The following is a 56,965-nucleotide window of genomic DNA, read 5'->3' on the forward strand; positions in this document are numbered from 1 at the left end:
GGTCGTGTCCACGATTGACAGCCCGTAGGGGGTGGGTCCGACGTCGGTGTTGGCGGTGGCGGTCAGGGTGACGGTCTGCCCGGCTTGGGGCGCCGTGGTGCTGGCGGCCAGCGTCACCGAGTACGACGGCGAGGTAGTGGTTGGCGCTGTGTTAGCTGCCGGAGCGGCCCCGGGGGCAGCCAACAGGAACGACCACACAATGCGGAATAGAAACCACAAAACAGAGACCCCTTGTCGGTCCGGGCAGCCGGATGACGATTAAGTGACGTTCAGCCGCTAATGCCTTGGCAATCGGAATGCCATTCGTTGGCGAACGGTACTAACCAGCTTGGTGTAGCGCAAGCGGCCGCCGCACTTAATCCCGCGCTTTGCGCGCTCCACTTCGAGTCACCTCATTTGGTGCTGGATCCGGCGCAGACAGTGGTCTTGCTCTATAACGCAAAAAGGTCAAAGCGGTGTATTCCATCACGGATGAGGCTGAGTCTGGGCCGGCGCGCGAGTTGTTCGATCTCTCGATGTGGTCGGCTCGCGTCGGAGTAGCCTCCGCCGCACCGGCGCGGCGCATTCGACTCGGTATGGCCGGGGTCTTCGAGTCCCGTCATGGAGAATGCGAGCTCTGGGCCGCGCTCTCGATCTCGGGCGCCCCTACGCGACGCTGCAGTTGATGGTATTTCCGAGCGCCGGTGGCGCCCTGCTCCGAAAGCGGGCCCTCGAGGCTCGGTGCGAGCGCCCCTAGCGCTCCGAGCGCGGCGAGGGCGGCGTCGCGCAGCAGGGAGCTCATCGCCGGGGCCGGCAGGCGGGCGCTGAAGGGGGTGGAGTTGATGAGGCCGAGCGTGGCGTGGGTGCCCGCCAGAGCCACGTCGGGCTCGACGCCGGTCACCGCCACCACCGTTTCCACCCACAACTCGACATAGCGCCGCTGCAGGCCGCGCACCTGACGGCGGGCCGGCTCGGGGACCGCGTCGAGGTCGCGGGCCTGCAGGGTGATGAGCGCCGGCTCGGCCAACGCGAACGCCACATGACCTTCGACCAGCGCCACCAAGGCGGCCGGCGGGTCGGGCCGGTTGGAGACCTGGAGGCGACCGCCCTCGAGCAGCCGGTGGCTGACATCGAGCAACAGCTCGGCGAGTATCGCCTCCTTGCCCGGGAAGTGGCGGTACAGCGCCGGCCCTGAGACCCCGGCGGCAGCTCCGAGCTCGTCGATCGACACCCCGTGGAAGCCGCGGCGGGCGAAGAGGGGCGCCGCCACTTGAAGTATCTGCGCCCGCCTCGACCCGGCCACCACCCAAGGCTAGCGCCGGGCGTGAACGATCGCTAACCTCGGGGTCGTGGGATACCCGATCATCCCGGTGTCGGCGGATTCGGCGTCGGAGCAGTGGAAGGCCAACGAGACCCATCACCGGGGGTTGGCCGCCGACCTCAACCAGCGCCTGGCGACCGCCGCGGTCGGCGGCTCGGAGTCGTCACGGGCCCGGCACCGGTCCCGAGGGAAGCTCCTGCCGCGAGAGCGCATCGATGCGCTGCTCGACCCGGGCGCACCCTTCCTCGAGCTGTCGCCGCTGGCGGCTATGGGCCTCTACGGCGGTGACGCTCCCGCGGCGGGGATCATCACCGGCGTCGGCCGGGTGTCGGGCCGGGAGTGCGTGGTCGTGGTCAACGACGCCACCGTGAAGGGCGGGACCTACTACCCGTTGACGGTCAAGAAGCACCTCCGAGCCCAGGAGGTGGCGCGCGACAACCGTCTGCCGTGCATCTACCTGGTCGACTCCGGGGGCGCCTTCCTGCCGGCTCAGGACGAGGTGTTCCCCGACCGCGACCACTTCGGGCGGATCTTTTACAACCAGGCCACCATGTCCGCCGAGGGCATCCCGCAGCTTGCCGCGGTGCTCGGCAGCTGCACCGCCGGCGGCGCCTACGTCCCCGCCATGAGCGACGAGGCGGTGATCGTCCGCAACCAGGGCACCATCTTCCTCGGCGGCCCGCCGCTGGTGAAGGCCGCCACCGGCGAGGTGGTCAGCGCCGAAGAACTCGGCGGCGGCGACCTCCACGCCCACCGCTCGGGCGTCACCGACCACCTGGCCCACGACGACCGCCACGCCCTGACCATCCTGCGCGACATCGTCGCCTCCCTCGCCCCCCGGCCGCCCGTGCCCTGGGAGGTCACCCCGACCGAGCCGCCGGCCCATCCCCAGGAGGACCTCTACGGCCTGATTCCCGCCGACACCAGGACCCCCTACGACGTCCGCGAAGTCATCGCCCGCCTGGTCGACGGGTCACGGATGCTCGAGTTCAAAGCCGAGTACGGCTCGACGCTGGTGTGCGGTTTCGCCCGTGTCCACGGCCACCCGGTGGGCATCGTCGCCAACAACGGCGTTTTGTTCTCCGAGTCGGCCATGAAGGGCGCCCATTTCATCGAGCTGTGCGACCAGCGCCGCATCCCCTTGCTGTTCCTGCAAAACATCAGCGGTTTCATGGTCGGGCGGGACTACGAGGCCGGCGGGATCGCCAAGCATGGGGCCAAGATGGTCACCGCGGTCGCCTGCGCCCGGGTGCCCAAGCTCACCGTGGTGATCGGCGGCAGCTTCGGCGCCGGCAACTACTCGATGTGCGGGCGGGCCTACTCCCCCCGGTTCCTCTGGATGTGGCCCAACGCCCGGATATCGGTGATGGGCGGCGAGCAGGCCGCGTCGGTGCTGGCCACCGTCCGGCGAGAGCAGATCGAGGGGAAAGGGGGCGAGTGGCCGGCAGCCGAGGAGGAAGAGTTCAAGTCCCCCATCCGGGAGCAGTACGAGGCGCAGGGCCACCCGTACTACTCGACCGCCCGGCTGTGGGACGACGGCATCATCGACCCGGCCCAGACCCGCACCGTTCTCGGGCTGGCCCTTTCCGCCACTGCCAACGCCCCGCTCGCCGCCGCCGGCTACGGCGTCTGGAGGATGTAGGCAGTGCCCCGCACGAGCAACGGACCTTCGGACTCACAACCAGTGCTCCCCACGGGCAACGGACCTTCGGGCTCACAACCAGTGCTCCGCACGGGCAACGGACCTTCGGACTCACAACCAGTGCTCCGCACGGGCAACGGCTTGTTCCGTGCGGTCCTGGTCGCCAACAGGGGGGAGATCGCACGGCGCATCTTCTCCACCCTCTCCGCCCTCGGGATCGAGTCGATCGCGGTCTACACCGACGCCGACCGCGCCGCGTCCCACGTCGCCGCCGCCGACCGGGCGCTGCGCATCGGCAGCTACCTGTCCGTGGAGGACGTGGTCGCCGCCGCGGTGGCCGCCGGTGCCGATGCCGTCCACCCGGGTTACGGTTTCCTCTCCGAGCGAGCCGCCCTGGCCGCGGCCGTGGAGACCGCCGGCGTGACTTGGATCGGGCCGCCGCCCGCCTCCATAGACGCGATGGGGGACAAGATCCGGGCCAAGGCGACCGTCGCCGCGGCCGGGGTCCCCGTCGTGCCGGGCGTTTCGGGCGCCGGGCTGAGCGTGGCCGAGCTGGCGGCCGCCGCCGTCGAGGTCGGGCTGCCCGTCCTGCTCAAGCCGTCCGCCGGCGGCGGCGGCAAGGGCATGCGCAGGGTCGCCGACCCGGCCGCGCTACCCGAGGAGATCGCCGCCGCCCAGCGCGAAGCCGCCGGCGCCTTCGGCGACGACACCCTCCTCGTCGAGCGGTGGATCACCCGGCCTCGCCACATCGAGATCCAGGTGTTCGCCGACAGCCACGGCGGGGTCATCCACCTCGGTGAGCGGGAGTGCTCCCTGCAGCGCCGACACCAAAAGATCATCGAGGAGGCGCCCTCCGCCCTCCTCACCCCCGACCAGCGGGCGGCCATGGGGGCCAGCGCGGTCGCCGCCGCCCGCAGCTGCGGGTACGTGGGAGCGGGAACCGTCGAGTTCATCGTCTCCTCCGACGCGCCGGGTGACTACTTCTTCATGGAGATGAACACCCGACTCCAAGTCGAGCACCCCGTAACCGAGATGGTCACCGGCCTCGACCTGGTCGAGTGGCAGCTGCGGATCGCCGCCGGCGCCCCGCTGCCCCTGACCCAAGACCAGGTGACCATGGACGGCCACGCCGTCGAAGCCCGGGTCTATGCCGAGGACCCGGCCCGGGGCTTCCTCCCCGCCGCCGGGCCGATCGCGCTGCTGCGCGAGCCACGCGGCCGGCCCGGGGTCCGGGTGGACTCAGGCATCGCCGCGGGCGGCACCGTCGGCACCGGGTTCGACCCGATGCTGTCCAAGATCATCGCGTGGGGACCCGACCGCCCCGCCGCCCTGGCCCGCCTGCGCGCCGCGCTGGCGTCGAGCGCGGTGCTCGGGGTCACCACCAACGTCGGGTTCCTCGGCCGGCTTCTCGCCGACCCCGACGTGGCCACCGGCCGCTTGGACACCGAGCTGGTCGACCGGGTAGCAGCCGACCTGGCGGCACCCCCCAAGCCCGACGAGGACGCCGCGGCGGTGGCCGCGGCCCTCGCCCTGGCGCTCGAACTCGAACCCGGCGGAGGGGCCGTCGTCGACCCGTGGGATGTACCGGGCGGATGGCGCCTCGGCGCCCCGGCCGAGACCGTCTGGCGGGTCCGCCTCTCCGGTCGGCCCGTCACCCTCGGTGTGACCGGCCGGGCCGCCAGCGCCTCCGTCCGGGTCGCTCGCGGCGAGACCGCCCTCGGCGACGAGCCGGCCGTCGAAGCCTCCACCCACCCCTCGGCGGCTGGTGAGATGGTCGTTCGCGTCGGCGGCACCTCGACGACCTGGACGGTGGCCCGAACCGGTGACGGGCTGTGGCTCGGCCACGGCGGGGACAGTTGGCGAGTAGCGCCCGACCCCGCGCTCCTAGCCGGAGCCGCGGCCGTCGCCGGCGACGGCGGTCCGGTCACCAGCCCGATGCCCGGCACCGTGCTGGCGGTCCACGTCGGCGCCGGCGAGGAGGTCGCGGCCGGCCAGCGGCTGGTCACCGTGGAAGCAATGAAGATGGAACACGTGGTCGTAGCTCCCGTCGCTGGCACCGTTACCTCGCTGCCTGCGGCAGTCGGCCGCTCCGTCGCGCTCGACGAGACCCTCGCCGTGGTGACCCCGGCCGACCACCCCGCCGATTTCTCCAACCCTTCTGAGGAGGTCCCCTCGTGACCCTGACCAGCGGCCTCGACGCCGAGTACGAGGAGCTTCGGTCCACCGTCGAGCGCTTCGCCCGCAGCGAGATCGCCCCGGTGATCGGTGCCCTGTACGAACGGGAGGAGTTTCCGTATTCGATCGTTGCCAAGATGGGGGAGATGGGGCTTTTCGGCCTGCCGTTCCCGACCGAATATGGGGGTATGGGAGGTGACTACTTCGCCTTCTGCCTGGTGCTCGAGGAGCTCGCCCGCGTCGACTCGTCGGTCGCGATCACCCTCGAAGCCGGCGTCGGTCTCGGCGCCATGCCCATCTACCGCTTCGGCACCGAGGCCCAAAAGCAGCAGTGGCTGCCCGACCTCTGCGCCGGCCGGGCCCTTGGTGCGTTCGGCCTGACCGAACCTGGCGGCGGTAGCGATGCCGGAGGCACCCGGACCACCGCCCGGCGCGACGGGGACGAATGGGTGATCGACGGGTCGAAGGCGTTCATCACCAACTCCGGTACCGATATCACCTCACTGGTGACGGTCACCGCGGTGACGTCAGGTCAGCCGGCAGGTGGTCAGCCGGCGGGCGGGGGCGTGCCGGCGATCTCGGCGATCATCGTCCCCGCCGGCACCCCCGGCTTCAGCGTGGCCAAGCCCTACTCCAAGGTCGGCTGGCTCTCGTCGGATACCCACGAGTTGTCCTTCAACGACTGCCGGGTGCCGGCGGCAAACCTACTGGGAGAGGAGGGCAGGGGATACGCCCAGTTCCTCCGCACCCTCGACGAGGGCCGGGTGGCGCTGGCCGCTCTCTCGGTGGGGCTGGCGCAAGGCTGCATCGACGAGAGCCTCCGCTACGTCGACGAGCGCTCGGCGTTCGGGCACAAGATCAGCGAGTACCAGGTGCTCCAGTTCAAGATCGCCGACATGGAAGCCCGGACCCACACCGCCCGGCTGGCGTGGCACGACGCCGCCGCCAAGCTCCTCGCCGGGCGGCCCTTCAAGCGGGAAGCGGCCATCGCCAAGCTGGTCGCCTCCGAAGCGGCGATGGCCAACGCCCGGGAGGCCACCCAGATCTTCGGCGGCTACGGGTTCATGAACGACTCGCCCGTCGGCCGCTTCTACCGCGACGCCAAGATCCTCGAGATCGGCGAGGGGACCTCCGAGGTCCAGCGCATGCTCATCGCCCGCGACCTGGGCTTGCCGGCGCGGACCTAAAGCCGCCGGCGGGGGCTGGCCGGCGGGGCGCCTTGCCGCATTGCCACCTTGCCACCTTGCCGCATTGCCAGGCGCCTCCCGATGCAATCCGCGACACACCTCCCCGAGATCTGGGGGGTGTGTCGCGGATTGCACGGCCATTGCCCGGGCAGGGCGCGACAGACGCCTCGCCCCTCCGGGGGGTATGTCGCGGAGTCCGCTTGTTGGACCCACTCGCTCTCGGCGGCCGGCGATCGCCGGGAGCGCCCTGGCCGCCGGCCGGGCTCTGCCCGCCGGCCGGTGCCGCCAGTGCCCTCCCGACACACCGTCGGACCCGAGCGACAGCGGGCCAGCGCCGTCCTAGGCTCGACGCCATGCTCCAACTCTTCGGATTCGAGACCGTGGGCGTAGCGATCAGCGACTTGTACTTCGTAGACCCGGACCCCAACCCCGGCCAGGAAACCCCCGAGCGGGGCGTTCGACTCGAAGTCCGCTTACTGGAGCGTCAACCCCTGCACGGGTCGATCTACTCGGCGCAGCCGATCGGCGTTGGGCGTCCCGTCTGGCGGGCCGATCTCCTGGAGTCGGTCGAGTCCGCGCCCGGCAGCTACGACCGCACCCACCACCACCCGGCCTTCGACGGCTGGGAACCCGGCCGGCGCAACTTCGTGCCGGAGTTGTCGGCTGATCCGCTCGGGTGGGTGGCTGCGCGCCTGGGTGACCTGCCAGCCCTGCTCGACGAGGCCCGGATAGATCGGGGTCTGGTCGATCCGTCCGACGCCGCCAAGCTGCGCCAGTCTGTCCCCGAGATCATGGACGCGACCCGTCGCCTCCTCGGTCGGGTCCACGCCGGCGAGCTGGGCGTTGCTCCAGCTGGCGCCGCGAGCCTCAAGGACGCCCGACTCGGCTGGCTGTAGCAAGCCGACCTCGACCGGCGAAAGCCGCCCGGCGCGGCCCGTCACCGGCGGGGGGCCCCGATCAACTCGGCGGTCGGGGCGGGACTACGAAGCCGCCGGATTCTGCCTAGGGCTGCTGAAGCACGCACCCGGCGGCCAGCAGGGGGTCAACCAGAGGCCAGCACGCGGTCAACTGCAGCCTGGGCTCGCTTGAGATCGCGCCACGAGGACCACCCGGCGACCGGGATCCCGGCGACTGGCGCCAGGCGCGGAAGGGTGCGGCGCACCATCGCCCGGGCCAACATCTCGAAGCCGCCGCCCCGCACCCGTCCCCCGATCGATTCATCCGGACCTAGGTACGCCTCCAGCAGCACCCGGCGCAGGGTCGCCGGGTCGCTGAGACCCGCCGCGCGAAGGCGGCCCGACGCCACGCAGGCGATCAGGTAGAACTCCACCAGTTCTGCGGCGACCGCCACGGTGCCCGCCGCGCCGGCAGCTGCGGCGGCGGCCGGCGGGGCCTCGATCCCCAGGCATGCCGAACACCTCGAGGGCAGAGCTGACGGCGGCGCCGACGGCGCCGGTGGCCGCCACGGCGACGCCGCCCGGACCGGGTGCCAGCGGCACCGAGCCTTTGGCCACCAGGCCCACGATCCGGTCCAGCACCGGCGAGAGGGGCTCAGAGACCCGGGTCAGGGCCTCCGGATCGCGCAGCAACCGGCGGATGTCTCTTGGCCGTCGCACAGAGCGCAACTCCCGGCTGAGCGCCGTGGCCTCATCGCGCACGAGCGTGCGGACCGGCTCAGGCAGCCGGTCCCACTGGCGGGTGAAGGGCGCCGGTGACCGCATGCTGCAGTTGTACCCCCAGTGCTCAGGCGGCACCCACCGCCGCCGGCCGGCGCCTTTCGCCAAGGTGGGGCCACGACATCCGGCCCTCCGCCCGCCGGCCCTCCGCCCGCCGGCCCGCCGCCCGCCGCCCGCCGGCCCGCCATCCCTCCGCCAGCCGGCCCTCCGCCCGCCGGCCCGCCATCCGCCGGCTAGCAGCCAGCCCTACTGACCGGCCGCCGCAGCGGCCGGGGGGGTGCCTGGCGATCCCCGCCCATCTCGGTGGGTGCGGCGCGCCACCTCGACGCCGGCCGCGACCATGAGGAGGATCGCCGGCAGCGGGCTACGGACCGCTGGGGGGGCCAGGAGAAGCGCGCCGATCGAGGCCAGCAACACGGCCGTCACCGGAGCCGCCCGCCACGCCCGCCGGGCGCTGCCCGCCAGAGCGGGACGGGCCCGCCGCAGCATCACCCTCCCGACTCGCTCCGCTCGCAGGCCCAACGCTCGGTCCCGCACCGACGGCCAAAAGGCGACGCCGGCGAGGACACCGGTCAAGGCCATGCCGGCCGCGATGCGCGGGTATGACGCCACGTCGGGAGTCACGATGATCCAGCTGGCCGCGGCCAACGCGGCCACGGTCCGGTCGTCGGTGGCCACTAGCAGCACCACCGAGGCCAGGATGAGCAGGTAGGAACTCCACATGATGGGCGTCGCCATGAGCGACGCGATGATCGAGGCGGCGAAGAGGTTGCGCTCGTCGCCGCTGCGGTGGGCCCTCAGCGCCCCGCCCACCACGACCGCGCCGGCCACGGCGATCGCCAGCATCTCGGCTACCGCCGGGGTCGTGCCCAGGCTGTCGAACAGCGACGTCAGCGACCAGCTGCTGGCCGCCTCGTGGTCCTGCAACACTCCGAGCATGGCGCTGTAGCTGTGCTCGCTCAGCGGTCCGAGCACCCAGCCGCCGCCGAGGATCACCGCCAGCGTGCCTGCCGCCAGCGCCGCGGCCCGCAGCCGGCGGGCTAGCACCAGCCAGGCCAACAGGGGGAGGAGGAACAGCTTGGCGACCGCGGTGGCCGCCACCGCCAGGCCGGCCACGACCCAGTGGTCGCGCTGCGACCAGGCCACAGCAGCGCCGAGCAGGAGCAAGGCGTTGACGGTGCCCATCTGCAGCCCGACGATCGTCGTGGACGAGCTGAGCACCAGCGCGGCCGGCAGCCAACCGGGGCGTCCGAGGAGGTGGCACGCCACCAGGATGGCGCCGACGGAGAGCCCGACGAAGATCGTGACCGCTAACGGCACAGGGAGAGGCGCCAGGGGAACGAACGCCCAAGCGACGAGGTACGGGTACACGAACGCGTGCCCGGCCCGGAACACAGGGGACGTCACAGGCGAGTAGGGGCTGCGGCCGTCGAGGAGCGCACGGCCGGCTCGTAGGCCCGATTCGAGGTCGAACGCGCCTAGCAGCCAGCCGTACAGGCCGAGCAGCGACCCGCCGACGACGACCAGCGCGGCTACCTGCGGCCAGGTCCAGCACGAACGCGGCGCTCGGATCTGCGCGGCCGTGCGGGGCGCGCTGAGATTTCTGGTCGCCATGTCCTGCTCGAGTCTAGAAGCGTCACGCACCGCCGCTGGGGCGCCCCGCTCAGGGTGAGGGGCTGCTCGACAGCAGGCGGGATCTGAGCTGTTGCAGGGTGCCGGGCGCGACCCCGGCGTCATGAAGCCACGCCGCCGCGCCGCCGTGCACGTCCCCGAGGCGGCCGAGGAACCGGCGCATCACCTCACCGCTGACCACGCGTCTCTCCGGCGCCATGTTGGCGATCGCTTCCCCGTGGATCGGGTCTCGGGCCAGCCGATCGAGGATCGAGTCGAGCGCCAGACCGGTCAGCTCGTAGTCCGCGGCGATGTCCTCGTCGTCGACGCCGAGCACCGACAGGATCATGGCGGCCAGCACGCCGGTGCGGTCCTTGCCAGCCGCGCAGTGGAAGACCACCGCGGTCCGGTCGCTGTCGGCGAGGGCCCCGAACGCCGTCACGAACGCCTCACGGCCGACGTCGAGGTACCAGAGGTAACGATCGGCCATGTCGTCGCTGGGCGGGACGCCCTGGGCCTCGCCGGTAAGAGTGGGGATTACCGGCGCGTTGAGGTACTCGATGGCTCCCCCGGCGAGCGCACCGCGGCCGACCTGGGCGATCTCATCGGGGCTTCGCAGGTCGATGATGAGGTCGACGCCGAGCCGTCGCAGCGCAGCGACGCCATCTGGGGAGACGTGGTGCAGGGCGTCGCTGCGGTACACCGCCCCCCGCACCACTTCGCCTCCTCCGCTCGATCGGTAGCCACCCAGGTCCCGAAAGTTGAACGTGCCGTCCACCGCCACCCACCGTTCGCGGTTCATGCCCGGACTGTAGGAGAACCAGTCCGCCCAGCACACAGAGGTGGAGAAAGCGGGCCGGGCCGCGCCAGGCGGGGGCGTAGGTTGCCCGCCGTGCGGGCATGAGCAAGGGGACAGGGGCGCCCCCGCCCCTCAACCACTGGACGGAGAACCACTTATGGCCAAGATCTTGTTCGTTGTGACCGGCGCAGACGCCTGGACCCTTGCCGACGGCACCAAGCACCCAACCGGGTTCTGGGCCGAGGAGCTAGTCGCTCCCTACCGGATATTCACCGGCGCCGGCTACGACGTCGTGTTCGCCACGCCTGGCGGCGTGGCCCCGGTGGTCGACAAGGCCAGCCTGGCCCCCGACGCCAACGGCGGCGAGGAGCGAGCCGACGCGCTGGCCTCCGAGCTGGGAGACATCGTCGCCCTGAAGAAGCCGATGCGGCTGGAGGACGCCGTCTTGGCTGACTACGCCGCGGTGTTCTACCCGGGCGGGCACGGCCCCATGGAGGACCTTTCGGTGGACGAGAATTCCGGTCGTCTGCTGGTGGACGCCCTCCAGTCGGGCGTGCCGCTCGGCATCGTGTGCCACGCCCCGGCCGCCCTCCTGGCGACGGTGGACGGCGATGGCAACTCGCCGTTCTCCGGCTACCGCCTGACAGGGTTCACCAACGCCGAAGAGGAGCAGGCCGGGTTGGCCGACAAGGCCAAGTGGCTGTTGCAGGACCGGCTTGTGGCGCTGGGGGCGAGCTTCCAGGCGGGTGAGCCCTGGGCTCCCAACGTGGTTGTGGACCGCAACCTTCACACCGGCCAGAACCCTTCGTCGTCGGGTCCCCTGGCCGAGGAGATGGTCCAGGCGTTGGGCGGATCCCCGAGCTAAAGGTCGCGCCCCGGACCTGCCGATAGGTGAGGGTCGGGTCGTCGATGGCGGTGACTCGCGTGACTGGAGGAACACGTGCCCAGACGACCTGCGCCCCGCCCCGCCACTTGGGGCCGTCGCGTGGCTCAGGCGGCCGTCGCGGCGCTGTCGGTGGGAGCGGCTGCCGCCCCCGCCGCCACGGCTGCGCCGGCGAGTTCCGCTCCCCCCAGCGCGCCGGGGGTCGCTCACGCGTCGTCGCTGGCGGTGACCGCCCCGAGGGCGTACAGCCTCCTCACCTCCGACGGGCGCCTCATCGGCTACGGAGGGGCCTTCTCGGCCACGGTGGCCACCCCCGCCTCCCCGGTGGTGGGTGTGGCATCCACCCCTGACGGCCGCGGTGCGTACGCCGCCGAGGCCGACGGCGAGGTGATCGCCCTCGGCGACGCGGTCTTTCAGGGCTCGCTGGTCGGCACCCGGCTCTCGAAGCCGATAGTCGGCATCGCCATCGACCCGTCGACGGGGGGCTACTGGCTGGTGGCGTCCGACGGCGGGATCTTCGACTTCGGGGGAGCCCGCTTCTACGGCTCCACCGGCTCCACCCACCTGAACAAACCAGTGGTCGGGATGGCCGCCACAAGCGACGGCCAGGGCTACTGGCTGGTGGCGTCCGACGGCGGGGTCTTCACCTTCGGCGACGCCGGCTTCTACGGCTCGACCGGCGCGGTTCACCTGAACAAGCCGGTCGTCGGGATGGCCGCCACCGCGACGGGGCACGGTTACTGGATGGTGGCGTCTGACGGCGGGATCTTCACCTTCGGCGACGCCGGCTTCTACGGCTCCACCGGCTCGGTGCGCCTCAACCGGCCGGTGATCGCCATGAGCCCGACCGGCACCGGGCAGGGCTACTGGCTGGAGGCGTCCGACGGCGGGATCTTCGACTTCGGGGACGCCACTTTCTACGGTTCGGGCGCTGGCGCGGCGAACGCCTTCGTCGGCATGGCGATCGGTGTCGGCGACGGGTACGCCAACCCGATGCGCGCGGTGAGCGGCCTGCGACCCGAGCGCGTCGACGAGGGCGTCGATTACGGCGGCTCCGGTCCGGTGTACGCCCTCGGTGACGGAGTGGTCACCTCCACGTCGGGGAGCTGGCCCGACGGGACGTTCATCTCCTACCGCCTCACCGCTGGCCCCGCCGCCGGCAAGATGGTGTACGTCGCTGAGAACGTGACCCCGACGGTCACCGTCGGCCAGACCGTGAACCTCAACACCGTGGTCGGCATCCTCCACGATTCCTACCCCGACATGGAGATCGGGTGGGCGGCCGACAGCTACGGCGACACGATGGCCGCGTCCGCCGGCCAGTGGACCTCGGCGGACGACTCGGCGTCGCTACCGAGCGCCTACGGCGTCAACTTCGACCAGCTGCTCGTGTCGCTCGGGGCGACGCCAGGAGTCATGGAGCATCCCAACGTGACCGGCACGCTGGCGGCGGGGTGGCCGGGCTGGTAACCCCGCCGGACCGGGGCCGACAGCTCCGCTACCGGTAGGTGTTGTTGCTGGTGTGGTCCCCGGCCAGCCACCGGGCCAGGTCCTCGCGAGCGGAGCTGCGGCGCTCCTCGCTAATTTTCTCCACGTCGGGGTGGTCGACGCTGAACTCCACGATCAGCCCGTTCGGGTCGGTGATGTAGAGCGACACGCAGTAGCCGTGGTCGAGCACGAACGTGTCCGGCTCCCGGTAACCGGCCTCGTGGATCCGCTTGCGGATGGCGTCTTGGGTGCCCTGGTCGACCGCCAGGGCGACGTGGCGGAACGGGGTGAAGTTGATGTCGGTCTTGAACAGAGCCTGGTCGGCGGGATCGGCGAACTGGAAGAACGCCAGCGCACTTCCGTCGGCCAGGGCGAAGAACGTGTGGCAGTAGGTCCGCTCCGCCCCGAAGAGCATGTCCTTCTCGGCCCACGTGGCGACGAGCGGCATCCCGATGACGTCCTCGTAGAACGCCCGGGTCGCCTCCTGGTCGTCGGTCACCGTGGCGTGGTGGTGCAGGCGGATCGGGCCCGGCGTGACGGTGCGGTTCATGCGGCGACCTCCGTGTGTAGGTGTCAGCTGGTTGGGGACAGCGGTAGGAGATGGTCGAGGGACACTCGGATCTCCCCGCGACTGATCGGGACGCACGAGTCGGGGAGGTCCTGGACGATGTCGATGTCGCGGCGTCGCAGCTCGTCGATGAACGACCCCAGGTGGGCCATGGCGCCGCTGTCCACGTCGTGGAGGACCACCACCGTCCACGGCCCGGCTTCGGCGTCGGCCAGGGCCCGCTCGACCCAGCCGTCGGGGTCGTCCCAGTCGTGGGGGACGCTGTTCCAAAGAACGCAGGTGTAGCGGTGGTCTTGGAGGTACCGGAGGGCGGCCGCGGACAGGACCTGGCGGTCGAGGACGCCCCCCGCTGCGTACGGCCGATACAGCTTTTCGTCGCCGTCGAACTCGGTCAGCTCCGCTGCCAGCGCGGCGATCTCCGTGTCTACGGCCGCTTCGGCGTCGACCGCAGCGCCGAGCAACACCGTGTGGGTGGTGGTGTGATGCCCGATGCGGTGACCTTCTCTGCAGGCCCGGCGCACCAGGTCCCGTCCCCCCGGCCGGCGCAGGTTGGCGCCGACGACGAAGAAGGTGGCGGGCACGCCTCTGGCGGCCAGCACGTCGAGCACGGCGTCGGTGACGCCCGGCGTGGGGCCGTTGTCGAACGTCAGGCTGATCCGCCGACGTTCGCGGTCCTCCGACATTGCCCTCCCCTCGTGTTGTTGCCATTGTGGCCGACGATCGGCCCAGGCTCAACCGGTCGCGGTCCCCCCGGCCGCTCTCAACCTACGGCCGCCGGCCACGTCACGCCGGTCAGCCGCTCCGAGAGGTCCCACAGCAGGCGAGCCGTCTCCTCGTCGAGGGCTTGGCGTGCCGGCACGTCCACCCCCGGGTACCCCCGCATGTGCTGGAACCCGCTCGGGCCGATGTAGATCCCGCCCGGGAGGTCCTCGGTCGCCGCGTAGAGGGTCGGGAGCGCGCCCATGGTGTCGCTCTGCGCGATGAGCAGGTTGCCGACCACCCCCAACAGGTTGGAGATCGGGCTGCTCGTCCCTCCCTGCAAGTTGGTGGCCGCGTACCCGGGATGGGCGGCGACGGCCCGGACATTCGACCCGGCCTGGTTGAGGCGACGCTGGAGCTCCAGCACGAACAGCAGGTTGGCCAGCTTGGACTGCGAGTACGCCTTCCACGGCTTGTAGGAGCGGCGTTCCCAGTTGAGGTCGTCGAGATCGATCTTCCCGCTGCGGTGCAGGCCGGAGGACACGACTACCACCCGGTCCGTGATGCGCGGCAGGAGCAGGTTGGTGAGGGCGAAGTGGCCCAGGTGGTTGGTGCCGATCTGCAGCTCGAAGCCGTCAGCTGTGCGCCTTTCGGGGGTGGCCATGACCCCGGCGTTGTCGACGAGGATGTCGACGGGCCCGGGGGTGTCCTTCGCGAACGATCGCACCGACGCCAGGTCCGCGAGGTCCAGTTGCCGGACCACGACATCGCCGGTCATCGCCTCCGCCGCGGCGTGGCCCTTGCCCGTGTCACGCACGGCAAGGGTGACCGTGGCGCCGGCGCCGGCGAGCGCCTTCGCGGCCGCCCGCCCGATGCCGCTGTTGGCGCCGGTGACGATGGCGCTGCGCCCGTGGAGGTCGGGGAGGTCGGCGGCGGTCCAGCGGGATTGGGGCATTGCCGTCAATGTAGGCGGGGGCCGGCTACCTTCGGCGCGGTGACCCCAGCGGAGATCGCCGACTTGGCGCACCTGCGCCGGGCCCGTGACCGCATGGACCGCGACTACGCGCAGCCGCTCGACGTCCCGGCGATGGCCGCCGTCGCGTTGATGTCGCCGGCGCACTTCTCTCGCAAGTTCCGCGCCGCCTACGGCGAGACTCCGTACTCGTACCTGATGACCAGGCGGATCGAGCGGGCGAAGGCGCTATTGCGTCGAGGGATGTCGGTGTCCGACACGTGCATGGCGGTCGGCTGCACCTCGCTCGGCTCGTTCAGCTCGCGCTTCACCGAGATCGTCGGCGTGACGCCATCTAGGTACCGCCGGCGCGACCACAGCCACCTCGAGGTCGTCCCGTCGTGCGTGGCCCGGGCTGGGACCCGACCCCGCCGCAGCACCGCGGCTGTCTGAGCACTTCTGGTAGTCGAGCAGGAACGGAGAAGCGGCCGGGGAGCCCCACCCGTACGGTTGGGGCATGGCACTCACCGTCTCGGCAATGTTCATCCCGGTCCACGATCCTGACGCGGCCCTCGGCTTCTACCGCGATGCCCTCGGTCTCGAGGTACGCGCCGACGTCTCCTCCGACGGGTTCCGCTGGGTGACCGTCGGCGCCCCCGGCCAGGACGTCGACATCGTCTTGTCCCAGCCTCACGGCGGCCGGTCCCAGGCCGAGGGAGACGCCCTCCTGGCGCTGGTCACGCAGGGGTCGCTGCAAGCGGCGATCTTTCGAACCGACGACCTCGACGCCACGTTCGAGAAGGTCCGGGCGTCGGGGGCGGAGGTGCTGCAGGAGCCGGCGTCGCAACCGTGGGGCGCCCGCGACTGCGCGGTCCGCGACCCCTCCGGCAACCTGGTGCGCATCGCCCAGGCCTGAGCGGCCGCTCCGCCTCGGGCAACACTCGACCTCGCACGAAGCTCGATCTACGAAGAGAGACGATGGGAAAGGTTCAGGATCGACAACTCCCCCCGGCACACCCCGCCGACAGCCACGACGTGCTTCGCGTGCACGGCGCCCGGGAGAACAACCTGAAAGACATCAGCGTCGACATCCCGAAGCGCCGGCTGACGGTGTTCACCGGGGTGTCGGGCTCGGGCAAGAGCTCGCTGGTGTTCTCCACGATCGCCGCCGAGTCGCAGCGGTTGATCAACGAAACCTACAGCGCGTTCGTGCAGGGTTTCATGCCGACCCTGGCCCGTCCCGACGTCGACGTCCTCGAGGGGCTGACCACCGCGATCATCGTCGACCAGCAGAGGATGGGGTCCGACCCCCGCTCGACGGTGGGCACCGCCACCGACGCCAACGCGATGCTGAGAATCCTCTTCAGCCGGCTGGGCCGCCCCCACCTCGGTCCGCCCAACGCGTTCTCCTTCAACACCGCCCCGGTCCGGGCGAGCGGCGCCATCACCGTCGAGCGAGGCGCGGCCAAGACCGTCCGCAAGACCTTCACCCGAGCGGGGGGCATGTGCCCGGTGTGCGAGGGTCGAGGGCGGGTCTCCGACATCGACCTGGCGGAGCTGTTCGACGATTCCAAGTCCCTCGCTCAGGGCGCGTTGAGCATCCCCGGTTACACCTCCGGCGGCTGGAACTACCGGCTCTATGCAGCATCGGGTTTCGTCGACCCGGACACGCCGATCCGCGAGTACACCGAGAAGCAGCTGCAGGATTTCCTTTACCACGAGCCGGTACGGATGAAGATCGCCGGCATCAACATGACCTACGAGGGGCTGATCCCCCGGATCCGCAGCTCCATGCTCGCCAAGGATCGGGAGGGGATGCAGCCCCACGTCCGGGAGTTCGTCGACCGGGCGGTCACCTTCGCCACCTGCCCCGACTGCGCCGGGACCCGGCTCAACGAGGCGGCCCGCTCGTCGCGCATCGCCACCCGCAGCATCGCCGACGTGTGCGCGATGCAGATCAGCGATCTGGCCGGTTGGATCCGCGGCATCGAGGAGCCGTCGGTCGCTCCGCTGCTCGACGCGCTGGGGGCCACCCTCGACTCGTTCACGGAGATCGGGCTCGGCTACCTGTCCCTCGACCGGGCGTCGAGCACCCTGTCGGGGGGCGAGGCGCAGAGGGTCAAGATGGTCCGCCAGCTCGGCTCTTCGCTGACTGACGTCACCTACGTCTTCGACGAACCCACCACCGGTCTCCACCCTCACGACATCCAGCGGATGAACGACCTCCTCCTCCGCTTGCGGGACAAGGGCAACACCGTGCTGGTCGTCGAGCACAAGCCCGGGATCATCGCCGTCGCCGACCACGTGATCGATCTGGGCCCGGGCGCCGGGACCGGCGGGGGAACGGTGTGCTTCGAGGGGAGTGTCGCCGGCCTGCGGGCCAGCGGGACGATCACCGGCCGCCACCTCGACGACCGCGCCTCCCTCAAAGCGGCGGTGCGCCGGCCGACGGGGACCCTCGAGATCCGCGGCGCTGACACCCACAACCTTCGAGACGTCGACGTCGACATCCCTCTCGGGGTGCTGGTCGTCGTCACCGGCGTTGCCGGGTCCGGCAAGAGCTCGCTGGTACACGGCTCCATCCCCCCCGGACGGGGCGTGGTGTCGGTCGACCAGGCGCCGATCCGCGGCTCGCGCCGCTCCAACCCCGCCACCTACAGCGGGCTGCTAGAACCGATCCGTAAAGCCTTTGCTAAGGCCAACGGCGTGAAGCCGGCGCTTTTCAGCGCCAACTCCGAGGGGGCGTGCCCCAACTGCAACGGCGCCGGGGTCGTCTACACCGACCTGGCGATGATGGCCGGCGTGGCCACCACCTGCGACGAGTGCGACGGGAAGCGGTTCGACGCGTCGGTGCTCGAATACCGACTGGCCGGGCGCGACATCAGCCAGGTGCTGGCGATGTCGGTCGCCGAGGCCGGCTCGTTCTTCGGGGGCGGGGAGGCGCGCACGCCCGCCGCCCACGCGGTCCTCGAGCGCCTGGCCGACGTCGGGCTCGGCTACCTCACCCTCGGCCAGCCGCTCACCGCCCTCTCCGGCGGTGAGCGCCAGCGGCTCAAGCTGGCCACCCACCTGGCGGACCGCGGCGGGGTGTACGTCCTCGACGAGCCGACCGCCGGTCTCCACCTGGCCGACATCGCCCAGCTGCTCGGTCTGCTCGACCGTCTCGTCGACGCCGGCAAATCGGTGATCGTCGTCGAGCACCACCAGGCGGTCATGGCCCACGCCGACTGGATCATCGACCTCGGTCCCGGCGCCGGGCGCGACGGGGGTCGGGTCGTGTTCGAGGGCACGCCGGCGGACCTGGCCGGGGCCCGCTCCACGCTCACCGGCGAGCACCTTGCGGCCTACGTCGGCGCTTGAGCCGTATCCAAGCACCACTTCCGCACAGTCGGGCGAGGGCAACTGGCGCTCGAGTCTCGAGGCGGGCAGGCCGCTCAGGCCGGCCGCCTTCGAGCTCCACTCGCGCACCGACCGCAGTGGGCAACTGGCGGTCGAGTCTCGAGCCGCCACCAGGCCCCATCGGTGCGTCTCCGAGTAGCCGGCGTGGCTATGAGTAGTCGGACATCAGGCGGGGCGCGTACGGCCGCTCGAGGGTCGATACCTCCACCTCGTCGAGGTGGAGGTGCAGGGCGGCGACGGCGTCGTCGATGTGACGCTCGGCGGTGGCGCCGAGTATCGGCGCGCTGACCCCTGGGCGGCCGAGCAGCCAGCCCAGAGCGACGCACGCGGGAGGCACGCCGCGACCGGATGCGACGACGCGCACAGCGTCTTGTACATCGAAGTCCTCTGGTCGGTCCCGGCTTGACCCCGCTGCTCGGGCCGTGTGGCGGGTGCCGGCGCGCTCCCTGGTCCCGGCCAGCAGCCCTCTGGCGAGCGGGCTGTAGGGGACCAGCCCGATCCCGGAGTCGGTGCACATGGGTATCAGCTCACGTTCGTCCTCGCGGTTCACCAGGTTGTATCGGTTCTGCATCGACACCAGGCGGGTCCAGCCGCCCAGAGCGGCGCAGTGCTGGAGCTTGGCGAGCTGCCATGCGTACATCGCCGACGCCCCGACGTATCGGGCCTTTCCTGCCCTGACCACGTCGTCGAGCGCCTGCATGGTCTCCTCGACGGGCGTGTTCGGATCGAACCGGTGAACCTGGTAGAGGTCTACGTAATCCGTGCCGAGCCGTCGGAGCGACCGGTCGATGGCCGACAGGATGTGCTTGCGCGACAGGCCTCGATCGTTCGGACCTGGACCGGTGGGGTAGTACACCTTGGTGGCCAGGACGTAGTCATCCCGATGTTCGAACAGCTTGGCGAGCAGGTGACCGGTGATCACCTCGCTGGCTCCTCCGGAGTACATGTCCGCTGTGTCGAACAGCGTGATACCGGCATCGACGGCCTTGCGAACGATCGGCTCGGCGTCGTCCTCGCCAAGCGCCCAACTCTGACTCCGAGGATCGCCGTAGCTCATCATGCCGAGTCCGACCCGGGAGGTCGTGAGCCCCGACGAACCCAGCCGCACGTGGTGCATCTGTCACCTCTCTTGCTTCGAGCCCGCTGCCTCTGGCCGAGCTCTTTGATCGGTCGCAGCGGGTTGATGCACGGCCACCCCAGCGATGACCAACCCGATGCCCACGGCGTCGAGCGCTGTCGGTACCTGCCCGAGGACGACCAGTCCGATGGCGGTGGCGCACGCCGGTAGGAGGGCGAGCATCAGGGCGAACGTCGCCCTGGGAAGGCGGGCCATGGCCAGTTGGTCGGTGACGTAGGGGATGACCGACGAGCAGACACCGACACCGATGCCGGCAAGGACGAGCGGGGGGCGGCCGAAGGCTGGGGACGCCCCCGCGACGCCGAACGTGCTCACGACCAGCGCGGCGACGATCATCGCCGCGCCGAGCTGATCGATGCCGTCTGTAGACACCTGGTTGTCCCGGCCGGGCGGGGTGGCGTTGGCGATTCGGTGGGCCACAACGATGTAGGCCATGAACCCCGCGCAGTTGGCGAAGGCCAAGACCGCGCCGAGCGGGTGCGCGACAAGCGCCACATCGCTCAAGGCGCCGACGCCTCCGACGGTGATGGCAAGAGCGAAGGCGTTGCGTCGTGTGCGGACACCGAGAGCGGCTAGCACGACGGTGCCCAAGAACTCGATGGCGCCGACAGTGGCGAGCGGAAGCCGGTCAATGGCCAGGTAGAACGCCAGGTTCATGGCCGCGAGGAGGACGCCGAGGGCGACGAGCCTCCACCGTTGCGGTACCGACAGCCGGCGGACGAGCCGCCAAGGCCGCCGCCAGGCGGCGAAGACCACAGCGGCGGTGGCGATGCGGAACCACACCACGCCGAGCACGTCGACCCGGGCGAAGAGCAGCACGGCCATGGACGGCCCGAGATAGTGGAACACCGCGCTGGTAAAGAAGTACGAGGTGGCTGGAATCCGTTCGATCCGGCCTTGCGCTCCCGGCTGCACAGGTCCACGCTATGAATGTGAAGCCCGCAAGGGAATACCACTACAACGGAAGCCCGCCACGGTTGCCTAAACAACAAAAGCTTGGGAGCGGAGCGACCTTCGTTTCGCTTGACGACGTCGACCGGGCGATCCTGGAAGCTCTGACAGCCGACGCCCGAACCAGAACCGCAGAGCTCGGACGACGGGTCGGACTGTCGGCGCCGGCTGTGGCCGAACGACTGCGCCGCCTGGAGGACTCCGGCGTGGTCTCCTACCGCGCCGAGGTGGATCCTCGGGCCCTGGGCTACACCATCCGCGCCATCGTCAGGGTGAGCCCCTCCAGCCGGGATCTGCCGCGGATCCCCGAGACGGCGGCGGGGATCCCCGAGATCACTGAGTGCTATCGGATCACCGGCGAGGACTGCTACTTCATGGTGCTGCACCTGCGGTCGATCGACGACCTCGAGGCTGTGCTCGACCGCTTCGCCCCTTACGGCCGCACGACCACGTCGATCGTCCACTCGGCGCCCGTCCCCCCTCGGCCGCTGCCGCTCGCGGGACGGTGAGCTGCGCTCACACCTCCAGGGCGGTCGCGCTCCAACCCTCGACCGCGCTGGGGTAGCGGGGCCGCCAGCCACTGGAGTCGCGCAGCTTCCGGTTGCTGACCCGCAGTGAACGGGTCAAGGAGGTCAGGCGGTCACCAAGCAGCCCGGCCATCCGCCCCGGGCCCGAAACCCACGGCCGTTGGCCGGCAGCCTCGGCCAGCGCTCGGGCGTATTCGCGCCGGGTCAGCGGCCGGTCGTCGACGACGTTGTAGATCCCGGCGGCGACGTGGAGCGCTGCGGTCACCGCCGTTCCTCCGTCGGCCACGTGGATGGAGGACAGGTATGCGTCCGGTGGACCCATGACCGGCAGGACGTGGTGGCGGGCGAGGGACAGGAACTGCTCGCTGTGACGGGCGCCGGGCCCGTAGAAGAGGCCGAACCGGAGGACCACGGCTCTTCCGCCCGCCGCGCCGAAGCGCAGGGCGCTGGTTTCGGCGGCCAGGTTGCCGATGGCGTTGGGGTAGCGGTCCGTCGCCGCGGTCTCGTCCACCCAGCGGTCCCCGCTGTCGGGATAGAGCATGCTCACTGACTCCTGAACCAGCCGTCCCACGCCGGCCTCTACCGCGGCGTCGGCTACTGCGGCCGAGCCTTCAGTACGCACTCGTTCGGTCTCGGCCCACGCCCGGCGAAGCACGAACGTCGCCGTGGACGGCATCGAGGTGGCCAGGTTCACCACGGCGTCGTGGCCGGCGAAGGCCTTGGTCAGGGCGTCGCGGTCGAACATCGACACTGTCACCGGAGCCGCTCCTCGAGCTCGCACGGCCGAGGCTTTCTCAGGTGTGCGAGCCAGTGCGGTCACGTCGTGCCCCGCCGAGACAAGCCCCGGGAGCGCGTAGCGCCCGATCGCCCCGGTTCCCCCCAAAAGGAACACCTTCACGGGTTGACTGTACTCCCGACGAGTCAAAGTGACGTTGACACGTGTGGCTATCCAGGGAAGACTCCCGCCGTGGGCGGTAACGGGGACCGGGGAGCTGACCGCCCCCTTGGGAGAGACTCACCAGGCGGACGCGCCGGTCAGGAGCGGCTGGCCGCTCACACCCCCGAGCCGGTACCGACCGAGCCGCTCCGCCGGGGACTGCTGACGTCGTCGGGGATCCTCGGGGTGCAGCGCAGCGCCGGCAACGCGGCGGTGGTCCAACTTCTGTCGGGCAAAGCCGCGGTCGGCGGATCGGGGCGACCCGTCGTGCAGCGGGCCTACTGGGAAAAAGCGGGCAACGAGTACACGTGGCATGGTGGCGACGAGCAGCCGCCCGAGGGGTACGTGAAGCTGAAAGAAGCGCAGCGTCCCAACCCCAACAACAAAAAGAAGCTCTACGACGTCTACGGGCCGGCGCCGGTTGGCAACAAGAAGAGCAAGAAGAAGGGGTCTGGTGCCGTCACGCCGCCACCAGTAGCGGTGGGCGGAGCGAAGAAGCCGCTGACCAAAAGCGAGGCCGCCACCCGGGCCAAGGGGGCCGCCGCGTTGCTCGAGAGCGCCGAGACCCAAGCCCTCGAGTCCGCCACCCACATGCAGAAAGCAGCGACCCCCGAGCTGGCGGGCGCCGCGGCCAAAGCCGCCGAAGCCGCCTCCACCTCTGCCAAGGCCGCGGCCGTCAAGCTCGGGGAGCTGGTCAATGCGGTCGCCGCCTTTCCCGACGTGGCCGCGGAGGTGCGTGCGCAGGAGGCCGCCGCCGTCTCGGCCGCCGCCGCGGCCGTCAAGTTCTCGGCGCAAGCGGCCCGCCTCGCCGAGGTCGTCGAGGCTCGGGCCAAGGTCGCGTCGCTGGCCAAGGGTTCCCAGGACGAGAGGGCCAAGCTAGACGCTGCTCGTCAGCTGGCCGGTGAGCTCACCGAGGAAGCCGACTACCTGAGGACCTACGTTGCGACCATGTCGAGGGACTTGGCGGCGGTGGGCGCCGGCGGTGGCTTCGTTCCGGCGGTGGACCCGGCTCCCTTGCAAGCCCAGCTACTCATCGACATAGCCGACGTCGAGCAGGCCCGCCGCGACACCGCCGACGAGATCGAGGAGCTCGTGGCGTCGGTCGCCGCCATCGGCGAGGAACACGAGCTGGCAGCCGACGCGGTACCGCTGAAGGAGCTCGCGGTCACTACCGCCGGCACCGATGTGGCGGAGTCGAGAGCCGACATCGAGGCTCGGCGCTCCCTGCGGGCGATGGCCGGCGGCGAAGTCAACCTCTCGACGCTGCTTACCCTGCCTCGCTTCGCCGGCAGCATGGCCGCCATCAGGCCCTACCTGGAAGCGCTAAAGCCCTCCGGGCTCAAGCCGGCGGCCGCCCTGGGGCTGCTCACGATGCTCAGCGCCACCCGCAGCGAAGCGGAGCTCGCCGTCATGGCTGGCGCCATCGCTGGGGGCGCCGACCTTCAGGTGACCGCCGCGCTCGCCACCGTCGACCCCAAGGTGTCCGCGTCCGATGTGGCCCTCTACGCCGCCGTTCAGCGTTCAGCCGCGTGCAAGGCAAGCGTCGTCTTGGACCTGCTGCCCGCCCGCAACGTGGCCCTCTACGCCACCCAACCGGTGCTAACCGAGCTGGCCGAACTGGCCAAAGACGGTGTGTCGGCGTCTCGCATGGCCGAGGTCATCGTCGCCGAGCCATCCCTACCGGTAGCCGATCTGGCCGAGCTGACCAAGCTCTTCGTCCGCTACCCGGCCAAAACCGACGTGCTGCTGCTCGCGAAGCTGGTGAAAGAAGGGATGAAGGCCGGCCGCAGAGCCGCAGACGTCACGGCGCTGGTCGACGAGATGGAGAGCGAGGGCGCCGATACGCCTGCCGCGGCCACCGTCAAGGTCGTCCTTCAGTCCCCGCAGCTGGCCGGGTTCACCATCCCGCAGGTGAGTGCCTTCTTGATCGCACTGCCCGGGCTGGACGGCGGGCAAATCGTCGAGGTGAGCACGTGGCTCAATCCAATGCCGGCGGCCGACAAGCTCGAGCTGATCACCGACGTCTTCGTAGCCGATGCCACCCCGGCAGCCGCTATCCACGCCACCTTCAAGGCGATGCGCAGCGCCGGGCTCGACGGCAGCGCCATCCGCAATCGGGTCATGTACCTCCGAGGCTTCATCACCGCTCCCGGCGGGGATGCCGACGCGTCGATCACCGAGGTCGGAGGCAGCAAGATCCTGACCGGGCCGGAGATCCATGCTCACGCCGTCAGCGTGCTGACCGGTCCGAGGCCCCAAGACAAGGTCTCCCACCTGGCGAAGTACCCCGATGGGCAAGACCCCCGCACCCGCAGCATCGACAACCTCTGGCTGGACGCCAACCCCGCCGTCCGCAACGCCGAGACCCCGGAGGAAGCGGTTCGTCGTCAGAAGCTGGCGGTAGCCGAGCTGTGCGGCAAGCCTGACGTCATCCCCGCCATCGTCCAGCAGATCCTCGCCCACCAGCACGGCGCAGCGCCTCGACCGATCGGGCTGCCTTCCGCCGAGGATGCCCTCGACCCAACCGGGGCGGCACACACCAACAGCATGCACACCATCGGCGGTGGGGGCACGATCAACACTCCCTACAAACTGGCGGCACGGGCGTGCTACAGCCCGACCTCGGAAGGGAAGGCCAGCGCCTTCAAATCCCCGGCGTCGGGCAAGGCTGCCGTCCAAGCGGCGCTGAACGACTACGTCGGTGCCAACCCGGCGAACTGGCCGTGGTTGCGCAGCCAACTCACCAAGGGCAACCCCGTGGCCATCGACCGGCCAGTCGCAGCCAACCACCTGGTGTCTTTGAAGACCACCGGCGGGGGCGGCCCCAACGGGCTCTACGACCGCAACGGCGTCGGTTCCTTCGAAAACCAGCAAGCCAAACCGAAGTACGACGGCGGCAAGGGTGGTCGCAAGTACTTCCCCAACGACAACGGCGTGATCTGGGCCCGGGAAGGCTACGTAATCAGGCAGAACAAGCCGACTGCGGCCTTCGAGACCTTCGGGGGCGGCCCCGACAACCGGATCCCGGTTGAGCCGACCACGCTCACGGTGTTCGCTCCCATCACCGGGGTCCACCTCCGGATCATCGGCATGGACACCAAGGGCGGGTTCGTGATCAACAGCGCCTACGCGTACCAATGACCGGCCCGTCGTGACCCTGTACGCAAGCCTGGCCCAAAACCCCGAGGAGGAGCAGCACGGGATCACCCTCCGCGAGGCGTTCACCCGCGCGCTGGTCTTGCTCTGGCAGGACAACGACGACGACCAGCTCGAGTCGATCTGGCGCACCCTCGCCGCCCGCCCCGGTCCCTTCGCCGACGAGGTCATCGAGGTCCTCGGCGCGGTGGTCGCCGAACCGCCAGACGACCTCGTCGAGTTGATCCGAACGCACGGCTGGGTGCCGCTCATCCATGAGGAAGCCGGCGCTGCGGAGCGGGTGTACACCCAGGCCGAAGCGGTCGCGTGGCTGATCCGAGCCCGCGACCGGCTTGCCGCGATACGCACCGCCGAGCGGCCCGCGGCGGGCACCTCGAAGCGGGTCGCTCCCAGCGTGGAGTGAGCTCGGTCGCTAGCGCGAAGTCCCTTCGTGACTCGCGAAAGGCCTCGACCGGGCGTACCGGAAAGGGCTGGTCAGCTCAGTGCGGCGGGTGGCGAGGCGCGAACCTCTGAAGGCCGACGACCTGAGCCAGCCGCAAGCGGTCGGCGTCGGGGCTCGACGGTTCAGCGGTGTAGACGACGAGCCTCAGATCCGAACCGGCCACGGTGAGGACATCGCAGTCGAGGGTGATGGGACCGACCTCCGGATGAACGACCGTCTTTCCCTCGGAGTCGACGGTGTTGACGACCCGCTCGTCCCACAAGCGAGCGAACCTGGGGCTGGCCTCATGGAGGTCGTCGACGAGCCGCTGCAGCTGCGCGTCGTCGGGATAGGTGCCGGCTGCCCGCCGCAGGTCGGCGACGGCATTCCGCTCGAAGTCGTCGGCTTCCCTCGCGGTCTTGCGGACCCGGCTCGACCCTCCGGTGAAGGTCCTCCAGACCAGGTTGCGCTCCCAGCCGCGGGCCGCCGGCGGTTCCCCCATGAGCGATACCCATGCGGCGTTGCAGGTGATCATCGTCCAGGCCGGGTCGTAAACACCAACCGGCAGGTCGGACAAACGGTCCATGAGTCGCTGCACGCTAGGCGGGACGTGGGTGGCCGCCGCCGCCTTCCTCGGCGGTGCTTGCCCGGCCACCAGGTAGAGGTGATCGCGCTCCTCGACGGTCAGGCGCAACGCTCGCGACAGGGATGCGAGCACTTGGGTGGAGGGGTTGGTGGCCCGACCCTGTTCGAGACGGACCAGGTAGTCGACCGAGATACCGGCCAACGACGCCAGCTCCTCCCGGCGCAGACCCGCAGCGCGGCGCGACGGCCGGGCTGACACGCCCGCATCCACCGGTTGGAGCCGGCGACGCCAGGCTTGGAGGTAGGAGCCGAGCCCGTCACCTGACTGCACCCCCCTGATTCTGCCGCCAGCAATAGAGGTTTGGGTGGTACTGAGAGTCCCACGGTTGCAGAGGGACCTGGCTGCTTTGATCCTCATCCATCACCATCGTGGGTATGAAACTCGGCGTCTCGATGGGCGGCTTTCCGATGGGGACCGAGGCGGAGGCGATGGGGCCGTTGCTGTCCCGCCTGGCCCGCCGGGCCGACGAGGCTGGCTTTGACACCCTATGGACCATGGACCACTTCTTCCAGATCCCGATCACCGGGCAGCCCCCTGAGGCCCCCTTGCTCGAGGCCTACGCGGTCCTCGCGTTCCTGGCTGGCGAGACCCGGCGGATCCGGCTCGGCACGATGGTCACCTCGGTTGCGTACCGCCATCCCGGCGTGTTGATCAAAGCCGTGACGTCGATCGACGTGTTGAGCGGCGGTCGGATGATCTTCGGTGTAGGTGCCGGGGCGCCGTTCAACGAGCTTCCGGCCGGGCGCTCGCCTGGCGACTTCGAGGCCTACGGGTTGGGCATACCGTTCCCGCCACTCGCCGAACGGTTCGAACGGCTGGAGGAGGTGGTGCAGATCGCCCTGCAGATGTGGAGCGGCGACGAGGCACCATACGACGGGGCCCACTACCGGCTGCTTCGACCGCTCAACTCCCCGAATTCGCTGCAGCGGCCCCACCCGCCGATCCTGATCGCCGGCAGCGGGGAGCGAAAAACGTTGCGGCTCGTCGCTCGCCACGGCGACATGTGCAACCTGTTCGATCTCCCCGGCACCGGGTTCGCCGACGACCTGGCGCACAAGCTCGACGTGCTCCAGGCTCACTGCGTGGACGTCGGGCGCGACTACGGCCAGATCGAGAAGACGGTCTCCACCTTCATCGACCCGGATGGCGACCCAACGCGCGTCGTCGAACACCTGGCCGCGCTTGGAGAGCTGGGGATCGAGCATGCCATGGTGAGCCCCCGGCGACCTTGGGACGAGGCGACCCTCGACTGGGTGGCGGCGATCGTCCCTGACGTCCACGCCCTGCCAAGCGCCGTTTAGGGCGGCCCGGGGTGGGTGGCCGTTGGCTACGTTGACATCGTGCACCTCGACCCAACCGACGCGAGCGTCCGGCGACTGCTCGAGCGCAACATCGACGGTCCGTTCACCATGCTGAACATGCTCCGGTTCCGCGAGTGGGCGGACTACAGCGCTTCGCCGGGGCTGGCTCCCCCGGAGCGGATCTCTGGCCGCGCCGCGTATGACCGGTACGTCCGGCACACGATCCCGTTCCTACACTCCTCCGGGGGGACTGTGGACTTCTTCGCCGAAGGCGGCCCTGTCTTCGTGGGGCCGGGGGAGGAACGTTGGGATCTGGTCATGCTGATCCGACAGGCGAGCGTCAACGACTTCTTTGGGTTCGCGTCTGACGAGAGCTACATGGCCGGCGTCGGCCACCGCACGGCTGCGCTAGAGGACTCGCGAATGGTGCCGCTCGTGGCGCGAGATTTGCCGTGATCCTCGTCTTGCGGTGGTGATCCTCGGTCTCGTTGCCTATCGCATCACGAACGGGGGGTAGGGGTCAGCCAGCAACGAATACCAGGCGTTGAAGCGAACTGACCAGAACACCGCCCCGAGGATCGACCGACGCCACGACTCCGGCCAGCGGCCGGTGAACAGCACGGCGAAGAACCCCACGATCCAGGCCACGAACAGCACAACGCTGACCACAATCCCGTAGAGCACTTGCGGGATGGCCAGCAGGCCACGGAAGAACACTGCCGCACGGGAGAACCGCTCGGGCGGCACCACGTTGAACCATGCCGGGTCGCCGCCGGGGTCGGAGTATCCGCTCGGCACACCGAAGGCGGGGTACTCCTCGCGGAGGAAGAACGTGTAGGTGAGCACGCGGTACTGATAGCGGTGGACGCCGGCGACGAACTCGCCGATCCCGGAGGGGAGCCGCCCGGTGAACAGGATGGCGAACCACGCGGCGACGACCGCGAGCTGGGCCACTATCTGGAGGACGTAGAGGACCACGAGGTGGGGAATGGCGAGGATGTAGTTGCCGATGACCCGCCAGCGGGCCACTGTCAGGGGCGCTTCGAGTCCGGCGGTGACTGGGTAATCAGGCGACGATGTAATCGCCATTTCGCTGCTGCCCGGCGGCACTATGCCACCGCCCTGCGAACTTCCGGGACTGGGATACGCCATGATCGTCTGCCCTCCGTCGGGTGCTGCCCAAAGTGCCCCTGCGTGTACGAACGAGAGTGTGACACAAGCCCCGTTCGAGCGCCACGACAGATTTGTCCCCCACACGCTTCCTGGGCAGGTGGCGGCCATGGACCGGCTGCCGCTCGGGTATTGGCCGGGACGGCACCCCCCGCCACGCGTCGGGGCTGCGCCCAGTTTGGGTGGCTATTGAGACTGGTTGCGTTGACGAGATGCCTCCCTCCGTCGCAGACGAGTTGGGGCGAAAGAAAACCCTGCTGAGGAGTAAACCGCAGAGCTCGGGCGCGACTTTCATGGGTGGTGAGGACACTGTGGATGAAGACGGGCGATCGGGCTGGCGCTGGTGCCCGGCCCCACCTCGAGCAGCGAAGCGCCGAAGAGCAGTCCGCCAGCGACCTGCGCCGGTGCGCCCGCAAGCTGCCGGCCGTCGTGGGTGCGCTGGGCGTTGTCGCGGCCGCCACCGTCCCCGTTGCGGACTCTTCAGGAATCCATCCAAAGCGGATCACCACAGGCGCACTGGCGGCCACCGGACCTCCCGTCACGGTGCCCGCCGGATCCGGCCCCGCAGCCGGCGAGGTGGCGGCCGGCAGGTTCACCCGGACCGTGATCCTTGACGGCGGCGCCTTGACCATCCGGCCAGCTCCGCGGGACCTGGCGCTGCAGATCACCCAGGCCAAGGCCAGGGTCTTGGTGGGCTCGGACACTCGCGTCCAGGGCAGTGGCTGGGACGGCGACGGCGGGTTGGCCGAGGTGTCGATCGTCCCCGGACTCGCCTCGGGGGTGCAAGACATGCCGGCTTGGGTAGCGGTTATCAAGCAGGGCACCCTGTTTTGCCCGTTGATGAGGTCGGCGACCGCGGTCGCCGCCACTGCGCCCGTGCGCAGCTGGTCGCCGGGCTATCTGGTTGTGGTAGTGGAAGGAGGTGGGACCAAGGTCCTCAACTACCGGAGCCGCTCGCAGGTCTGCGACTTCCGGCCCGAAGGCCCGTCGGTGAGCAGCGCCGCCCAGTCGGTCTCGATCCCCTGGCAGATGATCTCCCTTCAGGGGCAGACGCTCACCTTCCGCTACCAACGGCCAGCGTGCGACCCCTACCTCGCCGGGATCTCGGGACCGTCTCTATCTGCAGGGGGCAACGCCAGGACCGGGCGGTGGAGCATGGAAGCCGTCATCGAGGCGCCGTACACCCTCACATACAGCGGGCTCCTCGGCTGCGGCGGCCCCTGGGCCACCGCTACCACCGGCATCGGACCGATCCTTGGTGGTCCAGGTCAATACACCCCGCCGGTCAACGTCGTCTCACACGCCCCTACGGGTCCGGTCGGCGCGTCAACCTGACCTCCCGAATCCTGAGGACGAGCGACGATCAGCGGGGCGGTGAGTGCTGGCCAGAGCGGAGCGCCGTCGATCTGACTGCCGCTTCTGCCGACGAGCTGGTCGGGAAGGCGGGATTCGAACCCGCGGCCTCAGCGTCCCGAACGCTGCGCGCTAACCAAGCTGCGCTACTTCCCGGTCCGGAAGACACTAGCCGACGCCCCCGAACCGGGCACAGCGAGAGCCGCGAGCGACTGGCGGGCGATCTGGCCGGCTAGGAGGCCTGGCCCTCGAACGGTGCGGCGACGGGATCGGGGATGTAGGAGTCATCCTCCCAGGTCCCTCCGGCCAGGATGGCCGCCACCGCCCGCCGGATGCGGATCGGGTCGAGGGGCTTGATCAGCCAGCCGGCCACCCCGGAGCGCCGGGCGAGGAACACGTCGGCCCGACGGTCGAGGACCAGCAGCACCGCGCAGGGGTCGAGCCGCCCGGCGTCTTGTTCCAGGCGGACATCGAGGGCGACCGCGACGCCGCCCATCGCCCCGACCTGCATGTCGACGATCGCCAGGTCGGCGGGCTGGGCGGCCAGCGCCGGGCGGACGTCGGCGCCGTTGCGGACCCAGCGGACCGTGGTCCCGGGGCCGCCGAGCACCGCCCAGAGGTCCTCGTAGACGGAATCGGCGTCTGTGGCGATGAGCACGTCAGGCACCGGGCGAGGCTACCGCCGCGCCCACCGGGGGTACCATCTCGGTGTCCGTGGGTACCATCTGACCGAGGCCCGAGGGGGTCTCGAGATGCCTGCACCCGGTCGCTCCCCTCGCCGCCGGTCGTCGCCGCGGGAGTGTGGGTGTCTCTGACCAGGAGGTTTTGTGCTCACCATCCAGCAGGACACCACGCCCGAGGGCTACACGATCTGCCGGCCGGTCGGCGAACTGGACGCGTTCACCGTCAGCCAGTTCCGCCAGTCCCTCGCCGAGATGGCCTCGAGCCACCGATTGCTGATCGACATGTCGGGGGTGCCCTTCGTCGACTCGGCCGGGCTCGGAGCGCTGATCGGCGGTATCCGCCGGGTCCGGGAGTTGGGCGGGGACGTGGCCGTGGCGTGCAACCGCCCGACTTTGGTCCGTCTGCTGCGCACGACCGGCTTCGACCGGATCGTGACGGTGGCCGAGACCGTCGAGGACGCGGTTTCAGCCCTCGACAACCAGGAGCAGCAGGAGGCTTAGGCGTCGGAGAAAGGTTCCCCGGGTGCCCGCCCGCCCTCAGCCCGCCGAGGCCCCCGGCTGCGGGAAAAGGTACGACGCGACGCGGGCCAGCCCGTCAATGTCGTGGACGTCGTCGTCGAGGTAGGGGACCCGGGCCAGCACCGCGCCGCTGACCCGGCGGGTGAGGGTGCCGACGTACTGCTCCTCGCGCCGGGCGATGGCGTCGAGGTCGCGGGCGTTGACCAGCAGCTCCTCGAGGACCCGGGCGGCGTCGCTGTCGGCGGGCGTTTCCCCCTTCGACGACAACGTCACCGCCGGCACCCCCCCGAAGTTGGGGAACAGCCGGTTGACTACCAGCGCAGCGACGTGCTGGCCGGACTCCTGTAGGCGCCGGGCGAAAAACAGCGACTCCTCGACCGCGTCGCGCCTCGGCGCCGACACCACCACGAACGCGGTGCCCGGCGCGGCCAGCAGCGCCTCGACCTTCCCGGCCCGGTCCCTGAAACCCTGCTCCATCCCCTCGAAGGCGGTGAAAAACGCCACCGCGTCGCGCACCACGTCGCCGCCCACCACCCGCGAGATGGTCTTAAGCAGGGTCTGGGTTGCGAAGTTGACCGCCCGCAGGCTGGCCCGGGTCGGCATCATCAGCACCCGGAAGAACCGGTTGTTGAGGAACCGCAGCAGCCGGGCCGGGGCGTCTAGGAAGTCGAGGGCGTGGCGGGTGGGCGGCGTGTCGACCACCACCAGGTCGAAGCGGGGGTCGAGGGTCAAGTCGTAGAGCTTCTCGACCGCCATGTACTCCTGGGTGCCCGACAGCGCCCCCGAGATGTTGCGGTACAGCCGGTTGTCCAAGATGGCCTGCGCCTGGGCTGCGCTCTTAGCGTTGCGGGTGACCGCGGAGTCGAACGTGGTCTTCACGTCGAGCATCAGCGCCCACATCTCGCCTGGCCCGTCCCAGGTGGCGGGCACCTGGTGGGGGTCGTTGGTGAGGGCGTCGAGACCGAGCGCGTCGGCTAGGCGGCGGGCCGGGTCGATCGTGACCACCACCGCCCGACGTCCCCTGCGGGCCGCCTCGTAGGCCAGCGCAGCGGCGGTGGTGGTCTTGCCCACCCCGCCCGGACCGGCGCAGATCACCACCGAGCGCTGGTCGACCAACGCGCCCAGGTCACCGCCGGCCGGGCTCACAACGTCCCCTCGGGCAGGGTCATGATCTGGTCCTCGAGGGCGTCGGCCAGTGTGTGCAGCTCGGGTCCGCCCAGATCGGTGGCGAAGAGGTACGGCAGGGTCAGCTGCGGCAGCGGCAGACCCTCAGCCAGGCGGGCCACCTGGGCGGCCTGGAGGTCTTGGCGGTGCCGGCGGAAGGACGCGGCCCGTCCCAGCGACGCGACCTCCGCTTCGGTGAGGCGCACGTCGAGCGACTCCGCCACCGGGCCGGCGTCGCCCAACCCGAGGCGGGGCCAAACGCCGTTGACGACGATCGGCGCCAGCATCACGCCGGCCTTGTCCTCTAGGAGGAACGCGGTCTCGACCGCCTCGTTGACCGGGGTCTCTTCGGGGAGGGTGACTAGGAGCACCCGGCACCGGGACGGGTCGGAGATCATGTCGAGGACCTCGCCGGCCTGGGACCTGATCGGGCCGACGGTGACCGCGTCGGTCAGGCCGCGGGCGCTGGCCAGGAACGTGACCGCGTGCCCGGCGGCTGGCGCGTCGACCACGATCAGGTCAGGCCCCGACGTCGAGCCTCGCTCCGACGCTCCCTTCTCGATCGACTTCACCTTGGAGAGCACCAGGAGGTCCTTGATCCCGGGGATCGCTGTGGCGATCACGTCCAGGGTGCCCGTCGAGGTCAACCGCTTGGAGATCCGGCGCATGCCGTGGTCCTCCAGGTACTCGAGGAGGGCGTCGTCGGGTGTCAGGCTGCGGGCCCGGATCGGAGCGGCCAGCCCCACCTCGTCGGGGCCGCCGCCGGCCTCGGCCAGGACCACCTCGTGGTAGCCGAGCGGCTGGTGGTGGCCGAAGAGAGCGGGGAGCGCCGCGGTCCCCTCCACGTCGATGAGCAGGGTCCGCAGCCCGGCGCGGGCGGCGACGAGGGCGACCGTCGCGGCCACCGTGGTCTTGCCGACCCCGCCCTTGCCGGCTACGACCAGCACCCGGGCCTGGGTGCAAAACGCCCTCGGGTCCACATGCCTCCTGCGCGCTGTAGGGCTCAAACCTGGCTCTGGCGCCACCCGGCGGGGGCACCCATGCGAGCGTACTCAGCCCTGGCCGGTAGTGCGAAGACGGCGAAAAGTGCTGGTCAGGGGGTAGCTGCCGGGAAACTGACCCTTGTCCAGGCCGGCGTCGGGTTATAGCGTTCGGGGTGAATAAGGGGGATGGTTGCAGTGAGTGTTCAGCACGTCGAAGATCTGTGGCAGGCGAAGGCGTCGTGTCGCGGCCCTCAGGCGGCGGTGTTCTTCCCGCCGGCCCACTTCGAGCGCAAGGACGACCGGGAGGCGCGCGAGGCGCGCGCCAAGTCCATTTGCGCCGCGTGCCCCGTACGCCGGCCTTGCCTCGACTACGCCCTGCGCATCCGGGAGCCCCACGGCATCTGGGGCGGCCTCAACGAGACCGAGCGCCGGCCCATGACCGGCCGGTAGCGGCCAGGGGAGCTCGGGGCGCCCCCCGGGGGGCGAACCGCCCAATTCCGCCGATGACCACGGGGAATTTCGCGGGGCCGGTTACGCTTCGGCGATGGACGGTGCCGATCCCGGTTCTGGTGGCGACGAGGTCGCCGACCACCTGGTGTGGCACTCGACGATGGTCGGTGGCAGGCGGACCAACTACGGGGTCGCCGGCGAGGGCCTCCCGGTGCTGTTCTTGCACGGCTGGGCGCTCGGCCATCACGCCTACAAGCGGGCTCTCAAGCGGCTGATCAAACAGGGTTGCCGGGTGTTCGCCCCGGCCATGCCCGGGTTCGGGGGCAGCGCTGACCTCCCCCGCGAGGGGTTCGGCGTCGACGCTTACGCCCGGTGGGCCGCCGGTTTCCTCGACGCGGTCGGCGTGGACGAGCCGGTCTTCGCGGTCGGACACAGCTTCGGTGGTGCAGTGGCGGTGCAGTTGGCTCACGACCACCCCGACCGGGTCGGGTACCTGGTCCTCGTCAACTCGGTTGGGGGGGCCACCTGGCTGAAGGCCGGCAGCAAGGTCCGGTCGATGTCGGAGCGCCCGCTGTGGGACTGGGGCCTGCACTTCCCCGGCGATCTGCTCCCGCTCAGGGGGGTCGGCGGGATGCTGCAGGCCATGCTCGAGGACGCGCTGCCCAACATGCTCTGCAACCCCCTCGCCCTGTGGCGGGCTGGGCAGCTGGCCCGCCGGGCCGACCTGACCGCCGAGCTGTTGGACCTGAAGGTCCGGCGCATACCCGTGGTGGTGCTGTGGGGCGACAAGGACACAGTGATCCCCCGAGCCAGCTTCGAGGCGCTGTGCGCCGCGATCGGTTCCACCGGCGAGGTCGTGCCGGGCCGTCACTCGTGGCTGCTGGCCGACCCTGACGCGTTCGGGGAGGTCATGCGCAACTCGCTGAGCGTGGCCCGGTCGGCCCGGGAGATGGAGGCGGCGTTCCCGCCGCTGGCCGCGGTAGCCGGGGAGGTCGGCGCGGTGCCGGCCGCCGACGTCCCGGCGCAGGCCCGCAGGGAGGGGATCAGCCGGATGTCGGGCCCGGACCGACGGCAGGCAGGCGCGGCCCGGCGATCCGCACGTCGCCGCGCCGGCGGGTGACGCCTGTCGCGTCGAGATGGGCGAGCAGGGGCAGGACGTGCTTGCGTGACGTTCCGAGGGCGTCGCGCACCTCCGCCACCGTGACCCCCTGAGGGGACCGTTCGAGCAGGCCCGCCACCTCCGCCGCGGCCGACGCCATCGCCGCCGCTGACCACCAGACGCCGTCGCGCTCTACGACGACGCCGGACTGCAGCAGCTGGCGCAGCGCTGGGCGGGCCACTTGGTAGTCGCCCGGCGGTGGGGGCGCCCACGGTGCCGCGTCCAGCGCGTCCAGCCACCGCTCGGTTCCCGGCGGCACCGAGGAGTCGGCCCGCCCCGGTCCGCTGTCCCCGGCCGCGGGTACGACCGACCCGCCGCGGACCTCGACGCCTTGGGTGCGCCCAGCCACCGCCCGCAGCCGCTCGTCGAGGGCCGCCAGGTCGACCCCGTAGGGGCCGGCGCCCTCGACCCGGTCCCGCAGATCGGCCCCGGCCTTCGCCAGCGCCTCCGGGTCCACGACCCAGCGGCCCACCGTCGGCGCCACCGTCTCGCCGGTCAGCCGTTCGAGCAGCCCGGCGTCGACCCATCCTCGTTCGGCCACGACCCGGGCGACGCGACGGTCGGGCCGGGCCTGCGCCGCGGGGAGCTGCGGGTCTACGTCGAGGATCTCGCCGCCTCCGACGGTCTCGCCCCGCCCGTGCTCGCGCAGGATGTAACGGTCGCCGGGCAGCCACGGCACCGGCGCCGGTAGGTGGAGCCGGACCAGGCCCGTTTCGCCGGGTTGGAGGGCGTCGGGGCCGAGGATCCGCACCGAGGCGGCCAGCGCGCCGGTGCCGGCGAACACCTCCCACGCCCCCCGCCTGGAGACGGGGTGGTCGAGGGCGGCGAGGACGCTCAGCGAGGCGTCCGCGGTGCGGGTGGGCGCCCACTGCCCGTCGCGCACCAAAGCGTCTCCCCGGCCAATCCCGGTGTGGGCCACCCCGCTCAGGTTGGCCGCCACCCGATGCCCCGGGGCGACCTCGGAGCGGGGCGATCCGTGGACCTGCAGACCCCGGACCCGCACCGCCAGCGGGCCGCCGGTCTTGCGGACCACGACCAGCGAGTCACCGACGCTCAGGCGCCCGCCGGCCAGGGTGCCGGTGACCACGGTCCCCGCCCCCGACGCCGAGAACGACCGGTCCACCCACAGCCTCGGGCGTCCCCGGTCGGCGGCGGTGGGGGTCCCCTCGAGCAGCGTGCCGAGCGCCTCGTCCAGGTCGGGCAGGCCTCGCCCCGAGAGGCTGTCGACGGGCACCATGGCGGCGCCGGCCAGCCCCGTACCCTCCAGCCGGGACGCCACGTCGCCGGCCACCTCCGCCACCCGGTCGGAGTCGACCAGGTCGGCCTTGGTCAGCGCCACTACGCCGGCCGCGACGCCGAGCAGGTCGAGGATCCGCAGGTGCTCCTCGGACTGCGGCTTCCAACCCTCGGTCGCGGCCACGACCAGCACCGCGGCGTCGAGCGCTCCGACCCCGGCGAGCATGTTGCGGATGAACCGCACGTGCCCGGGCACGTCGACCCACGACACGTCGTGTCCCGCAATGCTCCCGTGGGCGAAACCCAGGTCGATGGTCAGGCCCCGGGCCTTCTCCTCCGCCCACCGGTCAGGGTCGATCCCCGTGAGCGCCGCGACGAGCGAGCTCTTTCCGTGGTCGACGTGACCGGCGGTAGCGACGACATGCACGGTCAGGCGTCGCCCGCCGCGGCGGCCGACCCGCACGAGGCGAGGGCTTTCCCCACCGTCCCGTCGTCGTCGGGGTCCACCGTGCGCAGGTCGATCACCGTCGCGCCGTCGGTGACCCGGGCGACGATCGGCGTCTCCCACGCCCGTAGCGCCGCGGTGTGGTCCCCGGCCAGCGCCACCCCCGCCGAGGGCACCTCCCGTCCCGGTTGGGTGCCCCCGCCGAACACCCCGGCCAGGTCGACGACGTCGCCGACGCCCAGCGCCTCGGCCCGGGCCCGCAGCGACGCCACGCTGCGGGCGGCCATCGCCCAAAGCGGCAGGCTCGCCGCGTCACCCCGCAAGTACGACAGCGCCGTTTCCTGCAGGTGCGCGAGCGTCAGCCCACCCGGCCGGAGAGCCCGGGCCAGAGGGTGACGGGCGCAGCGGGCCACCAGGTCGGCCCGCCCGGCGACCACGCCGGCCTGCGGACCGCCGAGCAGCTTGTCCCCCGAGAAGGTGACCAGCGCCGCGCCGGCGGCCAGCGTCTGGCGCACCGCCGGCTCCCCGGCCAGCCACGGCTGCGGGCCTCCCAACCAAGGCGTCGCCGCGTCGAGCAGCCCCGAACCGAGGTCGGCGACGACCGGAGGCCCCAGACCGGCGAGGGCGCCGACGGTGACCTCCTCGGTGAACCCGACGATCCGGTAGTTCGACGGGTGGACCTTCAAGCACACCGCGGTGTCGTCGCTCAGCGCCGCCCGGTAGTCGCCCAGGCGGGTCCGGTTGGTGGTGCCGACCTCCACCATCCGGGCCCCGGAGGACGCCAGCACCTCAGGGATGCGGAAACCACCGCCGATCTCCACCAGCTCACCCCGGCTCACCACCACCTCCCGGCCGCCGGCGACGGCCGCGAGCGCGAGGAGGATCGCGGCCGCGCCGTTGTTGACGACCATGGCTGCCTCCGCCCCGGCGGCTCGGGCCAACAACCCGGCGGCGTGGCGGTCCCTGGAGCCCCGGGTGCCGGTGACCAGATCCAGCTCGACGTTGGCGTAGCGGGCTGCTCCGGAGACCGGGGAGGGGCGGCTGGGCGCCCGGCCCAGGTTGGTGTGAAGCAGCACGCCGGTGCCGTTGATGACCGGACGGAGGATCGCGGCGGCCATCGCCTCAGCCCGCGAGCGGGCGGACCCCGGGTCGCCCGCGGCTATGGCCGCCCGGGCCGCGTCCACGAGCAGCGGGTGGGGCAGGTCCACGTCAGTCATGCTTCGGGCCAGCGAGTCGACCGACGGTGGGCGCATGGCCCGATGGTAGGAACGCCGCCGGCGAACGCGGGCGATTCGGCCCGGGGTGACCGGATCCTGTTACGAATGTGGCATGTCGGAGCCGCTGTGCACCCGCGGGAGGCCCTGGGACCGGTGACGTGGCAGCGCGCCTGCCGGGAGAGCGACGTGCCCGCCGAGCGGGGCTGGCCCGTCGTCGTGGCCGGCGTCTACATCGCGGTGTTCCGGGCCCGCAGCGGGCTGCGGGCCGTGGACAACGTCTGCCGTCACACCGGAGCGCCCCTCGACGACGGCCTGGTAGAGGGCGACTGCGTCACCTGCCCGTGGCACGGATGGCGCTACGACCTGACCACGGGCGACCATCTCACCGCCTTCGGGCACCGCCGGGGCCTGCACAGCTACCCGGTCCGGGTCGAGGACGGCGACGTGTGGGTGGAGCTGCCCGGCGAGCGCTGACTCCTCTACGGCGGGCGGCGCGCGCGAAGCTGCTGCCCGGGATGCGGCTTCTGCGACGGATCATCAGGATCGTCTTCTCTTCGCTGTTCCTGGCGGGGGTGACCGTCGTCGGCGTCCCGGTCACGGTGGTCGCCACCGTCCTCGCCGGCCTGATCCTGCTGCCGCTGCCCGCCACCATTCCCATCCCCGCCACCAAGGCGCTGGCCGAACCGACGGTCGTCTACGACCGCAACGGCGGGGTGATCGCCACCTTCCAGCAGTACGACCAGAACCTCCCCGTCACCGAGGCCGAGATCCCGCCGATCTTGAAGGAAGCGGTCATCTCCGACGAGGACCGCAACTTCTACCACCACGGCGGGGTCGACCTGCGCGGCACGCTGCGGGCCCTCGTCGCCGACATCCGCAACCAGCGGGCGGTGCAGGGCGGCTCCACCATCACCCAGCAGTACGTGAAGCTGGCCTACGTCGGCGCGCAGCGCAACATCGTGCGCAAGGTCCGGGAGGCCATCCTTGCCAGTCAGCTCGACCGTCAGGCCAGCAAAGACGAGATCCTCTACCGGTACCTGACCTTGGTGTACTTCGGTGACGGCAACTACGGGGTCGGGGCTGCCGCTGAGGACTACTTCCACGTCCCGGTCAGCCAGCTCGACGCGTCGCAGGCCGCCACCCTGGCCGGCCTGATCCCCGCTCCTTCCAGCCGCGCTCCGACCACCGACATCGCCGCCGCCGAGAAGTACCGGCAGCTGGTGCTCGGCAAGATGCTGCAACAGGGGTACCTGAGCCAGGACCAGTACGGCACCGCGATGGGCGAGCACCTGGCTGGCGCGCCGGCCAATGGAGCGGCGCCTCCCGCCGGGGCGACGGTCGTGTACACGCCGACCCCGCCCCCGAGCAAGTACCCCGTGTTCGTCGACTACGTGCAGCGGTGGCTGCTGGCCGACGGCTACACCCTCAAGCAGATTTACTCCGACGGCCTGCGTATCCAGACCACCCTCGACCCCAAACTGGAGGACGACGCCGTCGCCTCCGTCGGGTACACGCTGGCCGGCACGGCGCCCAACGTGGACATGGCGCTGGCGTCTGTCGAACCACAGACCGGGTTCGTCGAAGCCCTCGTCGGTGGGCGTAACTTCGGGGTGGCCGGCTCGAAGTACCGCCTCGACAACCTGGCCATCAGCGCATGCGACAACACGCCGCTGATCAGCGCCGCGGCCAAGGCCGGGGCCAACCCGACCGCGGCGTGCTGGGACGGCAACTCGGTCGACAACGCCGGCAGCCCCGGCCACCAGCCGGGGTCGTCGTGGAAGCCGTTCGTGCTGGCCGCCGCGTTCGAGCAGGGCATCCAACCCACCGCCGCCTACAGCGCCCCGGTGATCCTCCAGATCCCCGGCTGCGTCGTCGCACCCGGCCACCCGGCGTCCGACTGCCAGGTCCACAACGACGTCGACGGCGAAGGCGGCGGCACCCTGACGCTGGCCGCGGCGATGGCCGCGTCGGTCAACACCGTGTACGCGCAGCTGGCGCCGCAGGTCGGCTGCGTCAACGTGGCCAAGACCGCCAAGGCCCTGGGCGTGGACTCCGCCTACTTCTCGAGCGCCGAGTTCCCGCACTGCGAGACCTACGCGCTGGGCGAGCAGGACGTGGCGCCGCTCGACATGGCGTCGGCGTACGGGGTGTTCGACGACCACGGGCAGCGGGCCGCCCCCACCCCGATCCTCGAGATCGTCGACGCCAACGGCAAAGTCCTGTTGAACAACATCGCCCACCCGCCGAAGACCACGACGGTCATGCCAGCCAACGTGGCCGACAACGTGACCAACGTGTTGCAGGGTGTCCTCCTCCCGGGGGGCACCGCCTACGGTCACGGCCTGGGCCGCCCCGCCGCGGGCAAGACCGGGACCACCTCCAACGAGTCCAACGCCTGGTTCACCGGTTACACACCGACGTTGTCGACGTCGGTGTGGATGGGCCGCGACGACAACCCCAACGCCGGGCTCGGCACGGTCAAGGGCGTCAACCCGGTGGTCGGTGGCACGTGGCCGGCCGCGACGTGGCAGTCCTTCATGAACCAGGCGCTCGCAGGGGTCCCCGTCACCCCGTTCAACCAGCCAGCCCCGATCGTGACGCCGACCGCCGCCGGCGCGCTCGGGCCTACGGGCAGCGCGCCCAAACCCAAGGTCCAGCCCGGCGCCCCCAGCTACCCGCCTCGGACCCCCACCGGAGGGCCCTACGTCCTCGACCCATCCGCCCCGGTGGCCGTGGCTCCGGCGAACCCGGCCCCCATACCCGGGGCGGGCTCGCCGACCACCACCACCACCACCGTGCCGTCCCAGCCCGGTCCCACCACCACCGTGCCCGGCGCCACGACGACCACCACCGTGCCAGGCGTCCTCGGTCTCGGGGCTCCGCCCTAAGCCCGACCCGGGAAGCGGCCTGCCCCACCCCGGCCGGCCGGCGGCTACTGGCTTCCCGACAGGTTGCCGCCCGGGCAGCTGAGAACCTTGTTGCACGCAGCCTGCACGTAAGGCGCGTACCAGACCGAGTCGGTACTGAACCCGAGCGGGGCGTAGCTTCGCGACCCGACGGCGATGACCTGCCCGGCGTCGTTGACCAGCGGGCCGCCCTGGTATGCGGCGCCAAGGGGGGCGTCGTGCTCGACGCCGTCGGCCGACACGTCGGTGATGAGCCCCTGGCTCAGCGCGGCGCCCGCCGAACCCAGACCGGACACTGCGTACACCCGCTCCCCGACCTCCGGCGCGGGTGTCGAAGGCGCCGCGCTGATGACGGGAAGGTTCCCCTGCGGCAACACGATGAGCGCCAGGTCGTAGGTCTGGTCCCACGTCCGGACGTGCACCGCCGTGCTGGTCTGCCCCCGCTGCACGTAGACCGGCGGCGCCGGGCTGCGGGTCGCGGCCGCAACGGTGGTGTAGGAGGTCAACAGCAGCGACTGCGTCGAGTTGGAGGAGACGACGAACGCGGTTCCCACCGAAGCCTGGCCGTTGGCGTCGAGGGTGTGAACGAAAAACAACGACGGCGCCAGCTGCTTGGCCAGCTTGGCCAGGGTCGCCGGGCTGGCCTCCAAAGCCTGGATCGGGCCGAGCTGGGCCTGGATGTCGGCCTTGGCGGCCGCCGCTGACGCCTGCAGATCGCCTTCGGCGTTGGCGAACTGCTTCTTGTAGCCGGTGATCACCGTGTTCACCCGGTCGTTGGTCTGGTTGAGCTTGTACTGGTAGTAGGAGTAGAGGACCACGCCCGAAAGCCCGGCGCCGATCGCGAACGACAGGATGAGGGCGGTGAGCCCGAGGAGGCTGCGAGGCAGCACCCGGTAGCGCAGCGGGCTGTGCCGGCCCGGGTCGGGCCCGGCGCCGTCGGCGGGCTCGGTCCCGAGGAGGTCGACCGCGGGCACCCGCCGGGTGGCCGGCCCCTCGAGGTCGTTGTCGTGCTGGTCCCCGCGGCGTGCCATTCCGGGACAACCGTACCCGTGCGTTCCGTCCCGCTCCCGGCACCGCTCGCGGCTGTTGCGCCGTCGCGCCGAGCTCATCGACCACCGCCGGTCGGGTATCCCGGCGTGGTGGGCCCGCCGAGCCGGTGGCATGGGGATAGCGTCGAGGTCGTGGTCCTGTTCGGCTTTCTGCTGCTGGTGGTGGCCGAGATCGCCGCGCTGGTGGCCGTCGCCGACCGCATCGGCGTGTTCCAGGCGGTCGGCCTGTTGATCGTCGTTTCGCTCTGCGGTCCGTGGCTGGTCCGCCGGGCCGGGTTCGGGGTGTGGCGCCGGGCGCAGGAACGCCTGGCGCTCGGCGGTGCCCCCGACCGGGAGGTCCTCGACGGGGTCTTGCTGCTCGCCGCCGGGCTGCTGATCTGCGTGCCCGGCTTCATCACCGACGCGATTGGCATCCTCCTGCTGCTCCCCCCGGTGCGGGCGGTGGTCCGCCGGCGGGCGTCGCGCCGGGCGGCCGACTCGCTCCTGTTCCGTTTCGGCGGCCCGGAGGGCCCCTCGGCGCGCGGCCGCCCCAGCCGCTGGTTCGGCGGAGGTCCCGGAGGAGTGGTCGACGCGGCCAGCCACCGACCCCCGGCCGGCGCGCCCGACGCCCCGACCCAGGCCGACCCGGACCGCGAACCTCCCGAGATCCCCGGCCCGGAGGGGCGATGACCGGGCCCGCTCCCAGCGGCGAAGCGGCCCGCTCACAACGGGCCGTCGGGGTGGTCGAGGAGGTAGCACCGGGGGTGCGGCGGATCCTCGCCCCCAACCCGGGCCTGATGACCGGGCCCGGCACCAACACCTACCTGCTCGGCGACGGGCCGGTCGCGCTCATCGACCCGGGACCCGACGACGACGCCCATCTGGTGGCCATCTTGGAGGCGGTCGGCGACCGTCTCCGCTACGTCATAGCCACCCACACCCACGTCGACCACTCCCCGCTGGCCCGCCGGCTGCGGGAGGCGACCGGCGCCCAGGTGGTCGGCTTCGGCCCGGCCCCCGCGCTACCAGCCCACCACCACCCGCCGATCCCGCCGGCTGGCGGGGCGGGGGAGGCGGCGGCCCACTCGCCGGCCGACGCCCACGACCTGGACTTCTCCCCCGACCGTCGGCTGGGCGACGGTGACCGGCTGCGGGTCGGCGCCGCCGACCTGGTGGCGGTGCACACCCCCGGCCACTGCTCCAACCACCTCTGCGTCGAGCTGGCCGGCAGCGGGCTGCTGTTCTCCGGCGACCACGTGATGTCCGGTTCGACGGTCGTCATCGCCCCTCCGGACGGCGACATGGCCGACTACATGGAGTCCCTCGAGCGGATCCGGTCCCGGCGCCCCACCCGCATCGCCCCCGGGCACGGCGACATGATCGACGATCCAGCGGCGGCGCTGGACGAATATCTGACCCACCGTCGCAGCCGGGAGCGTCAGGTGCTCGACGGCGTGCTGGCAGCCGGCGGTGCCGGGACCACCGCGGAGGCGCTGGTCGCGCTGCTCTACGCGGAGGTGCCTTCGGCGCTCCACCCCGTCGCCCGCTATTCGGTGTGGGCCCATCTGCGCAAGCTCGGCGCCGAAGGCGCGGTGCGCGGCGACGACCCCGACGACGTCGGCGCGCCGTGGAGGGCCGCGGTAGGCCCCTAGCGAGGCCGGCCCCCGCGAGGAGGCCACAACGGCCCGGAATGCGAGCGCGGCGGCAGCCCGGCGCGGATCGCCGGCGGGTTAACTGGCGCCGGCGAGCAGCTCGTCGGCGAGCACCGGGCGGCCCAGGTGGAAGCCCTGCCCGAGCTGGCAGCCGAGCTCGGCGAGCAGCTCGGCCTGGGTGGCGTTCTCGATGCCCTTGGCCGCGGTGGTCAAGCCGAGGGCCTCCCCGAGGCCGATGAAGGCCCGGACCACCTCGGTGTCGCCGCCGTCGTGGCCCAGCCCGGCCACGAACGCCCCGTCGAGCTTGATGATGTCGACCCGGGCCCGGCGCAGGTAGGCGAGGCTGGCGCCGCCGCTGCCGAAGTCGTCGACGCAGAGCCCCACGCCGAGGTCTTTGATGTCGGCCAGGTTGCGCCAGGCGTCTTCGCCGGCCGCGGCCAGCACCCGCTCCTCGACCTCGAGGACCAGGCGGTCGGGCGCCAGCTCGTGGTGCACCAGCGCCGACTCGACCAGACCGGCCAGCCGGCATTCGGCCAGCTGGCGGGCCGACAACCCGACCCACACCTGACCGACCGCCCCAGTCCACCGGCAGGCGTCGGCGCAGGCCTGGTCGAGCAAGCCGGCCCCGACCGACACGATCAGCCCGCTGCGCTCGGCCAGGTCCACGAACGGGGCCGGCGCCAGCAAGTCGCCCTCGTCCCCCCGCAGGCGGAGGCGGGCCTCGGCGGCCACCATCGCTGCGGTGTGCAGGTCGGTGATCGGCTGGAACACCACGGCCAGCCCGTCGTTGTCGAGCGCGGCGCGCAGCACCGTCTCCGACGCGACCCGGGCCGCGTCGGCCATGCCGGTCTCGAACAGCTCGCAGCGGTCACGACCGGCCTGTTTGGCGCGGTACATGGCGGCGTCGGCGTCGGCGAGCAGAGCGCTGGTCCGGGCCTCCGACCCGATCGCGATGCCGATGCTGGCGCTCAGCCGGACGATCCTCCCGGCGAGGGGGAGGGGGCGGGAGATCGCGGCGCGGACCCGGTTGGCGATCTCCATGGCGTCGCTGGCGCGCTCCACCCCGCTGGCGACCACCACGAACTCGTCACCGCCCAGCCGACCGACGGTGTCCCCGGGCCGGACGGCGCGCCTCAAGCGTTCGGCGGTGGCCACGAGGAGCTTGTCGCCCGCCGCGTGCCCGAGGTTGTCGTTGACCGCCTTGAAGCCGTCCAGGTCGACGAAGAGCACCGCGATCCGGTCGTCGTTGTGGTTCTCGAGGTGGCGGAGCAGCGCCGCCCGGTTGGGCAGCTCGGTCAGGCTGTCGTGGGTCGCCCGGTGGAGGAGCCGGGCGTTGGACGCCGCGTCGGAGAAGGCGTCTCGGGCCACCGTGACCCAGCCCGCGACCTCCGGGTCGTCGAGCCGGTTGGCGATGACCACCTCGCTCACCCTCCAGCCGTCGGCCCCGTCGCTGATCCGGCACAGCAGTTCGGCGGTGCCTCCCGGCTGCGACGCCAGCTGGCGGTACGCGCCCGCCAGCTGCCGGCGGTCGTCGGGGTGCACCGCGTCGAACGGGCGCCCCTGGACCAGGACCGACGCGTGCGGGCTGGACCAGCGGACGTTGCCCTGCTGGTCGGAAACGACGATGGCCTCCCGGCTGTGCGCCAAGACGGCCGCGAGGAACGAGGCGGGGGCGGAGGGGGAAGTATTGGTCACGGCATCTACTGGTCTCGGCGTGGGGAGTGGCACGTTTGAGTACCTGCGTGCTGGACCCGGAAAGCAAGGAAAAGCACGACGGGGACCCGCCCGGCTCAGACCTGCGCCGGCTTGGGGCCGAGGGCCTGCTCCACGGTGTCGAGGAGGCGGGCGGTGCAGTCGCGCATCTCGACGACCGGCGCCACCTTGAGTACCGCGTCGACCAGCTCGGCGAAGGCCCGGGCGGCGGGACCGGACCCGAGCGCAGCCGGCTCCCCCCGGTCCCCGCCCGACGACACCTCGGGCTCGATCGGCAGCTTGGCGAGCAGCGGCACCCCGATCTCGTCCGCCAGGCGGGCGCCACCACCGGACCCGAACAAGGCGTGGTGGTCCCCGTGCGGATCGGTGAAGCCGCTCATGTTCTCTATGACCCCGGCGACGCGCAGGTATCCCTTGCGGGCCATGTCCGCCGCCCGGGACGCGACCTTCTGGGCGCCGAGGGCGGGCGTGGTGACGATCAGCATCTCCGCTCGCGGCAGCATCCGGGCCAGGCCCATCTGGACGTCACCGGTGCCGGGCGGCATGTCGACCAGCAGGTAGTCGAGGTCGCCCCACTCGCCGTCCTCGATGAAGTGCTGGACCGCTCGGTTGAGCATCAGCCCCCGCCACATGACCGCCTCGTCCTCGCCGGAGAGGAACCCCATCGACAGCACCTTCAGCTGGCCGCCGCCGACCTGCTTGACCATCGGCTGGATCCGGGGGCGTCCCCCGCCGGAGGCCGCGACGGCGTCGAGCCGGCCTTCCATGCCGAGCATCCGCGGCACCGAGAACCCGGCGATGTCCGCGTCGAGCAGCCCCACCGTGAACCCTCGCCGGGCCAGGCCGGCGGCCAGGTTGACCGTCACCGAGGACTTCCCGACGCCTCCCTTGCCCGATGAGACGGCCAGGACGCGGGTGCGTCCGGGGATCTCGATGGCCGGTGCGTCTTCACGCGCCTTCCAGCGGGCCCGGGCCATCAGGTCCCGCTTCTGCTCCCGGGACATCTCGCTGGTCGCGACCCGCACCTCGGTGACGCCGGGGAGGGACCCGACCCGGCCTTGGACGTCGGACTGGATCTGGGAGCGAAGCGGGCACGCGGCGGTCGTCAGCGCGACGCGAACGGTGACCTGACCGTCGTCGCTGATATCGGAACCGAGGTACATGCCGAGGTCGACGACGTTGTCGCCCAGCTCGGGGTCGATCACCCCGAGCATCGCCCCACGTACGGCTTCGGCTGAGGGTGCCACCACCCGAGTGTACGGTCGGTCGTCGACCTCCGGTACTGTTGCAACCCAGACGTTCCCCGCATCTCAGACGTTCCCGGCTTGAGCAATGTCGAGGACGTCGCAGGCTGCCCAGAGGAGGCCCCCGGTGAGCATTCAGACCGACGCAACCCCGACCGACGCCATCGTCCTCACCGACACGGCTGCTGCCAAGGTCGGTGAGCTCATCCGCCAGGAGGGCAACCCGGACCTGGCCCTCCGGGTGGCCGTGCGCCCCGGCGGGTGCTCCGGCTTCTCCTACGAGATGTTCTTCGACACCGACGTGGCCGACGACGACGTGCTGCAGAGCTTCGGCGACGTCAAGGTCGTAGTCGACCCGGCCAGCGCCAGCCTGCTGGTGGGGGCCACCTTGGACTTCAAGGACGGCCTGACCGACGCCGGCTTCAGCATCAACAACCCCAACGCGACCCGCACCTGCGGTTGCGGCCAGTCCTTCAGCTGATCCTCACCTGACGGTAGCTCTCACCGTCGACGGCGTCGCCGTCGACCTCGACGACACCGGAGGGTCGCTGCTAGACGCGCTCCGGGATCAGCTGGGCGTGACCTCCGTCAAGGACGGGTGCAGCCCGCAGGGCCAGTGCGGTTGCTGCACCGTCCTAGTCGACGGGAAGCCGCGGGTGGCGTGCGTGACGCCGCTGCGGCGGGTCGCGGGTCGCTCCGTGACCACCGTCGACGGCCTGCCCGCCGGGCGGCGGGACGCGCTCGTCGACGCGTTCGTCGCTCACGGCGCCAGCCAGTGCGGTTTTTGCACCCCCGGGATTCTGTGCCGTCTCGCCGCCCACGAGGACGGAGCGGACGTCGTCGCGGTGGAGGCATCGCTGCTCGCGCACCTGTGCCGGTGCACGGGATGGCGCACCGTGGTCGACGCCGGAGTAGCCGCTCTCGACCCGAGCCGGTCGCCAGCCGCCCCGGGGCCCGGCTCGCCAGCGCCGACCGCTGTGGTTGACGGAGCAGAGCGACGCGCCGCTATGGAGGGCGGGGTCGCCCAGCAAGTCGGCGCTGATGTGGTGCTCGGGAGGGGCGGGTTCTCCGCCGACACCGCCCCCCGAGGCGCGTTGGTGGCGGTGCCCGACGGCGCCGGCGACTGGGCGGTGGCCGCCACCCTCCAAGCGGCGCGGGCCCTCGTCGGCAAGGTGCAGGGCAGGCGCAGCGGGCAGCGCGTCCACCCCCCGATCGAAGTGCCGGCGGGGGAATGGGCCCTGACCCTGGCGACCTCGTGGGTCGAGCCCGGCTACCTGGAGCCCGACGCGTCGTGGTGCGAGCCCGGCGGCGAGCCGTCGTCACCGCTGGCCAACGGAGGGGCCTTCGGCGCCAAGTCCGACTCCCCGGCCCCGGCCGCGGCGCGGATGCTGGCCGACCGTCACGGCGCGACGGTGCTCGCTGTGCTCTCCCGCGAGGACGTGGTCCGCCTGGGGGCCAAGCGCCCGCCCGTGGCGGCCGGCGTCCGCGCCGACGGGACCGGCGTGCTGCGCGTGGCCCGCACCCCCGGCATCGCCGAGGCGGTGGCCTCCGCTGGCCCCGGCCTGGTCGTCCAAGAGGTCGACGTTATCGGCCCGCCGACATCCGCACAGGTGCGGGCCGCGGGCTGGGCCGAGGCCGCGGTGCTCTTGGCCGGCCTACGGGCCATGCGCGACGGCCCGCCGCCCGCCGGCCGCGCGACGGCCACGGTCAGCGCCCCCGCCGGCGGCACCGCCGAGGCGACCGTCACCGTCAACCCCGAAGGCCTGGCCACCGCGGTGGAGGTGACGGTCTTCGCCGGAGCGGCGCTCGACGAGGTGGTGCTGCGCAGCTACGTAACCGGCGCCGCCCACATGGCGCTCGGCTGGGTGACCACAGAAGGCCTGGCGGTCGACGACGACGGCGTACCCGAGGACCTGACCATCCGCTCCTGGGGCATCCTGCGGGCCCGGGACACGCCGCCGGTCGCCGTCCACTTGGCGCAGGCCCCGGCCGGCGCCCCCGCCGTGGCAGTCTCTGACGCCACCTTCGCTGCGGTGGCCGCCGCAACATGGATCGCCCTGGGCCTGCCGCCGGCGTGGCCCACCTCGAGAGGAGCACCCCGATGAGCACACCAGTTGGTCCCTACAGCCCCGTCGTGCGCGCCGGCGACTGGCTGATCTGCTCCGGGCAGCTCGGCCTGCGCGACGGCGCGCTGGTCGCCGGTGGCGCCGCCGCCCAGCTAACCGTGGCCATCGACAACCTGGCCGCCCTCCTCGCGACCCAGGGGGCAGGGCTGGCGGACGTGGCCAAGACGACGGTCTTCCTCACCGACATGGCCGATTACGGCGAGATGAACGACGCGTACGTCGAGGCCTTCGACGAGCACCGCCCAGCCCGGTCTGCGGTGGCCGTCGCCGGGCTGCCCCTCGGGGCGCTCGTCGAGATCGAAGCCTGGGCTCATCTACCCACCGTCGCGTGAAAGGCGCCGGGTCCGGCGAGTGGTGCCCACCGTCGCCGGAGGGGTAGAAACGCACTCGTGATCGGTGCCATCCTCATCGCCATCGGCCTCGTCGTCGTCTTGCCCGTGCTGTTCTGGGCGACGCTCGGCGTTCTCGCCGCGGGGGCCAGCGTGGTGCTCACCGACCACGCCGAGGTCACCCATGAGGGCAGCGAACTCATCGCCACCAACATCTGACATCCCGGGGCCTGCCTGCTTGGGCCGGCTAGGCCCCGATCCTTCGCGCCGACGGCGTTTGGGTTACAGCCCCCAGCGGGACTGACCGAAGCGGTACCCGACGGAGCGGACCGTCGAGATCAAGTTGGCGTGCTCCTCGCCGAGCTTGGCTCGCAGGCGGCGGATGTGCACGTCGACGGTCCGGGCCCCGCCGTAGTACTCGTAGCCCCACACCCGGCTGAGCAGCGTCTCCCTGGTGAACACCTTGCCTGGGTGGGTGGCCAAGAATTTGAGCAGCTCGTATTCCATGTAGGTGAGGTCGAGCGGCTTGCCGTTGACCGCCGCCTGGTACGTCTCCAGGTTGAGGACGAGGGTCCCGTACTCGACCAGCTCCGGTCTGGTGCCCCGCCCGGTCCGCCAGAAGAGGTGGGCGATTCGGGCCTCGAGCTCTTTTGGATGGAACGGTGAGAGGCAGAAGTCGTCGAAGAGGTCCTCGCGCAGCTCCAGCTCCGGCAGCTGGGAGCCCCCGACGAGCAGCAGCAGCGGCGCAAACGGCAAGTCACGCTTGCGCAGGGACCGGCACAGGGCGAAAGCGCCGTCCGCGTCGACATCCGCGCAGACGATGGCGCCGGCCCAGCCGTCCTCGGGCTCGCTGCGGTCGGCCGCGTCAGCCGAACCGATCGCTTTCCACGGGTACCCGGCCAGATCCAGTGCCTGGGCCAGCGCCGGGGGGGCGGGATCTGGGTAGATCAGCAGCGGTTCCACGTGCGGCCCCGGGTCGTCGTCAACTTAGAGGGAAAGGTAGCGCTGCAGCTCGAACGGGGTCACTTCCGCCTTGTAGTCGGCCCACTCTGCTCGCTTGTTGCGGGTGAACCACTCGAAGACATGCTCGCCGAGGGTGGTGGCCATCAGCTCGGAGCGCTCCATCATCTCCACCGCCTCCCCCAGCGATCCTGGCAGCGCTCCGATGCCTTCGGCCATCCGCTGCTCGGGGGTCAGCTCGTAAAGGTTCGCCGACGCCTCCGGCGGCAGCTCGTAGCCCTGCTCGATGCCGGTCAGGCCGGCGCCGAGGATCGCCGCGAAGGCGAGGTACGGGTTGCACGCGCAGTCCGGCGCCCGGTACTCGATGCGGGTCGAGTCGGACTTCCCCTTCTTGGTGGGAGGGACCCGGACCAGCGCCGAGCGATTGTTCCGGGCCCACGAGATGTACACCGGCGCCTCGTACCCGACGATCAGGCGCTTGTAGGAGTTGATCCACTGGTTGGTGACCAGGGACGTCTCCCGGGCGTGGCGCAAGACGCCGGCGATGAACCGGCGGGCCACGTCCGAGAGGTGGTAGGCGTCGCTGTCGTCGTAGAAGGCGTTGGTGTCGCCGTCGAAGAGCGACACGTGGGTGTGCATCCCCGAGCCTTGGACCCCGCCGAGCGGCTTGGGCATGAACGTGGCGTGGACCCCCCGCTGGGCGGCCACCTCCTTGACCACCATGCGGACGGTCATGACGGTGTCTGCCATGGTCATGGCGTCGGTGTAGCGCAGGTCGATCTCGTGCTGGCCCGGGGAGTCCTCGTGCTGGGAGTACTCGACGGGTATCCCCATCTCTTCCAGGGTCAGCACCGTCAGCTGGCGCAGCTCGGTCGACAAGTCGTTGGTGGTCAGGTCGAAGTAGGAGCCTCGGTCGAGGGGGACCAGGGGAGCCCCGGACGCCTCCTCGAAGTAGAAGTACTCCAGCTCCGGGGCCACGTAGAAGGAGAAGCCCAGGCTGCGGGCCCGCTCGAGGGTCCGACGCAGCACGTGGCGGGGGTCGCCCTCGAACGGGCTGCCGTCCAGGTTGAGCACGTCACAGACCACCCGGGCCACCGGCGCCTCGTCGCCCAGGTAGGGGAGGAGCTGGAAGGTCTTCGGGTCGGGGAAGGCCAGGACGTCGCTCTCCTGCACCCGGCTGAACCCGTCGATGGCTGAGCCGTCGAACGTCATGCCCTCCTCGAGGGCGTTTTCGAGCTCCGCGGGCGTGATGTTGAAGGTCTTCGGCACACCGAGGACGTCGGTGAACCACAACTGGATGAAGCGGATTCCCCGCTCCTCCACCGTGCGCAGGACATAGTCCTGTTGGCGCTCCATGCCGCAGACGTTAGGGCCTGGCGCGGCTAGCCCAGACCCGGGGCCTGCAATGTCACACAGCGTTCATCTTGCGGAGACGACTCCGACACAAGACGCGCGACACTCTGGAACTCATGACGATCAAGGCCGAATACATCTGGATCGACGGCACGGAGCCCACCCCGCTGCTTCGCTCCAAGACGAAGATCCTCGACTCGGTCCCGACCGAACTCCCGATCTGGGGGTTCGACGGCTCGAGCACCAACCAGGCTCCGGGCAAGGCGTCCGACTGCGTGCTCAAGCCGGTGTTCTCCTGCCCCGACCCGATCCGGGGCGGTGACCATCTGCTGGTCCTCAGCGAGGTCCTCTACACGGACATGACCCCGCACAAGACCAACACCCGGGCGCAGCTGGCGGAGGTGGCGGAGAAGTACGCCAGCCAGGAGCCGCTGTTTGGCATCGAGCAGGAGTACACGATGTTCAAGGGCAGCCGTCCGCTCGGCTTCCCCGACAGCGGCGGCTACCCCGGCCCCCAGGGCCCGTACTACTGCGGCGTCGGCAGCGACGACATCTACGGCCGCCCGCTCGTCGAAGCCCACCTGGAGGCCTGCATCCAGGCCGGTCTCGGGATCTCCGGCATCAACGCAGAGGTCATGCCCGGGCAGTGGGAGTTCCAGATCGGCCCGCTCGGTCCCCTCGAGGTCTCCGACCACATGTGGGTCGCCCGCTGGCTGCTGCATCGCATCGGCGAGGACTTCGGGATATCGATCACCCTCGACCCCAAGCCGGTCCGCGGCGACTGGAACGGCGCCGGCGCCCACACCAACTTCTCGACTCGCGCCATGCGCAGCTCCTACGACGCGGTGGTCAAGGCCGCCGAGGCCCTCGGCAAGAAGGCCGACGAGCACGTCGCCAACTACGGCCACGGGATCGAGGACCGCCTGACCGGCCAGCACGAGACCGCTCCGTGGGACCAGTTCTCCTACGGCGTGTCCGACCGGGGCGCGTCGGTGCGCATCCCGTGGCAAGTCGAGGTCGACGGCAAGGGCTACCTGGAGGACCGCCGGCCCAACGCCAACATGGACCCCTACGTCGTCACTCGCCTGATGGTCAGCACCTGCTGCGAGGCGCTGGCGTAGCCGAACCGGCTGGGCGAGCCGGCCCAGCCGAGCTGGGTGGCCTCGACTCGTGTTGATCTGCGCCGAGAATCTCCGGCCAGATCAACACGAGTCCGCGGCCTTCAGCGTGGTGGCTCTCGGCGGCGCGGGCTACAGGATGTAGAGCATCTCCTGGTAGGTGGGCAACGGCCACAAGTCGTCGGCCACCAGGCTCTCCAACGCGTCGCCGGCGCTTCGCAGCGCGCTGATGGCGGGGATGAGCACGTCGCGCGAGTGCGTCGCCTCGTCGAGCGCCGAGGGCCCCGGCTCGTCGGCCAGGCCGTTGCGCAGCACCAGGATCCCGGCCCGCAGCGCGGAGATCGCCGCGGACACCTCGTCGAGGGTCGACGTGTCGATCTCGACCCCGATGGCTTTCAGACTGCTCAGGTTGGTGGCCAGCTCCGTCTGGTACCGGAGGGCGGCGGGCATGATCGAGGTGGTGGCCATCTCCAGCGTGGAGTGCGCCTCGACGTCGACGCTGCGCACGTAGTGCTCAAGGGCCACCTCGTAGCGCCCGTGCATTTCGCGTTCGTTGAACACGCCGTACTTGCTGAACAGCTCGATGGCGTCGGGAGTGATCAGCTGCGGGACGGCGTCCACCGTGGTGCGCAGGTTGGGCAGGCCGCGGACCGCCGCCTCTTCCTGCCACTCCTCGGAGTAGCCGTCACCGTTGAACACGACGGCCCCGTGGGCGGTGATGACCCCGGCCAGCACCTTCTGGACCGCGGCGTCGAGGTCCAAGCCGTCACCGACGAGGGTCTCGAGCTCGCTGGCCAGGCTGTCGAGGGAATCGGCCAGGATCGTGTTGATGGTGATCATCGGACCCGCGATCGACTGCAGCGATCCGGGCGCCCGGAACTCGAAACGGTTGCCGGTGAACGCGAACGGACTGGTGCGGTTGCGGTCCCCGGGATCGGAGGGCAGCACTGGGAGGGTGTCCACGCCGAGCTGCAGGTGGCCCTTGGCCTTCGACATGGTTGCGCCGCCCTTGGCGATCTGGTCGAAGACGTCGGCCAGCTGATCCCCGAGGAAGATCGAGATGATCGCCGGCGGTGCCTCGTTGGCGCCCAGGCGGTGGTCGTTGCTGGCGGAGGCCACCGATGCCCGCAACAGCCCGCCAAACTTGTGAACCGCGCGGATGACCGCCGCGCAGAAGATCAAGAACTGCGCGTTGTCGTGCGGCGTGTCACCGGGCAGGAGGAGGTTGCCTTCTGTGGAGTTGCCGACGGAGAAATTGATGTGTTTGCCGGAGCCGTTGATGCCCTCGAAAGGCTTTTCGTGGAAGAGGCACTCCATGCCGTGCTTCTGGGCAACCCGCTTCATGATGACCATCAAGAGCTGCTGATGGTCGGCTGCGACGTTGGCCCGTTCGAACATCGGGGCGATCTCGAACTGCCCTGGGGCCACCTCGTTGTGGCGAGTCTTGGCGGGGATCCCGAGCTTGAACAGCTCCTGCTCGGCGTCGAGCATGAACGCCAGCACCCTCTCGGGGATGGTCCCGAAGTAGTGGTCTTCGAACTCCTGGCCCTTCGGGGGGTTGGCGCCAAAAAGGGTGCGGCCGGCGTTGAGCAGGTCGGGGCGGGCCAGGAAGAAGCTGCGGTCGATCAGGAAGTACTCCTGCTCGGCGCCGGCGAAGGACACCACCGCGGCCGGCTTGTCGTGCCCGAAGAGCTTCAGCACCCTCTCCGCCTGGGCGGCCATGGCCTGCTGCGAACGAAGCAGGGGGGTCTTGTGGTCGAGGGCTTCGCCGGTCATCGACACGAACACCGTCGGGATGCAAAGGGTGTTGCCGTTGGGGTTCTCGAGGATGTACGCCGGGCTGGTGACGTCCCACCCGGTGTAACCACGGGCCTCGAACGTCGAGCGCATCCCGCCGTTGGGAAAGCTGGAAGCGTCCGGCTCGCCCTGGATCAGGGTCTTGCCGGCGAACTCGGCGATGGAGGAGCCGTCCTCTCCGGGCTCGAGGAAGCTGTCGTGCTTCTCGGCGGTGAGGCCGGTGAGCGGGTAGAAGACGTGGGCGTAGTGGGTAGCGCCCTTCTCCATGGCCCAAGCCTTCATGGCCGCCGCGACCACGTCGGCGACGGTCGGATCGAGCGGCTCGGAGTGCTCGATGGTGCCCATCAGCTTCTTGAACACCTGCTTGGGGAGGCGTTCCTTCATCACCGCGACGGTGAAGACGTTCTGGCCGAACACCTCCCCCGGAGGACCGCCGCGGCCTCCTACGGACGTCACAGCGACGTGGTTCCTGACCGCGCCGATGGCTTGGAGGCGGGCGTTGCTTCCACTCACGGATGGCTCCTCAAGGGTCGTGCCTACGTCCCTCGGGGGTCTCCGGATCAGGTGAAGCGCCCTTCGGCGCAGCCGACCGTACAGGGATCGTGCCACCGGACTTTATCCGACGGGTGAACGCCGCTCCCCGCAGGGTGCAAACCGGCCGGTGGGCTCTGCAAGACTCCGTGCAGGTCGGCCGCACGGGACACAAGGGAGAACGATGGTCATCAGGCGCACCCCCGAAGAGGTGCTGGCACTCGTCGAGCAGGAGCAGATCGAGATCGTGGACTTCCGCTTCTGCGACCTTCCGGGGCTCATGCAGCACTTCTCGATGCCCGCGCACGAGCTGACCCTCGACACCTTCGACGAGGGTTCTGGCTTCGACGGGTCTTCGATTCGGGGGTTCCAGGAGATCCAGGAGTCCGACATGCTCCTCGTCCCCGATCCAAACACCGCAGTAATCGACCCGTTCCGGACCCATCGGACCCTCAACTTGAACTGCTGGGTGAAAGACCCCGTCTCTGGCGAGTCCTACAGCCGTGATCCTCGCTACGTCGCCAGGAAGGCCGAGGACTACCTGGTCTCCACCGGCATCGCCGACACCGCCTATTTCGGGCCGGAAGCGGAGTTTTTTGTTTTCAACGACATCCGCTTCGCCCAGGACTCCCACCAAGGCTTCTACGCCATCGATTCGGTAGAGGGAATCTGGAACTCCGGCGCCGACGAGAAGCCCAACTTGGGGTTCAAGCCCCGTTACAAGGAGGGATACTTCCCCGTCCCGCCCATGGACCATTTCCAGGATCTACGTTCGGAGATGGTGCTGGAGATGGAGCGCCTCGGCATCGAGGTCGAGATCCAGCACCACGAGGTGGGCACCGCCGGCCAGGCGGAGATCGACATGCGCTTCGACACGATGGCGGCGATGGCCGACAAGCTCATGCTCTACAAGTACGTCGTCAAGAGCGTGGCTCGCCGCAACAACCTGACCGCGACGTTCATGCCCAAGCCGCTCTTCGCCGACAACGGGTCGGGCATGCACGTTCACTCGTCGCTCTGGAAGGGCGGCGAGCCGCTCTTCTACAGCGAGCTCGGGTACGCCGGCCTTTCCGACATCGGCCGGTGGTACATAGGAGGGCTGCTGGCTCACGCGCCAGCGGTCCTGGCGTTCGCCGCCCCGACCACCAACAGCTACAAGCGACTGGTGCCCGGCTACGAGGCGCCCGTCAACCTCGTGTACTCGCAGCGCAACCGGTCAGCCGCGTGCCGCATCCCGCTGTACTCGACCAGCCCACGGGCCAAGCGGGTCGAGTTCCGCTGCCCGGACCCGTCGGCCAACCCGTACCTGGCATTCTCCGCCATCCTTATGGCCGGACTCGACGGCGTGGCCAACAAGATCGAACCACCGGACCCGATGGACAAGGACCTCTACGACCTGCCGCCGGCCGAGCTGGCCAGGGTGCCCACCGTCCCCTCCTCCCTCGACGCGTCCCTCGAGGCGCTGGAGGCCGACAACGACTTCCTCCGTGCCGGCGGCGTGTTCACCGACGACCTCATCGAGACGTGGATCGCCTACAAACGGACGCACGAGATCGATCCCGTCCGCCTCCGACCTCACCCCTGGGAGTTCATGCTCTACTACGACATCTAGCCTCCCTTGCGCCTCCAGTCGAGGAGGAGCGAACCAGCGGAGGTGGAGGCCGGGACATTTGCCGACAATGGCGGCGTCCCGCCTGCGTACGGTATGGGCGATGGAATCTCTTCGGATATACCTCGAAGCCGGTACCCGATGGGTCTTTGCCAGCGCGCTGGACTGGCCAGGCTGGGCGCGGAGGGGCAAGGGAGACGAAGCGGCCATCGACACCCTGTTGGACTACGCCGAGCGGTACGCGAAGGCGGTGGGGCGAGTGGTGTCGACCGGACCGGTCGAGGTGGTCGGGCGGTTGGCGACCCGTGGCGGCATGGCCGACTTCGGAGCATTGGGTGCGGTCGGGCCATGGGACAGCGAGCCGCTCGCAGCCAAGGAGCTCACCCGCCAGCTGGAGCTGCTCGAGGCGTCATGGGACTACCTCGACGCGGTGGGTGCCGCGTCGCCCGCTGAGCTTCGCAAAGGGCAGCGCGGTGGCGGCCGCGACACGGACGCCATGCTGCGCCACGTCCAGGAGGCCGAGCGGTCCTACGCCGCAAAGCTCGGTGGTCGGGTCCCGCCTCGTACTCCATGGCCCCAGCAGCGGACGACGATCCTGGCCGGGCTTAGGACCGCGCCACCCGACAGCGCCTGGCCGGTGCGCTACGGCATCCGGCGGCTCGCCTGGCACGTCCTGGACCACGCCTGGGAAATGCAAGACCGATCCACCTGACCCGAGACGTCGCGCTGGGCGGAACGTTCCATGGGGCGCGCCCTCCGGGCTG

Annotated in this window: 52 protein-coding genes and 1 tRNA gene; 29 read left to right on the forward strand and 24 right to left on the reverse strand. The window is 70.7% G+C overall.

Annotated elements, in window-relative coordinates; translation table 11 throughout:
* Window positions 1–598 precede the first annotated feature (598 nt).
* Entirely contained in the window at window positions 599–1,282 is a 684-nt protein-coding gene (locus K6U06_RS17605) for a TetR/AcrR family transcriptional regulator (RefSeq protein ID WP_262323270.1), read from the reverse strand.
* Between the two features lie 46 nt (window positions 1,283–1,328).
* On the opposite strand from K6U06_RS17605, the gene K6U06_RS17610 reads away from it, so the two are divergent.
* The 4 genes from K6U06_RS17610 to K6U06_RS17625 all read left to right on the forward strand — a co-directional run bounded on the left by K6U06_RS17610 (window position 1,329) and on the right by K6U06_RS17625 (window position 7,200).
* On the forward strand, window positions 1,329–2,942 hold the full coding sequence (locus K6U06_RS17610) for a carboxyl transferase domain-containing protein (protein ID WP_316044733.1): 1,614 nt from the start codon (window positions 1,329–1,331) through the stop codon (window positions 2,940–2,942).
* A gap of 141 nt (window positions 2,943–3,083) precedes the next feature.
* Complete coding sequence (locus K6U06_RS17615; protein WP_410051084.1) at window positions 3,084–5,120, forward strand: biotin carboxylase N-terminal domain-containing protein; 2,037 nt, start codon at window positions 3,084–3,086, stop codon at window positions 5,118–5,120.
* Between the two features lie 2 nt (window positions 5,121–5,122).
* Window positions 5,123–6,304, forward strand: coding sequence for an acyl-CoA dehydrogenase family protein (locus K6U06_RS17620; protein ID WP_410051085.1), 1,182 nt, complete (start codon window positions 5,123–5,125; stop codon window positions 6,302–6,304).
* 353 nt (window positions 6,305–6,657) lie between these two features.
* On the forward strand, window positions 6,658–7,200 hold the full coding sequence (locus tag K6U06_RS17625) for a hypothetical protein (protein WP_262323273.1): 543 nt from the start codon (window positions 6,658–6,660) through the stop codon (window positions 7,198–7,200).
* A 146-nt stretch (window positions 7,201–7,346) separates the two neighbouring features.
* Here K6U06_RS17625 and K6U06_RS17630 read toward each other — a convergent pair whose 3' ends face one another.
* The 3 genes from K6U06_RS17630 to K6U06_RS17640 all read right to left on the reverse strand — a co-directional run bounded on the left by K6U06_RS17630 (window position 7,347) and on the right by K6U06_RS17640 (window position 10,393).
* Window positions 7,347–7,655 (reverse strand): hypothetical protein, encoded by a 309-nt coding sequence (locus K6U06_RS17630; protein ID WP_262323274.1) that lies wholly within the window; start codon window positions 7,653–7,655, stop codon window positions 7,347–7,349.
* 571 nt (window positions 7,656–8,226) lie between these two features.
* Window positions 8,227–9,594: a glycosyltransferase 87 family protein gene (locus tag K6U06_RS17635; RefSeq protein ID WP_262323275.1), complete on the reverse strand. Its 1,368-nt coding sequence runs from the start codon at window positions 9,592–9,594 to the stop codon at window positions 8,227–8,229.
* A gap of 49 nt (window positions 9,595–9,643) precedes the next feature.
* Window positions 9,644–10,393 (reverse strand): tyrosine-protein phosphatase, encoded by a 750-nt coding sequence (locus K6U06_RS17640; protein WP_262323276.1) that lies wholly within the window; start codon window positions 10,391–10,393, stop codon window positions 9,644–9,646.
* 154 nt (window positions 10,394–10,547) lie between these two features.
* Between K6U06_RS17640 and K6U06_RS17645 the strand changes: the two genes are divergently transcribed.
* Window positions 10,548–11,255, forward strand: a complete 708-nt coding sequence (locus K6U06_RS17645; RefSeq protein ID WP_262323277.1) for a type 1 glutamine amidotransferase domain-containing protein — start codon at window positions 10,548–10,550, stop codon at window positions 11,253–11,255.
* Between the two features lie 120 nt (window positions 11,256–11,375).
* On the forward strand, window positions 11,376–12,743 hold the full coding sequence (locus K6U06_RS17650; protein ID WP_262323278.1) for a hypothetical protein: 1,368 nt from the start codon (window positions 11,376–11,378) through the stop codon (window positions 12,741–12,743).
* A gap of 28 nt (window positions 12,744–12,771) precedes the next feature.
* Here K6U06_RS17650 and K6U06_RS17655 read toward each other — a convergent pair whose 3' ends face one another.
* From K6U06_RS17655 to K6U06_RS17665, 3 genes are all read right to left on the reverse strand, one after another.
* The gene (locus K6U06_RS17655) at window positions 12,772–13,311 is read right to left on the reverse strand and encodes a VOC family protein (RefSeq protein ID WP_262323279.1); all 540 of its coding nucleotides are present in this window, start codon (window positions 13,309–13,311) and stop codon (window positions 12,772–12,774) included.
* A gap of 23 nt (window positions 13,312–13,334) precedes the next feature.
* A complete protein-coding gene (locus K6U06_RS17660) occupies window positions 13,335–14,012 on the reverse strand; it encodes a polysaccharide deacetylase family protein (RefSeq protein ID WP_262323280.1) in 678 nt (225 codons plus the stop codon).
* A gap of 77 nt (window positions 14,013–14,089) precedes the next feature.
* On the reverse strand, window positions 14,090–14,983 hold the full coding sequence (locus K6U06_RS17665; RefSeq protein WP_262323281.1) for an oxidoreductase: 894 nt from the start codon (window positions 14,981–14,983) through the stop codon (window positions 14,090–14,092).
* A gap of 39 nt (window positions 14,984–15,022) precedes the next feature.
* Between K6U06_RS17665 and K6U06_RS17670 the strand changes: the two genes are divergently transcribed.
* The 3 genes from K6U06_RS17670 (at window position 15,023) to K6U06_RS17680 (ending at window position 18,340) form a co-directional block, all read left to right on the forward strand.
* Window positions 15,023–15,433 carry a helix-turn-helix transcriptional regulator gene (locus K6U06_RS17670; RefSeq protein ID WP_262323282.1) on the forward strand — a complete coding sequence of 137 codons (411 nt, stop codon included), beginning with the start codon at window positions 15,023–15,025 and terminating at the stop codon, window positions 15,431–15,433.
* Between the two features lie 64 nt (window positions 15,434–15,497).
* On the forward strand, window positions 15,498–15,896 hold the full coding sequence (locus K6U06_RS17675) for a VOC family protein (protein ID WP_262323283.1): 399 nt from the start codon (window positions 15,498–15,500) through the stop codon (window positions 15,894–15,896).
* A 62-nt stretch (window positions 15,897–15,958) separates the two neighbouring features.
* Window positions 15,959–18,340, forward strand: a complete 2,382-nt coding sequence (locus K6U06_RS17680; RefSeq protein ID WP_262323284.1) for an excinuclease ABC subunit UvrA — start codon at window positions 15,959–15,961, stop codon at window positions 18,338–18,340.
* A gap of 187 nt (window positions 18,341–18,527) precedes the next feature.
* On the opposite strand, the gene K6U06_RS17685 is transcribed toward K6U06_RS17680, so the two are convergent.
* Entirely contained in the window at window positions 18,528–19,496 is a 969-nt protein-coding gene (locus K6U06_RS17685; RefSeq protein ID WP_262323285.1) for an aldo/keto reductase, read from the reverse strand.
* Between the two features lie 3 nt (window positions 19,497–19,499).
* On the reverse strand, window positions 19,500–20,432 hold the full coding sequence (locus K6U06_RS17690; RefSeq protein ID WP_262323286.1) for an EamA family transporter: 933 nt from the start codon (window positions 20,430–20,432) through the stop codon (window positions 19,500–19,502).
* Between the two features lie 11 nt (window positions 20,433–20,443).
* Between K6U06_RS17690 and K6U06_RS17695 the strand changes: the two genes are divergently transcribed.
* Complete coding sequence (locus tag K6U06_RS17695) at window positions 20,444–20,977, forward strand: Lrp/AsnC family transcriptional regulator (RefSeq protein ID WP_262323287.1); 534 nt, start codon at window positions 20,444–20,446, stop codon at window positions 20,975–20,977.
* Between the two features lie 7 nt (window positions 20,978–20,984).
* Here K6U06_RS17695 and K6U06_RS17700 read toward each other — a convergent pair whose 3' ends face one another.
* Window positions 20,985–21,893, reverse strand: a complete 909-nt coding sequence (locus K6U06_RS17700; protein ID WP_316044734.1) for an NAD(P)-dependent oxidoreductase — start codon at window positions 21,891–21,893, stop codon at window positions 20,985–20,987.
* A 69-nt stretch (window positions 21,894–21,962) separates the two neighbouring features.
* Here K6U06_RS17700 and K6U06_RS17705 point away from each other — a divergent pair, with 69 nt between their 5' ends.
* Window positions 21,963–25,073: a hypothetical protein gene (locus K6U06_RS17705; RefSeq protein WP_262323288.1), complete on the forward strand. Its 3,111-nt coding sequence runs from the start codon at window positions 21,963–21,965 to the stop codon at window positions 25,071–25,073.
* A gap of 10 nt (window positions 25,074–25,083) precedes the next feature.
* Window positions 25,084–25,491 (forward strand): hypothetical protein, encoded by a 408-nt coding sequence (locus K6U06_RS17710; protein WP_262323289.1) that lies wholly within the window; start codon window positions 25,084–25,086, stop codon window positions 25,489–25,491.
* Between the two features lie 76 nt (window positions 25,492–25,567).
* On the opposite strand, the gene K6U06_RS17715 is transcribed toward K6U06_RS17710, so the two are convergent.
* On the reverse strand, window positions 25,568–26,425 hold the full coding sequence (locus tag K6U06_RS17715) for a helix-turn-helix domain-containing protein (protein WP_262323290.1): 858 nt from the start codon (window positions 26,423–26,425) through the stop codon (window positions 25,568–25,570).
* Window positions 26,426–26,529: 104 nt separating this feature from the next.
* Between K6U06_RS17715 and K6U06_RS17720 the strand changes: the two genes are divergently transcribed.
* Together K6U06_RS17720 and K6U06_RS17725 are read left to right on the forward strand one after the other, a co-directional pair.
* A complete protein-coding gene (locus K6U06_RS17720) occupies window positions 26,530–27,456 on the forward strand; it encodes an LLM class F420-dependent oxidoreductase (RefSeq protein WP_262323291.1) in 927 nt (308 codons plus the stop codon).
* Between the two features lie 39 nt (window positions 27,457–27,495).
* Window positions 27,496–27,912 (forward strand): hypothetical protein, encoded by a 417-nt coding sequence (locus K6U06_RS17725; RefSeq protein ID WP_262323292.1) that lies wholly within the window; start codon window positions 27,496–27,498, stop codon window positions 27,910–27,912.
* A gap of 36 nt (window positions 27,913–27,948) precedes the next feature.
* Here the strand turns inward: K6U06_RS17725 and K6U06_RS17730 are convergent, their stop codons facing one another.
* Window positions 27,949–28,545 (reverse strand): DUF4389 domain-containing protein, encoded by a 597-nt coding sequence (locus K6U06_RS17730; RefSeq protein ID WP_262323293.1) that lies wholly within the window; start codon window positions 28,543–28,545, stop codon window positions 27,949–27,951.
* Between the two features lie 396 nt (window positions 28,546–28,941).
* Here K6U06_RS17730 and K6U06_RS17735 point away from each other — a divergent pair, with 396 nt between their 5' ends.
* Window positions 28,942–29,961 carry a hypothetical protein gene (locus K6U06_RS17735; RefSeq protein WP_262323294.1) on the forward strand — a complete coding sequence of 340 codons (1,020 nt, stop codon included), beginning with the start codon at window positions 28,942–28,944 and terminating at the stop codon, window positions 29,959–29,961.
* A gap of 96 nt (window positions 29,962–30,057) precedes the next feature.
* Here the strand turns inward: K6U06_RS17735 and K6U06_RS17740 are convergent.
* Window positions 30,058–30,135, reverse strand: a tRNA-Pro gene (locus tag K6U06_RS17740).
* A gap of 76 nt (window positions 30,136–30,211) precedes the next feature.
* Window positions 30,212–30,646 carry a hypothetical protein gene (locus tag K6U06_RS17745; RefSeq protein WP_262323295.1) on the reverse strand — a complete coding sequence of 145 codons (435 nt, stop codon included), beginning with the start codon at window positions 30,644–30,646 and terminating at the stop codon, window positions 30,212–30,214.
* 160 nt (window positions 30,647–30,806) lie between these two features.
* On the opposite strand from K6U06_RS17745, the gene K6U06_RS17750 reads away from it, so the two are divergent.
* Window positions 30,807–31,163, forward strand: a complete 357-nt coding sequence (locus tag K6U06_RS17750; RefSeq protein WP_262323296.1) for an STAS domain-containing protein — start codon at window positions 30,807–30,809, stop codon at window positions 31,161–31,163.
* 36 nt (window positions 31,164–31,199) lie between these two features.
* Here the strand turns inward: K6U06_RS17750 and K6U06_RS17755 are convergent, their stop codons facing one another.
* On the reverse strand, window positions 31,200–32,327 hold the full coding sequence (locus tag K6U06_RS17755; RefSeq protein WP_262323297.1) for an ArsA family ATPase: 1,128 nt from the start codon (window positions 32,325–32,327) through the stop codon (window positions 31,200–31,202).
* Complete coding sequence (locus K6U06_RS17760; protein ID WP_262323298.1) at window positions 32,324–33,325, reverse strand: ArsA-related P-loop ATPase; 1,002 nt, start codon at window positions 33,323–33,325, stop codon at window positions 32,324–32,326. Before K6U06_RS17760 ends, K6U06_RS17755 begins: the two co-directional genes overlap by 4 nt.
* Window positions 33,326–33,523: 198 nt before the next feature.
* On the opposite strand from K6U06_RS17760, the gene K6U06_RS17765 reads away from it, so the two are divergent.
* Together K6U06_RS17765 and K6U06_RS17770 are read left to right on the forward strand one after the other, a co-directional pair.
* A complete protein-coding gene (locus K6U06_RS17765; RefSeq protein WP_316044735.1) occupies window positions 33,524–33,778 on the forward strand; it encodes a WhiB family transcriptional regulator in 255 nt (84 codons plus the stop codon).
* Between the two features lie 94 nt (window positions 33,779–33,872).
* Window positions 33,873–34,898 carry an alpha/beta hydrolase gene (locus K6U06_RS17770; RefSeq protein ID WP_316044736.1) on the forward strand — a complete coding sequence of 342 codons (1,026 nt, stop codon included), beginning with the start codon at window positions 33,873–33,875 and terminating at the stop codon, window positions 34,896–34,898.
* Here K6U06_RS17770 and selB read toward each other — a convergent pair.
* Together selB and selA are read right to left on the reverse strand one after the other, a co-directional pair.
* Window positions 34,822–36,636 (reverse strand): selenocysteine-specific translation elongation factor, encoded by a 1,815-nt coding sequence (selB, locus tag K6U06_RS17775; RefSeq protein WP_262323300.1) that lies wholly within the window; start codon window positions 36,634–36,636, stop codon window positions 34,822–34,824. The genes K6U06_RS17770 and selB overlap by 77 nt on opposite strands.
* Window positions 36,603–37,871 carry an L-seryl-tRNA(Sec) selenium transferase gene (gene selA / locus K6U06_RS17780; protein ID WP_262323301.1) on the reverse strand — a complete coding sequence of 423 codons (1,269 nt, stop codon included), beginning with the start codon at window positions 37,869–37,871 and terminating at the stop codon, window positions 36,603–36,605. Before selA ends, selB begins: the two co-directional genes overlap by 34 nt.
* A 90-nt stretch (window positions 37,872–37,961) precedes the next feature.
* On the opposite strand from selA, the gene K6U06_RS17785 reads away from it, so the two are divergent.
* A complete protein-coding gene (locus K6U06_RS17785) occupies window positions 37,962–38,309 on the forward strand; it encodes a Rieske (2Fe-2S) protein (protein WP_262323302.1) in 348 nt (115 codons plus the stop codon).
* A gap of 41 nt (window positions 38,310–38,350) precedes the next feature.
* Entirely contained in the window at window positions 38,351–40,723 is a 2,373-nt protein-coding gene (locus K6U06_RS17790) for a transglycosylase domain-containing protein (protein ID WP_262323303.1), read from the forward strand.
* Window positions 40,724–40,767: 44 nt separating this feature from the next.
* On the opposite strand, the gene K6U06_RS17795 is transcribed toward K6U06_RS17790, so the two are convergent.
* Window positions 40,768–41,772 carry a serine protease gene (locus K6U06_RS17795; RefSeq protein ID WP_262323304.1) on the reverse strand — a complete coding sequence of 335 codons (1,005 nt, stop codon included), beginning with the start codon at window positions 41,770–41,772 and terminating at the stop codon, window positions 40,768–40,770.
* Window positions 41,773–41,922: 150 nt separating this feature from the next.
* Between K6U06_RS17795 and K6U06_RS17800 the strand changes: the two genes are divergently transcribed.
* Window positions 41,923–42,459 (forward strand): FxsA family protein, encoded by a 537-nt coding sequence (locus K6U06_RS17800; RefSeq protein ID WP_262323305.1) that lies wholly within the window; start codon window positions 41,923–41,925, stop codon window positions 42,457–42,459.
* Window positions 42,456–43,421, forward strand: coding sequence for an MBL fold metallo-hydrolase (locus tag K6U06_RS17805; RefSeq protein ID WP_262323306.1), 966 nt, complete (start codon window positions 42,456–42,458; stop codon window positions 43,419–43,421). The genes K6U06_RS17800 and K6U06_RS17805 overlap by 4 nt, the downstream gene beginning before the upstream one ends.
* A gap of 78 nt (window positions 43,422–43,499) precedes the next feature.
* Here K6U06_RS17805 and K6U06_RS17810 read toward each other — a convergent pair whose 3' ends face one another.
* A complete protein-coding gene (locus K6U06_RS17810; RefSeq protein ID WP_262323307.1) occupies window positions 43,500–45,116 on the reverse strand; it encodes a putative bifunctional diguanylate cyclase/phosphodiesterase in 1,617 nt (538 codons plus the stop codon).
* A 95-nt stretch (window positions 45,117–45,211) separates the two neighbouring features.
* The gene (locus tag K6U06_RS17815) at window positions 45,212–46,381 is read right to left on the reverse strand and encodes an Mrp/NBP35 family ATP-binding protein (RefSeq protein ID WP_262323308.1); all 1,170 of its coding nucleotides are present in this window, start codon (window positions 46,379–46,381) and stop codon (window positions 45,212–45,214) included.
* Between the two features lie 85 nt (window positions 46,382–46,466).
* On the opposite strand from K6U06_RS17815, the gene erpA reads away from it, so the two are divergent.
* From erpA to K6U06_RS17835, 4 genes are read left to right on the forward strand one after another with little or no spacing between them, the layout of a single operon-like run.
* Window positions 46,467–46,859 carry an iron-sulfur cluster insertion protein ErpA gene (erpA, locus tag K6U06_RS17820; protein ID WP_410051078.1) on the forward strand — a complete coding sequence of 131 codons (393 nt, stop codon included), beginning with the start codon at window positions 46,467–46,469 and terminating at the stop codon, window positions 46,857–46,859.
* 7 nt (window positions 46,860–46,866) lie between these two features.
* The gene (locus K6U06_RS17825; protein WP_262323356.1) at window positions 46,867–48,483 is read left to right on the forward strand and encodes a (2Fe-2S)-binding protein; all 1,617 of its coding nucleotides are present in this window, start codon (window positions 46,867–46,869) and stop codon (window positions 48,481–48,483) included.
* Window positions 48,480–48,836 carry a RidA family protein gene (locus K6U06_RS17830; RefSeq protein WP_262323310.1) on the forward strand — a complete coding sequence of 119 codons (357 nt, stop codon included), beginning with the start codon at window positions 48,480–48,482 and terminating at the stop codon, window positions 48,834–48,836. Before K6U06_RS17825 ends, K6U06_RS17830 begins: the two co-directional genes overlap by 4 nt.
* 57 nt (window positions 48,837–48,893) lie before the next feature.
* Complete coding sequence (locus K6U06_RS17835) at window positions 48,894–49,052, forward strand: hypothetical protein (RefSeq protein WP_262323311.1); 159 nt, start codon at window positions 48,894–48,896, stop codon at window positions 49,050–49,052.
* Window positions 49,053–49,115: 63 nt separating this feature from the next.
* Here K6U06_RS17835 and K6U06_RS17840 read toward each other — a convergent pair whose 3' ends face one another.
* On the reverse strand, window positions 49,116–49,796 hold the full coding sequence (locus K6U06_RS17840) for a winged helix-turn-helix domain-containing protein (protein WP_262323312.1): 681 nt from the start codon (window positions 49,794–49,796) through the stop codon (window positions 49,116–49,118).
* 24 nt (window positions 49,797–49,820) lie between these two features.
* The gene (locus K6U06_RS17845; protein WP_262323313.1) at window positions 49,821–51,149 is read right to left on the reverse strand and encodes a glutamine synthetase family protein; all 1,329 of its coding nucleotides are present in this window, start codon (window positions 51,147–51,149) and stop codon (window positions 49,821–49,823) included.
* A 113-nt stretch (window positions 51,150–51,262) separates the two neighbouring features.
* Between K6U06_RS17845 and glnII the strand changes: the two genes are divergently transcribed.
* Window positions 51,263–52,267, forward strand: a complete 1,005-nt coding sequence (glnII, locus tag K6U06_RS17850) for a glutamine synthetase GlnII (protein WP_262323314.1) — start codon at window positions 51,263–51,265, stop codon at window positions 52,265–52,267.
* A 129-nt stretch (window positions 52,268–52,396) separates the two neighbouring features.
* Here the strand turns inward: glnII and K6U06_RS17855 are convergent, their stop codons facing one another.
* Window positions 52,397–54,574 (reverse strand): glutamine synthetase III, encoded by a 2,178-nt coding sequence (locus K6U06_RS17855; RefSeq protein WP_262323315.1) that lies wholly within the window; start codon window positions 54,572–54,574, stop codon window positions 52,397–52,399.
* A gap of 202 nt (window positions 54,575–54,776) precedes the next feature.
* Between K6U06_RS17855 and glnA the strand changes: the two genes are divergently transcribed.
* The gene (gene glnA, locus K6U06_RS17860) at window positions 54,777–56,204 is read left to right on the forward strand and encodes a type I glutamate--ammonia ligase (RefSeq protein ID WP_262323316.1); all 1,428 of its coding nucleotides are present in this window, start codon (window positions 54,777–54,779) and stop codon (window positions 56,202–56,204) included.
* A gap of 100 nt (window positions 56,205–56,304) precedes the next feature.
* Window positions 56,305–56,913: a hypothetical protein gene (locus K6U06_RS17865; RefSeq protein WP_262323317.1), complete on the forward strand. Its 609-nt coding sequence runs from the start codon at window positions 56,305–56,307 to the stop codon at window positions 56,911–56,913.
* The last annotated feature ends 52 nt before the right edge of the window (window positions 56,914–56,965 follow it).

This window comes from Acidiferrimicrobium sp. IK (assembly GCF_025499425.1).
Lineage (GTDB): Bacteria > Actinomycetota > Acidimicrobiia > Acidimicrobiales > Palsa-688 > Acidiferrimicrobium.

What these genes read in the sequence shown, in the direction of transcription:
- K6U06_RS17770 (WP_316044736.1), top strand. Translation starts at nt 33,873, where the DNA reads ATGGACGGTGCCGATCCCGGTTCTGGTGGCGACGAGGTCGCCGACCAC.
- K6U06_RS17660 (WP_262323280.1), bottom strand. Translation starts at nt 14,012, where the DNA reads ATGTCGGAGGACCGCGAACGTCGGCGGATCAGCCTGACGTTCGACAAC.
- glnII (WP_262323314.1), top strand. Translation starts at nt 51,263, where the DNA reads ATGACGATCAAGGCCGAATACATCTGGATCGACGGCACGGAGCCCACC.
- K6U06_RS17645 (WP_262323277.1), top strand. Translation starts at nt 10,548, where the DNA reads ATGGCCAAGATCTTGTTCGTTGTGACCGGCGCAGACGCCTGGACCCTT.
- K6U06_RS17845 (WP_262323313.1), bottom strand. Translation starts at nt 51,149, where the DNA reads ATGGAGCGCCAACAGGACTATGTCCTGCGCACGGTGGAGGAGCGGGGA.
- K6U06_RS17685 (WP_262323285.1), bottom strand. Translation starts at nt 19,496, where the DNA reads ATGCACCACGTGCGGCTGGGTTCGTCGGGGCTCACGACCTCCCGGGTC.
- K6U06_RS17640 (WP_262323276.1), bottom strand. Translation starts at nt 10,393, where the DNA reads ATGAACCGCGAACGGTGGGTGGCGGTGGACGGCACGTTCAACTTTCGG.
- K6U06_RS17635 (WP_262323275.1), bottom strand. Translation starts at nt 9,594, where the DNA reads ATGGCGACCAGAAATCTCAGCGCGCCCCGCACGGCCGCGCAGATCCGA.
- K6U06_RS17655 (WP_262323279.1), bottom strand. Translation starts at nt 13,311, where the DNA reads ATGAACCGCACCGTCACGCCGGGCCCGATCCGCCTGCACCACCACGCC.
- K6U06_RS17665 (WP_262323281.1), bottom strand. Translation starts at nt 14,983, where the DNA reads ATGCCCCAATCCCGCTGGACCGCCGCCGACCTCCCCGACCTCCACGGG.
- selA (WP_262323301.1), bottom strand. Translation starts at nt 37,871, where the DNA reads ATGCGCCCACCGTCGGTCGACTCGCTGGCCCGAAGCATGACTGACGTG.
- K6U06_RS17830 (WP_262323310.1), top strand. Translation starts at nt 48,480, where the DNA reads ATGAGCACACCAGTTGGTCCCTACAGCCCCGTCGTGCGCGCCGGCGAC.
- K6U06_RS17680 (WP_262323284.1), top strand. Translation starts at nt 15,959, where the DNA reads ATGGGAAAGGTTCAGGATCGACAACTCCCCCCGGCACACCCCGCCGAC.
- K6U06_RS17790 (WP_262323303.1), top strand. Translation starts at nt 38,351, where the DNA reads ATGCGGCTTCTGCGACGGATCATCAGGATCGTCTTCTCTTCGCTGTTC.
- K6U06_RS17865 (WP_262323317.1), top strand. Translation starts at nt 56,305, where the DNA reads ATGGAATCTCTTCGGATATACCTCGAAGCCGGTACCCGATGGGTCTTT.
- erpA (WP_410051078.1), top strand. Translation starts at nt 46,467, where the DNA reads ATGTCGAGGACGTCGCAGGCTGCCCAGAGGAGGCCCCCGGTGAGCATT.
- K6U06_RS17675 (WP_262323283.1), top strand. Translation starts at nt 15,498, where the DNA reads ATGGCACTCACCGTCTCGGCAATGTTCATCCCGGTCCACGATCCTGAC.
- K6U06_RS17805 (WP_262323306.1), top strand. Translation starts at nt 42,456, where the DNA reads ATGACCGGGCCCGCTCCCAGCGGCGAAGCGGCCCGCTCACAACGGGCC.
- K6U06_RS17735 (WP_262323294.1), top strand. Translation starts at nt 28,942, where the DNA reads ATGAAGACGGGCGATCGGGCTGGCGCTGGTGCCCGGCCCCACCTCGAG.
- K6U06_RS17720 (WP_262323291.1), top strand. Translation starts at nt 26,530, where the DNA reads ATGAAACTCGGCGTCTCGATGGGCGGCTTTCCGATGGGGACCGAGGCG.
- K6U06_RS17730 (WP_262323293.1), bottom strand. Translation starts at nt 28,545, where the DNA reads ATGGCGATTACATCGTCGCCTGATTACCCAGTCACCGCCGGACTCGAA.
- K6U06_RS17625 (WP_262323273.1), top strand. Translation starts at nt 6,658, where the DNA reads ATGCTCCAACTCTTCGGATTCGAGACCGTGGGCGTAGCGATCAGCGAC.
- K6U06_RS17795 (WP_262323304.1), bottom strand. Translation starts at nt 41,772, where the DNA reads ATGGCACGCCGCGGGGACCAGCACGACAACGACCTCGAGGGGCCGGCC.
- K6U06_RS17695 (WP_262323287.1), top strand. Translation starts at nt 20,444, where the DNA reads ATGAATGTGAAGCCCGCAAGGGAATACCACTACAACGGAAGCCCGCCA.
- glnA (WP_262323316.1), top strand. Translation starts at nt 54,777, where the DNA reads ATGGTCATCAGGCGCACCCCCGAAGAGGTGCTGGCACTCGTCGAGCAG.